The following is a 56,753-nucleotide window of genomic DNA, read 5'->3' as shown; positions in this document are numbered from 1 at the left end:
CCTAAACGGCTCCGTATGCCCGACTGGCGGCATAATGCTCCCTCAGAGTGGACCCTCCCGGCTGATTTACCGGATCGCCGTGTGTCTTACGCGCCCTTGGCTCGCCTGGCAAGCGCGGTGATCGTATCACCAGCGTGGGGTGGCCCCGTGCATGTGCCTGAGTCCCATTCGACATCCTGACGTCATTTCAGCCATGGCGCTTTTTACGCGCGTTGACCGACGTCAGCGGGTGTAACGGCATGTCATGCGACGTTCGGGGCATGATCCTAAGGGTGCCCTCCGGAGCCGCCGCATATCTGGGCAATCAGCGCGGGTTGCGGGCGACTCGTGGAGGGATTGTGGAGATGTCCTAGGGTAATTCCCTAGTCAACTATCCCCTTGATTCTTATTGTTCCGCATTTACCCGGTACAGCCGATAAGAGCTGTATGGGGGCGGTGGCGAGGCGGCCGGTATCGTCGGGGGGTGCCCGAGCAGCCCCGTGACATTCCCACTCCCACCCTCTTCACCTGGGAGTTCGCCGCCGATCCCTACCCCGCGTACGCGTGGCTCCGCGAACATGCCCCGGTCCGCAGGACCACGCTCCCCAGCGGAGTGGAGGCATGGCTGGTGACCCGCTACGCCGACGCCCGGCAGGCATTGGCCGATCCCCGGCTGTCCAAGAACCCGCGAACCCATAGCGAATCGGCCCATGCCCGGGGCAAGGTGGGCATCCCCGGTGAGCAACGTGCCGATCTGATGACACATCTGCTCAACATCGATCCGCCGGACCACACCCGGCTGCGGCGGCTGGTGTCCAAGGCGTTCACCCCGCGCAGGGTCGCCGCGTTCGCCCCGCGGGTCAGGGAGTTGACCGATCGGCTGATCGACGACTTCGGGGAAAGGGGAGAAGCCGATCTGATCCATGAGTTCGCCTTCCCCCTCCCCATCTACGCGATCTGCGATCTGCTCGGGGTGCCCCGCGAGGACCAGGACGACTTCCGGGACTGGGCGGGTTCCATGATCCGGCACGGCGGCGGTCCACGCGGCGGAGTCGCCCGCGCCGTGAAGCACATCCGCGCCTATCTCGCCGAGCTGATCCACCGCAAACGGGAGACGCTCGGCGCGGAGGGAGAGGACGAGGACCTCATCTCCGGGCTGATCCGGGCCAGCGACCACGGGGAGCACCTCACCGAGAACGAGGCCGCGGCGATGGCCTTCATCCTCTTGTTCGCCGGGTTCGAGACCACGGTCAATCTGATCGGCAACGGGATGTACGCGCTGCTGCGCCACCCGGTTCAGCGCGCCCGGCTCCAGCAGGCCCTGGAAGAGGGGGACGAGCGGCTGCTCGCCGCGGGCGTCGAGGAACTGCTGCGCTATGACGGCCCGGTGGAGATCGCCACCTGGCGGTTCGCCACCGAGCCGCTGACCATCGGCGATGAGCGCATCGCCGCGGGCGAACCGGTGCTGGTGGTGCTCGCCGCCGCGGACCGCGACCCCGAGCGGTTCCCCGAGCCCGATGTGCTGGACCTCACGCGCACCGACAACCAGCATCTGGGCTACGGCCACGGCATCCACTACTGTCTGGGCGCCCCGCTCGCCCGGCTGGAGGCGCAGACCGCCCTCGCCACTCTGCTGCGCCGACTGCCCGATATCCGGCTTGCGGTGGATTCGGATGATCTGCGCTGGCGCGGTGGGCTGATCATGCGCGGACTGCGCACCCTCCCCGTGACATGGAATTCCCGGGGTGGCTGAGGCGCCGAAGCTCCTTGGCGGATGACATAAGTGACGAATGATCAGCGGCGTGACCGGGGCGTGACCTGGGATACACCGGCTTGTGATGATCGAGTGCCGTCGCTATGTTCAACCGACAACTCCACCGCCACACGAGAGGCCACCACATGCGTTCCGGGAACGGTCGGCACCGCCGCCCCCGCCAGGCTCCGGCCATCGTCGTCGCGGCGGGCATCACGGGTGCCGGGCTCGCCATCCCCCTCTTCGGGGCCAGCGGGGCCCAGGCCGCCTCCACCGCCACCTGGGACCAGGTCGCCGAGTGTGAGAGCGGCGGGATGTGGAGTGCCAACGAGGGCAACGGCTTCTACGGCGGCCTCCAGCTCACCCTGTCCATGTGGACGGAGCACGGCGGCACCGCCTACGCCCCGCGTCCCGATCTGGCAAGCCGCTCCCAGCAGATATCCGTGGCCCAGTCGATCCTGGACGAGCGCGGCCCGGACGCCTGGCCCAGCTGTGCGGTGAACGCGGGGCTGACCGACGGCGGCGACGCCCCCGAGGTGGACCCCGGGATCACCCGGGAGCCGTCCCTCGGCCAGCGCGGTGACGGCGGGGAGGGCGGCGAGCGCGGCGGCTCGGCGGCCGAGGACCGCGGGGACGCATGGGATTCCTCCGGGGACTCCTCCGGCTCCTCGGACGAGTCCGGCGATGAGCGGTGGGCGCCCGGCGACGACGAGGGATCCGAGGCGGACCAGGAGGAGGGGACAACGCCCTCCCCGTCCGCCTCGCCCACCGAGGAGGACGACGAGGACTCCGCGTCGCCGTCCCCGTCGGACACGAAGTCCTCCGACTCCCCGGACCGCCCGGACGCCTCGGCGTCCCCGGACGAGAGCGAGTCCCCGGACGAGAGCGCCGACCCCGCGCCCACCGGCCGCCACCGCGGCGCCGGGGACCCGGACGAGGCGAACGGCGACGAGGAGGCCCGGCGGCCCTCCGGGCGGCATGCCTCCCGGGACAGCGGGGAACGCGCCGAGGGGTCCTCGGACGACGGCTACCTCGTGCGCCCCGGTGACAACCTTTCAGAGATCGCCCAGCGCGAGGAGCTGTCGACCGGCTGGCACGGCCTCTACAAAGACAACGAAAGCCTCATCGGGGACAATCCGGATCTGATCCTCCCGGGTCAGCGGTTGGATCTGAGCGCCAAGGGGCGGTAGTTCGGGGTGAATTGCCCGATCTGGCGACGGTGAGACATACCTCTCGTCACATTGCCCGGAGCGCACCCCCTGTCCGATCTCTCCGCACCCGGCCCCACCTGCGTAGATGTGGGCCGGGAGAGATCAAATACAGCACCTCTCGCTGCGAATGGGGTGTTTGAACCTTCTCGGGGGGTGTGTTTACGGTCTTCCCGCTCGCCACCGCGGGCACCGTCGATCGTCACGCCGAATCCTGCCGGCGGTCGGGGGGAACCGACGCGTCAGCGCCGAAGGCAGGAGCGGGGGACCCAAGGTAGGTGCCGAACGGCCTGTGGACACGGGCTCGTCGGCTAGGGGTGAAGCCGGGTGTGATCGATCGTCGATCATTCGTCGATCGGTGGTGCACCGGCCGGGCAACTCACGTCCGAACCCGACAGCTCACCTCGTAGGCGTCGGTGAGGAAACGAACCAACGATGCTCAAGTCCAACGGCAAGCACCGTCGCCCGTCCAAGGCCACCCGTATCGCCGCCCTCGCCGGTCTCGCGGGCGCCGCCGTGGCCGCCCCGCTCATCGGGGCCACCTCCGCCTCCGCCGCCACCACCGCCCAGTGGGACAAGGTCGCGGAGTGCGAGGCCGGCGGCAACTGGTCGATCAACACCGGTAACGGCTACTACGGCGGACTACAGTTCTCGAGCTCCACCTGGGCCGCCTACGGCGGCACCTCGTTCGCCCCCACGGCCGACAAGGCCAGCAAGGACCAGCAGATACAGGTCGCCGAGAAGGTCCTCGCCGGCCAGGGCAAGGGCGCCTGGCCGGTCTGCGGCACCGGGCTGACCACCGGCGGCACCCCGTCGAGCTCCACCCCCTCCGACTCCGGTCAGCAGGAGTCCAAGGCCCCGGCGCCCAAGCCCGCGCAGCCGAAGGCCGAGACCCGTTCCGAGCCCGACCGCGCCGCGCGCCACGAGGCCCGCGGTCCGGTGAAGAAGGGCGACGGCGAGTACAAGGTCAAGGCCGGGGACACCCTGGGCGAGATCGCCAAGGCCGAGAAGGTCGAGGGCGGCTGGAAGAAGCTCTTCGAGCTGAACAAGGACATCGTCGAGCAGGCCGACCTGATCTACCCGGGTCAGCGGCTCCACCTGAGCTGACCGCGGTCCGGCCGACCGGGCCGGATCCGGGAACCGTCGGCCACGCGTCGACCACGAGCCCCGGCCGGGCGCGCCGCCCCGCGGTGCGTTCCGGCCGGGGCTCGATGGGTCTCGGCAAAGGGCTCACGGCAGAAGCTTCACGGCAAGGGCTTCGCGGAAAATGTAGATATCCGCACCCAAAACTGGCTATTTATGCCACGTCCTGTCTCGCGGGACGGGCGAACGGGGGGTCCGGCCCTCCGGTCCGGTTAGGCTCGTGTCGCTACCGCAGACACATACGAAGGAGAACCTCGTGCCGTCCATCGACGTCGTCGTAGCTCGCGAGATCCTCGACTCGCGAGGCAACCCCACGGTCGAGGTCGAGGTCGGCCTCGACGACGGCAGCACGGGCCGTGCCGCCGTTCCGTCCGGTGCCTCCACTGGCGCCTTCGAGGCCCTCGAGCTCCGTGACGGCGACAAGAACCGCTACAACGGCAAGGGCGTCGAGAAGGCCGTCCTCGCCGTGATCGAGCAGATCGGCCCGGAGCTCGTCGGCTACGACGCCACCGAGCAGCGGCTGATCGACCAGGCGATGTTCGACCTGGACGCCACCCCGGACAAGTCCTCGCTCGGCGCCAACGCCATCCTCGGCGTCTCCCTCGCCGTCGCGCACGCCGCCTCCGAGGCGTCCGACCTCCCGCTCTTCCGGTACCTGGGCGGCCCCAACGCCCATCTGCTGCCGGTCCCGATGATGAACATCCTCAACGGCGGTTCGCACGCCGACTCCAACGTGGACATCCAGGAGTTCATGATCGCGCCGGTCGGCGCGGAGTCCTTCTCCGAGGCGCTGCGCTGGGGCACCGAGGTCTACCACACCCTGAAGTCGGTGCTGAAGGAGCGCGGTCTGTCCACCGGTCTCGGTGACGAGGGCGGCTTCGCGCCGAACCTCGACTCCAACCGCGAGGCCCTGGACCTGATCGTCGAGGCCATCAAGAAGGCCGGCTACCAGCCGGGCCAGGACATCGCGCTGGCGCTCGACGTGGCCGCCTCCGAGTTCTACAAGGACGGCTCCTACGAGTTCGAGGGCAAGTCCCGCAGCGCCGCCGAGATGACCTCCTACTACGCCGACCTGGTCGCCGCGTACCCGCTGGTCTCCATCGAGGACCCGCTGAACGAGGAGGACTGGGACGGCTGGAAGACCATCACCGACCAGCTCGGTGACAAGGTCCAGCTGGTCGGCGACGACCTGTTCGTCACCAACCCGGAGCGGCTGGCCCGCGGCATCGACAGCGACACCGCCAACGCGCTGCTGGTCAAGGTCAACCAGATCGGCTCGCTGACCGAGACCCTCGACGCCGTCGAGCTGGCCCAGCGCAGCGGCTTCAAGTGCATGATGTCCCACCGCTCCGGTGAGACCGAGGACGTCACCATCGCCGACCTGGCCGTCGCCACCAACTGCGGCCAGATCAAGACCGGCGCCCCGGCCCGCTCCGAGCGCGTCGCCAAGTACAACCAGCTGCTGCGCATCGAGGAGATCCTGGACGACGCCGCGGTGTACGCGGGCCGCTCCGCCTTCCCGCGCTTCAAGGGCTGACCGCCGCCGGGCGTCCGCATCAAGGACGCGAGGACGCGCTCGACCTGAGTAGCAGACACGTCTGACGCATGTCCCCGGCCGCGGTCCCGTACCGTGGCCGGGGACGGCGTCACTCAAGCGAAGTCAACACCGGGGAGGCGATGTGCCGGCGGATCGGGACCGGTTCTCCACCGCGACCAGACTCAAGGCGCTCGGCGAGCACGCCGCCGCCCGGGTCTACCGGGTGCGCGCCCGGCGCCGCCGCGGCCGGCTCACCGGCCGGGCCGCCCTGCTCGCGCTGGTCGTCTGCTCACTGGTGGTGGCGCTGGCCTATCCGATGCGGCAGTACATCTCCCAGCGGGCGCAGATCGCCGATCAGCGGCGCGCGGCCCAGCAGGCGCGCGAGGACGTGAAGAAGCTGCGCGAGGAGAAGGCCCGGCTCCAGGACCCCGCCTACACCGAGCGGCAGGCCCGGGAGCGGCTGCACTTCCTGATGCCGGGGGAGACCGGCTTCAGCGTGGTGGACGGCAGCGCCTACAGCGAGCACACCACCGACCGGGGGGCGGCCGGCCGCCCCTGGTACACCAACCTCTGGGACGCCGTGGACGCGGCGGACGCGCCGAAGGCGGCCCACGCACCCCGCTGATCCGGCACCGTTCGCGCTCCGTTCGCGCCCGGTCCGATACCGATCGATAGAGAACACTCCCACTCATGGACACCCCCCCTCCGCAGACGGAGCCCACCGCGCCCACCGATGCGGATATCGCCGCCGTCAAGATGCAGCTGGGCCGGGTGCCGCGCGGGCTGCGCGCGGTCGCCCACCGCTGCCCCTGCGGCAACCCCGATGTCGTCGAGACCGCACCGCGTCTGGAGGACGGTACGCCGTTCCCGACCCTCTACTACCTGACCTGCCCGCGTGCCGCGTCCGCGATCGGCACGCTGGAGGCCGAGGGCGTGATGAAGGAGATGTCGGCCCGGCTGGCGGCCGACCCCGAACTGGCCGATGCCTACCGCGCCGCCCACGACGACTACATCGCCCGCCGTGACGCCATCGAGGTGCTGGAGGGCTTCCCCAGCGCGGGCGGCATGCCGGACCGGGTGAAGTGCCTGCATGTGCTGGTCGGCCATGCCCTCGCGGTCGGCCCCGGGGTCAACCCGCTGGGCGACGAGGCCCTCGCGATGCTGCCCGAGTGGTGGCGCAAGGGTCCGTGTGTCGCGCCCTGCGGTGCGGCGGACGGCGAGTCCGGTGCGACCGGTCCCTCCGGCGAGCGGGGGGACGGCGGATGACCCGCGTCGCGGCCGTGGACTGCGGCACCAACTCCATCCGGCTGCTGGTGGCCGACGCCGACCCGGCCACCGGTGAGCTGACCGAACTGGACCGCCGGATGACCATCGTCCGGCTGGGCCAGGGTGTGGACCGCACCGGACGGCTGGCCCCCGAGGCGCTGGAGCGCACCTTCGCGGCCTGCCGGGAGTACGCCGCGGTCATCCGCGAACGGGGCGCCGAGCGGATCCGCTTCGTCGCCACCTCCGCCTCCCGGGACGCCGAGAACCGCCAGGAGTTCGTGGACGGTGTGAGGGCGATCCTGGGCGTCGGGCCCGAGGTGATCACCGGTGACCAGGAGGCGGAGTTCTCCTTCACCGGCGCCACCAAGGAGCTGTCCGGACATGAGCGGCTGAGCGGGCCCTATCTGGTGGTGGACATCGGCGGCGGCTCGACCGAGTTCGTCTCCGGGGACACCGCGGTGCGCGCCGCCCGCAGTGTCGATATCGGCTGTGTGCGGATGACCGAGCGCCATCTGGTCTCCGACGGCGCCCTCACCGATCCGCCGACTCCGGAGCAGACCGGCGCCATACGGGCCGATATCGACCGGGCGCTGGACCTGGCCGGGGAGACCGTGCCGCTCAGCGGGGTCTGCCGCCCGGACGAGGGCGGGCACACCCTGGTGGGCCTCGCCGGATCGGTGACCACCGTCGCCGGTATCGCCCTCGAGCTGCCGGAGTACGACTCCGCGGCGATCCACCACGCGCGGATCCCCCTCGACCGGGTCCGGGAGATCACCACCGGGCTGCTGGCCTCCACCCACGCCGAGCGGGCGGCGATTCCGGTGATGCATCCGGGGCGGGTCGATGTGATCGCGGCCGGGGCGCTCGTACTGCTTTCGATCATGGAACGGACCGGCGCCCGGGAGGTCGTGGTGAGTGAGCACGACATCCTCGACGGCATCGCCTGGAGCATCGCCTGAGCGCGGCGAGCAACGCATGAGCGGCCGCGGAGGCCCATCCGGGGGCCGTCCGCGTGTCGCCCGGAGGAAAGTTCGTGAAATCCTTCACATGAAAAAGGGCCCTGGTCGCCGACTGTGGGGGCCGTCCGGGGCGGTTTCGGTGACCGCGCCCCGCCGCTGACCGCATCGTGGCCCGTTCCGACCGGGTCGCAGGACCCCGGCCGAAGGTCCTGGGCTACTCCGGCGTTCAGTCACAAGCCCTGCTCAGGGCGGTGGGAACGGTCCGGATCGACGAGTGGTTCCCCTCCCGGAATATGGCATCCATCACGGGGGCGGCGGAGTGTAGCAGATACCTCCTGGATGCTTGTGAAGGGGCTCACGAGCCCTGCCCCGGGGGGTGCTGGATACTCGAAACATGAGCACCACGGAGCGTCCCAGGATCCTCGTAGTAGGCGGTGGGTACGTTGGCCTGTACGCGGCGCGCCGCATTCTGAAGAAGATGCGGTACGGCGAGGCGACTGTCACGGTCGTCGACCCTCGCTCGTACATGACGTACCAGCCCTTTCTTCCCGAAGCTGCGGCCGGCAGCATCTCCCCCCGTCACGTCGTGGTCCCGCTGCGGCGGGTGCTCCCCAAGGCGGAGGTTCTCACCGGCCGGGTCTCGACGATCGACCAGGACCGTAAGGTCGCCGTCGTCCAGCCGCTCGTCGGCGAGGCGTACGAGCTGCCCTTCGACTACCTGGTGGTCGCGCTCGGCGCGGTCTCCCGCACCTTCCCGATCCCCGGTCTCGCGGAGAACGGCATCGGTATGAAGGGGATAGAGGAGGCCATCGGCCTGCGCAACCACGTCCTCGAGCAGCTCGACAAGGCCGACTCCACGACCGACGAGGAGGTCCGCCGCAAGGCGCTCACCTTCGTCTTCGTCGGCGGTGGCTTCGCGGGTGCGGAGACCATCGGCGAGGTCGAGGACATGGCCCGGGACGCGGCCAAGTACTACCCCAACGTCTCCCGCGAGGACATGCGCTTCGTGCTGGTCGACGCCGCGGACAAGATCCTCCCCGAGGTCGGCCCCAAGCTGGGCCAGTGGGGTCTGGAGCACCTCCAGAAGCGCGGTATCGAGGTCTACCTCAACACCTCGATGAACTCCTGCATCGACGGCCACGTCGTGCTCAAGAACGGCCTCGAGGTCGACTCCAACACCATCGTGTGGACCGCCGGTGTGAAGCCGAACCCGGCCCTCGCCCGGTTCGGTCTGCCGCTCGGCCCCCGCGGCCATGTGGACACCGAGCCCACCCTCCAGGTCAAGGGCACCGACTACATCTGGGCCGCCGGTGACAACGCCCAGGTGCCGGACCTCGCCGTCGGCGAGGGCGCCTGGTGCCCGCCCAACGCCCAGCACGCGCTGCGCCAGTCCAAGGTGCTCGGCGACAACGTGATCTCGGGTATGCGGGGCTTCCCGCAGGGCGAGTACAAGCACGCCAACAAGGGCGCGGTGGCGGGCCTCGGCCTCCACAAGGGCGTCGCGATGATCGTCTTCGGCAAGATGAAGATCAAGCTGAAGGGCCGGCTGGCCTGGTACATGCACCGTGGCTACCACGGCATGGCGATGCCGACCTTCAACCGCAAGATCCGGGTCCTCGCCGACTGGACGCTCGGGATGTTCCTCAAGCGCGAGGTCGTCTCGCTGGGCGCCATCGAGAACCCCCGCGAGGAGTTCTACGAGGCGGCCTCTCCGGTCTCCGCCGCCGCGGCGGCGCGCCCGGCTCCGGCCGAGGCTCCGGCCGAGCAGGCCGAGAAGGCCAAGGCGTCCTGACCTGAGGGTCTCAGACACGCACCAGTGACGCAGAGGGCGTCCGCCATCCGTGGGGCGGGCGCCCTTCGTCATGCGCGCACCCCCTCGTACACCGGCACGCGGGATGACTTTTACCGATTCCAGACGTGTCGCCGGGACTGTGCGGGTGGTTCCATGGTGTTTACGTGGTGAGTGAATCTTCGCTGACTCGCCATCACGGAGGTGTGCGATATGACCGACGCCGCTGGGCGACTGGCCGCCCTGGCCGAGGAGGCGCTGGGAGCCCCGCTGCCGCTGCGCGTCCGCGCCTGGGACCACAGCGAGGCCGGCCCGCCCGGCACCCCCACCCTCGTCGTACGCCGCCGCCGGGCGCTGCGCCGGGTGCTGTGGAAGCCCGGTGAACTGGGCCTGGCCCGCGCCTGGGTGGCCGGTGACCTGGAAATCGAGGGCGATCTGTACCAGGCCCTGGAACTGCTCGCCGGGCTGCTGTGGGAGCGCGGCCCCGGCTCCCGGCGGTCCCGGCTCGCCGCCGCCTTCCAGGCGCTGCGCGACCCCGCCCTGCGCTCCGCCGCCCGCGAGCTGATCGCGCTGGCCGGGCCGGGGCTGCCACCGCCGCCGCCCCCGGAGGAGGCCCGCACCCCGTGGAGCGGGCCGCTGCACACCCCGCGCCGCGACAAGGTGGCCATCAGCCACCACTACGACGTGGGCAACGACTTCTACGAGCGGGTGCTCGGCCCCTCGATGGTCTATTCATGCGCCTACTGGGAGGACGGACCCGGGGGCACGCTCGAGGACGCCCAGCACGCCAAACTGGACCTCGTCTGCCGCAAGCTGGACCTGCGCCCCGGTCAGCGGCTGCTGGACGTGGGCTGCGGCTGGGGCTCGATGGTGCTGCACGCGGTGCGCGAGTACGGGGTGACCGCCGTCGGTATCACCCTCTCCGAGGAGCAGGCGGCGTACGCCCGTAAGCGCATCGCGGAGGCCGGGCTCACCGACCGGATCGAGATCCGCGTCCAGGACTACCGCAAGGTCGTCGACGGGCCGTACGACGCGATCTCTTCGATCGGTATGGCCGAGCACGTCGGCGCGGTGCGGTACGCCGAGTACACCACCATCCTGCACCGGCTGCTGAAGCCCGGCGGGCGGCTGCTCAACCACCAGATCGCCCGGCGCCCGGAGCCGGACGAAGAGGCGTACCGGGTGGACGAGTTCATCGACCGCTATGTCTTCCCCGACGGGGAGCTGGCCCCGATCGGCCGGACCGTGGGCCAGCTGGAGCAGGCGGGGTTCGAGGTGCGCGACGTGGAGGCCATCCGCGAGCACTACGCGCTCACCCTGCGCGCCTGGGTGGCCAATCTGGAGCGGCACTGGACGGAGGCGGTACGGCTCACCTCCCCGGGCCGGGCCCGGGTCTGGCGGCTCTATATGGCCGCGTGCGCGCTCTCCTTCGAGCGCAACCGGATCGGCGTCAACCAGGTCCTGGCGGTGCGCACCCCGGGCGACGGGAGCTCCGGACTGCCGCTGCGCACCCGGGACTGGCGGGAGTAAGGGACATCAGCGGGAGAAACGACGGCGTCCCCGTCCGCCCCGGTGCGGGGCGGACGGGGACGTCCGCTGGACGGGCCGAGGCTACTCGGCCTTGATGGCCGCCAGCATGTTGAGCTTCGCGGCCCGGCGGGCGGGCCACAGCGCCGCCAGGACGCCCACGAAGGCGGCCAGCAGCAGGAAGATCGCCATCCGGCCCCAGGGCAGCACCAGTTGGTAGGTCGGCATCCCGCTGGAGATCAGCTCCCCGGCCGCCCAGCCGAAGAACACACCGAGCCCGAGGCCGAGCACTCCGCCGAAGAGCGAGATGACCAGCGACTCCAGCCGGACCATCCGCTTGATACCGCGCCGGTCCAGGCCGATCGCCCGCAACATCCCGATCTCCTGGGACCGCTCGAAGACCGACATCGCCAGGGTGTTGATGACCCCGAGGACGGCGACGATCACCGCCATGGCCAGCAGCCCGTAGAGCATGTTGAGCATCAGGGTGAAGAACTTCGCGATGCCGTCGGAGATGTCCTGCTTGTTCTGCACCTGGATCGCCGGGTTCTCACCCAGCGCCTTCTTCAGGGCGTCCTTGGTGCTCTCCGAGGCACCGCCCTTGGTCTTCACCATCACCTGCATATCGGTGACGGTGGGCATATGCGCGGTGAGCGTCCTGGAGTCCAGCATGATCCCGCGGATCATCTCGTTGCCGGTGTAGACGCCCTGGACGGTGAGATTGCCACGGCGGCCGTCCTCGTAGGTCACCGGGATCGTGGAGCCCAGCTTCCAGCCGTGGTCCTCGGCCGTCTTGTCGTCCACGACCGCCTTGCCGCCGGAGAGCCCGGCGAAGGAGCCCGCGGAGAAGTCCATGCTCACCAGGTCGGTGATGGACTTCCCGTTGACCCCGGTCAGGTACTCGATATCGCCGTCGATCCGGGAGGGGGAGTTGCGCAGCGGGCTGGAGGCGGTGACCTCGGGCAGGGCGGCGATCTTGCGCGCCACATCCGGCGACAGCGGCCGCTGACCGTCGAAACCGCCCATGCTGACCACGTAGTCGGACTTCAGCGCGTCGGTGGCCATCTTGTCGATGCCCTTCTGGACGCTGCCCGCGATCACCGTCATCCCGGTGATCAGGGTGAGGCCGACCATCAGGGCCGAGGCGGTGGCGGCGGTACGGCGCGGGTTGCGCACCGCGTTCTGCCGGGCCAGCTTGCCGGGCATACCGAACACCCGCAGCAGCGGGGCCGCGGCGGCGATCAGCGGCCGGGACAGCAGCGGGGTGAGCACGAACACCCCGATGACCAGCACCGCGGCGCCAAGACCCATATATCCCTTGCCATCGGAGCCCATTCCGGCACCGGCCACCACCAGGGCGACACCGGCCGCGGCGAGGATCGCGCCGATGGTGTTGCGCACCACCAGACCGCGGGTGGTCGGCGGGGCGTGCACGCTGTTCATCGCGGCGACCGGCGGGATCTTCGCGGCCCGGCGGCCGGGCAGCCAGGCGGCGAGCACGGTCACCACGACGCCGACGGCCAGCGAGACCAGCACGGTGGTCAGGTCGATGACGAGCGGGCCGTCCGGGACCGTGGCCCCGGTGGAGTTGAGCAGCGAGCGCAGTCCGGCACCGATGCCCACACCGGCGGCGAGGCCGGTGACGGCGGCGATGGCGCCCACGAAGGTGGCCTCGATCAGCACCGAGCGGGTGACCTGGCGCCGGGTCGCGCCGACCGCTCGCATCAGGGCGAGTTCCCGGGTGCGCTGGGCGACCAGCATGGTGAAGGTGTTGGCGATGATGAAGATGCCGACGAAGAGCGCGATCCCGGCGAAGACCAGCATGCCGGTCTGCATTCCGCTCATGCTCTGCTTGATCTGCTCGGCCTGGTCATCGGCCAGCTGCTGACCGGTCTCGGCCTCGGCCTCCTTGGGGAGGACCTTCTCGACCGCCGCCTTCAGCTCGGTCTGCGAGGTGCCCGCCGCGGCCTTGAGGTCGATCTCGTCGAACTCACCGGGCTTGGCGAACAGCCGCTGTGCGGTGGGGGTGTCGAACAGCGCGAGGCTGCCGCCCGCCGCCACATTGCCGTCGTCGGTACGGAAGACGCCGACGACCTTCTCCTCGCGGACCGGACCGTCCACCGAGACCCGGATGGTGTCGCCGACCGCGTAGTCGCCGCGCTCGGCGGACTTGGCGTCGAGCGCCACCTCGCCCCGGGCCTTCGGCGCGCGGCCGTCGGTCATGGTGTAGCGCGGGTCCTTGCCGTCCTTGCCCGGGTAGTAGTTGCCGCCCAGGTTGGAGAAGCCGCTGCCGAGCAGGTCGCCGTTCTTCTTGGACAGGGCGGTGTAGCCGGAGACGGTGCCGGTCGCCGACGCGGCGCCGGGCACCTCGGCGGCCCGGTCCAGCACCCGCTGGCCGAGCCGCGGCGCCGCACCGGGCTTGCCGGTGTCGTCGTCGGAGTCGCTGTCGGGCGTGATGGCCACGTCGACGCCGGAGAAGCCCTTCTCGGAGCTCTTCTGGTAGGCGGCGGAGATGGTGTTGGTGAAGACCAGCGTGCCGGAGACGAAGGCCACGCCGAGCAGTACGGCGAGCGTGGTCATCAGCAGCCGGGCCTTGTGCGCGAGCACATTGCGCAAGGCGGTACGGAGCATGGGGCGTCAGTCCTGAAGGGGTCTGGGAGGGCGGAGAGGCGTTGCGGGCGGCGGCTTCGCGGGACGGCGGGCGTCCCGTGTCAGCTGGTGCGGCCCTTGGCGTCGAAGCGCTTCATCCGGTCCAGGACCGTCTCGGCGGTGGGATCGCGCAGCTCGTCGACGATCCGGCCGTCGGCGAGGAAGACCACCCGGTCGGCGTAGGAGGCGGCGACCGGGTCATGAGTGACCATCACCACCGTCTGGCCCAGCTCCCGCACCGAGTTGCGCAGGAAGCCCAGCACCTCGGCACCGGACCGGGAGTCCAGGTTGCCGGTGGGCTCGTCGGCGAAGATGATGTCGGGCCGGCCCGCCAGGGCGCGGGCCACCGCCACCCGCTGCTGCTGACCGCCGGAGAGCTGGTTGGGACGGTGCTTGAGCCGCCCGGACAGCCCCACGGTCTCCACCACCCGGTCCAGCCACGCCTGGTCGGCCTTGCGGCCCGCGATGTCCATCGGGAGGGTGATGTTCTCCAGCGCGTTCAGCGTCGGCAGCAGATTGAACGCCTGGAAGATGAAGCCGATCTTGTCGCGGCGCAGCTGGGTGAGCTTCTTGTCCTTCAGGGAGGTGAGTTCGACGTCACCGATCCGGGTGGAGCCGCTGGAGACCGTGTCCAGACCCGCCATGCAGTGCATCAGCGTGGACTTGCCCGAACCCGAGGGGCCCATGATCGCGGTGAACTCGGCCTGCCGGAACTCCACGGTCACGGCGTCCAGGGCGATGACCTGGGTCTCGCCTTGTCCGTAGACCTTGGAGAGGTCCGTGGCCCGGGCTGCCGCCGTGGTGGGGCGGGCGGCGGTCTCGACGCCGGGGGATGTGGTGGTCACGGTGGAGGGCTCCTGTCGTGCGGTACGGGACGGTCCCCGTGCCATGGGGGGTCTGGTCCCGTACTGCGGAACCCGGCCGGGGGATGTCCTTCCATCGTCCCGGCCGCCCGGCCGGACGGGATCAGCCCGTGCTCCGGTTTCCGGGCGCGACTCGGGTCGTAGGTGCCGCGGCCCGGCTCCTCCTTGGGTAGGAGAGGGCCCCCGTCCGGGGGCGTCGAGATTGCGTCATTCCCCCCGTCGGCGGGGTGTCCGGCATATGGCCAGGTCCGGTCGGTGACCGTCATCCGCGGGTACCCCGCCCCGCCGCTGATGGGCACTCAGTTGCCAATAAAATAAGACAACCTCGGTCTGTGGATTCGCTGTTCGGGGGCTTGTCCCCGGATAGGCTCGTCCTGCTCTCCTACGAGGAGGGCCGTACGCGGATGGTACGGCCCAGGGGGCCACTGCCCGGATGGTGGAATGCAGACACGGCGAGCTTAAACCTCGCTGCCCCTCGCGGGCGTACCGGTTCAAGTCCGGTTCCGGGCACCTCCAGATCGTCGAACGGCACTCAGCGTGCGCGGCCGGTCGCCCGCTGCTCCCGCGCGGGCCGTACAGGGGCCTCGCGCCCGCTCGCCATGCGTGAAAAGATCCTCCTTGGGCACTAGGGTGCATTCTTTGCTTACCTATTACTCTTGAGTCAAGGTCGCGCAGGGCGGCCATGGAGGAGTGAGATGAGGAGCAGCAACCCGGTCTTCTCGCGACGGGGGTTCAGCCGCACCGGCGGCTATGCCGGCTTCGGCGCGGCGCCGCAGGCCGGGAGCCCCGCCGCAGGTCAGGGCAGTCCGTACGCCGGTGGTAACCCGTACGCGCAAGGACAGGCACCGACGAATCCCTACGCGGCGGGCGGCCAGCAGAATCTGACGCCCGAGCAGCTCCAGCAGATGTACGGGGCGCCGCCGACGGGTCCGCGGACCGGCGTGATGACGATGGACGACGTCGTCATGCGCACCGGTATGACGCTGGGCACCGTCATCGTCGCCGCCGTGGCCGCCTGGATCGCCGAGCTCCCGGTCGGCATCGGTATCGGTGCCGCGCTGGTGGCGATGGTCCTCGGCCTCGTCCAGTCCTTCAAGCGCACCGCGTCGCCCGCGCTGATCATGGGCTACGCGGTCTTCGAGGGGCTCTTCCTCGGCGTCATCAGCCAGGTCTACAACGACCGCTGGTCCGGCATCCCGATGCAGGCGGTGCTCGGCACGATGGCGGTCTTCGTCGGTGTGCTGGTGGCGTACAAGACCCGGCTCATCCGGGTGAACGCACGCTTTCAGCGCTTCGTGCTCGCGGCGGCCATCGGCTTCGTCCTGCTGATGGCGGTCAATCTGCTCTTCGCCGCCTTCGGCGGCGGTGACGGTCTGGGCTTCCGCAGCGGTGGTCTCGGCATCGTCTTCGGCATCATCGGCGTGGTCCTCGGCGCGGCCTTCCTCGCCATGGACTTCAAGCAGATCGAGGACGGCGTCCAGTACGGCGCTCCGCGTGAGGAGTCCTGGCTGGCCGCGTTCGGTCTGACGCTGTCGCTGGTCTGGATCTACCTGGAGCTGCTGCGGCTGATCTCCATCTTCCGGGACTAGTGCCGTCACCACCGGTGAGATCCCGGTGGTGAACGGCCCCGGCGCTGAACGGTGAAGGGCCCGCGGAGGCGATTGCCTCCGCGGGCCCTTCTTCTGCGGCGTATGCCACCCCGTTCGGTGCGTCTGGTCCCTGTGGTCCGTCTGGGATACACGTGTGTGCCTCCCGGGAAGGGGACGCGGCTACAGCAGCTTGCGTGCCGCGCGCCTCAAATCGTGCTCATGGATGATCGCTTTGGCGTGGCCGTAGGCGAGCTGATGCTCACCGCGCAGCCAGCTGACCTTCTCCTCGAAGCGGAAGAACGCGGGGCCTTCGTCGACGGTGCGGAGCCAGTCGGCGACTTCGCGGCCCGTGCACTGGGGAATGCGGGAGAGTAGGTTCCGGTGAGTCTCGTCGGAGAAGATTTGGGACATCGGCGCCTCCGGACGCGTCCATGCCGGACCCGGGCGCAAACACCCGGGTGGGGTCCTTCAGCTCACCGTGCCTGAGTGTTCGGCCGTTGGCAACAGTCCGTCGGTGGCGCATACGCTTCGGCCGTGGATGATGCGACCCCCTTGCTCACGGCCGTCGACCGGCTCGCCGACCGGCTGCGCACCCTTTCCCAGTCCCGATTGCGACAGGGGGCGGCGGCGGAAGGACTGGCGCTGGCAAGGGAATTGTCGCTGCGGGCCCAGCGGCTGGAGGAGCCGGGGACCACGCCGCGGACGATGCCGGACGCGGGGATGTTCGCGGTCGCGGATCAGCTGGCGGTGGCGGGCCATGACTTGGCGCATGCGCTGGAGCGCGCGCCGGGAGACGGGGCGCGGGAGCTCGCCGAGGCAGTCACGCTGGTGACGGAGACGGCCGCGCGCTGCGGGGTCTGAGCGGGCCGTCCGGCGGGCCGGGAGTACGCGGCCGAGGGGACCCCGCGCTACGGCGGCAGGGCGAGGGCGATACGGCGGGGCCGGGCCACGGGGGCGGGGCCGCGGGGGTTGCTACAGCGAGGCGATCACGCGGTCGGCCAGTACGTAGACCTTCTCGGTCCCGCAGCCGAAGGTGAGGGCGTAGGCGCCGGAGACGCCCGAGCCGCCCAGCAGCACCGGGGCGGTGCCCTCGCGCAGCGCGTCCGCCAGCCGCTCCGCGGTCTCGCGGTGGCCCGGCGTCATACAGATCGTGGTGCCGTCGGCGAAGACGTACACGTCCAGGGTGCCGAGCGGGCCGGGGCGCACGTCGGCCAGCGGTACGCGGTCGTCGGCCAGTTCGGTGAGCCGGGTCACCGTGCGGTCGTGGTCGGCCACCGGCGACGAAGGCGTGAAATCGGGGTGGGAGGGGTGACGGCGGCGGGCGGCGGCGAGTTCGGCCGACTCCATGGCCTCGCTCTCCAGCTCCGCCTCGGCGCGCACCTCCGCGCCGACCTCGGCGCCCACCTCGAACTCCACCTCGGCCTCGGGCTCCGGTTCGCCGTCCGGGTCGAAGGTGTCATGGCCCAGCGCGTCCAGGCCGAGCAGCGGCTCGAGACCGGCCAGATCGGCCTGGCGGGGCACGAAGAGCTGGTGGTCCGCCACGGGCTCGTCGGCGGGGCCGGACACCCCGCCGAGCAGCGTGGGGGCGTCGGACGAGCCCGCGGAGTCCCGGGCCTCCTGAGCGGCCCAGAAAGCCCGTGCCTCGGCCAGCTCACGCTCCCGCTCCTCGGCGAGCGCGTCCGCCACGGCGGCGCGTATCTCGGCGGCGGGGGTGGTGCGGGCAGCGGGCACCGTGGCGGCGTCCCCCCGGCCGTCCCGGGCCGCCCGGTCGGCGGCGGCGACCGTCGCGGCGAGGTCGGCGCGCAGCTCGGTGATCTGCCGCCGCACACCGCGGGCGGTGTGCAGGGCTGCGGCGCCCACGGCCGTGGCGGTGACCGCGGCCAGGAGGACGGCAAGGGTCATGGGGCTCACTGACTTAACTCCCGGTTGCTATGGATCCCCCGAATTCCTACCTCAGCTTGACGTGCGGCGCCTCTCGGCGTCAGTGCATAACGTCACTAAAGGGGCGGAATCAAGGGCCGGAAGGGTCTGGACGACCGTGGCTGAGCTGGGGAGACAAGCCTCCCCCAGGACTTATGTCACATCCTGGGGGAGATTCGGTCACGGCCCCGCCGCGACCCGGTGCGGCGGGCGCCGCGCGGCCGGACGCGAGGGGCTGCGGTGCGCGCCCCGGCTCAGCTCAGCCGCTCGATGACCATGGCCATGCCCTGGCCGCCGCCGACGCACATGGTCTCCAGACCGAACTGCTTGTCATGGAACTGGAGCGAGTTGATCAGCGTGCCGGTGATCCGGGCGCCGGTCATGCCGAAGGGGTGGCCGACCGCGATCGCGCCGCCGTTGACGTTCAGCCGGTCCAGGTCGATGCCCAGGTCCCGGTAGGAGGGGATGACCTGCGCGGCGAACGCCTCGTTGATCTCCACCAGGTCGATATCGCCGATGGCGAGCCCGGCGCGGGACAGCGCCTGCTGGGACGCCTCGACCGGTCCGTAGCCCATGATCTCGGGGGAGAGCCCCGAGACGCCGGTGGACACGATCCGGGCCAGCGGGGTGAGACCCAGCTCGCGCGCCTTGGTGTCGGACATGATCACCAGCGCCGCGGCGCCGTCGTTCAGCGGGCAGCAGTTGCCCGCGGTGACCAGGCCGTCGGGGCGGAAGACCGGCTTCAGGCCCTGGACGCCCTCCAGCGTGGTGCCCGCGCGGGGGCCGTCGTCCGTGCTCACCACGGTGCCGTCGGGGGTGGTCACCGGGGTGATCTCGCGCTCCCAGAAGCCCTTCTTGATGGCCTCCTCGGCGAGGTTCTGGGACCGCACGCCGAACTCGTCCATCTCCTGGCGGGTGATCCCCTTGAGCCGGGCGAGGTTCTCGGCGGTCTGGCCCATCGCGATGTACGGGTCGGGCAGCAGACCGTCCTCGCGCGGGTCGTGCCAGTCGGTGCCCTCCTGCTCGGCACGGGCGGCGGTACGGGCCTCACCGTCCGCGAACAGCGGGTTGTGGGTGTCCGGCAGCCCGTCCGAGGACCCCTTCACCGAACGGGAGACCGTCTCGACGCCCGCCGAGATGAAGACATCGCCCTCGCCCGCCTTGATGGCGTGCAGCGCCATCCGCGAGGTCTGGAGCGAGGAGGAGCAGTAGCGGGTGATGGTGCAGCCGGGGAGATGGTCCATCCCCATCTGCACGGCCACGATCCGGCCCAGGTTGTGCCCCTGCTCGCCGCCCGGCAGGCCACAGCCCAGCATCAGGTCGTCGATCTCGCGCGGGTCGAGCTCCGGCACCTTGGCCAGCGCGGCCTTGATGATCTCGGCGGTCAGATCGTCCGGGCGCAGGTCCTTGAGTGACCCCTTGAAGGCTCGGCCGATGGGTGAACGGGCGGCAGAGACGATCACAGCTTCGGGCATCACGGCTCCATGGGGCGGAAGGGCTTGGCTGGACTGTCTGGGAAGTTACCTGTACGTACCGCGGGGGTCACGGGGTCCGGCCTGTGACGCGGGACTCTTTTTTCCAAGCGTACGCTCAGTCGCCCTGTTCCCGCCCCCGCGCCCGCTGCCCCACCCGGGGGCGGAGGCGCGGGGGGCGGGGTCAGTGGCTGACGGGCGGGGGTGAGGGGGTCGGCTCGGGGGCGTCGGCGCCCGGCTCGGAGGGGCGGTGGCGGCGCAGCAGCCGGGCCCATGGCCCACGGGCCGCCGTGACCTCGGTGCCGCCCTCGGACGCGGCCTCCGCCGCGGCCGTGGCCACCGGCATGATGCCCTCGTCGCGCGTCTCCGGCGCCTCCTCGGGCCAGAGCCCCAGCGAGGCGCAGAGCGTGGGCAGGACGGCCATGGCGGCCGTGGCGTAGCCCTCGGCGGAGGGGTGGTAGTTGTCCGGGCCGAACAGCTCCCGTGGGTTCGCCGCGAACTCCGGGCCCAGCAGATCGCCCAGCGAGACCGTGCGCCCGCCCTGCTCGACCACCCCGATGGTCTGCGCGGCGGCCAGCTGACGGCTGAGCCGCCGCGCGATCCAGCGCAGCGGCTGGTAGACGGGCTCGATGGTGCCCAGGTCGGGGCAGGTGCCCACCACCACCTCACAGCCGCTCTCGCGCAGTCTGCGCACCGCGTCCGCCAGCAGCCGCACGGACTGGGCGGCCGGCATCCGCCGGGTGACGTCATTGGCGCCGATCATGATCACGCAGACGTCGGGCAGCTGCTCCGGATCGTCCAGCGCCAGCGTGACCTGGCGCTCCAGATCGCTGGACTGGGCACCCGGAAGCGCCACGTTCCGCAGGTCCACCGGGCGCTCCGCCACCGCCGCGAGCCCGGAGGCCAGCAGCGCGCCCGGCGTCTGACTGGGGCGGTGGACGCCCTGCCCGGCCGCGGTGGAGTCGCCGATGAAGGCCAGCCGCAACGGGGGCTGGCCGGTCCGCCGGGCGAAGGCGAAGCCGTACCGCCCGTCCGCCCGCGGTGGTGCGGCCTCGGAGCCGCCCACCACCCGCTTGGCCAGGGACAGCTCGGTGAGCACCAGCCCGACGGCCGCCCCGCCCAGCAGCCCGATCCCGCCGCCCCCGTACGCCGCGGCGGCGGCGATCCGCCGCGCCACCCTCGCCCTCGACATCGACATGGGTCCAGCCCACCTCCGTCCGCACACGCCGCGGGCCCGTCGGTACGGCCCGCTAACACCTTGTTTCCCGGTGGAGGCTCCCTCGCAACGCGCCGGTCGGAGCATCCGGTGGCGCAATAAGCTGACTGCACGGGCCCGCGACGGCGGCCACCCCGACGCGGAGATCCCGCGGAACCCGGACCAGGAGCAGGTGTGCAGTACTACGAATCGATGATTGAGCTGGTCGGCAATACCCCGCTGGTGAAGCTCAACACCGTGACCGAAGGCATCCGGGCGACCGTTCTGGCCAAGGTCGAATACTTCAATCCCGGCGGTTCGGTGAAGGACCGCATCGCGGTACGGATGATCGAGGCGGCCGAGGCGTCCGGTGAGCTTCAGCCGGGCGGCACGATCGTGGAGCCGACCTCCGGCAACACCGGTGTCGGCCTGGCCATGGTCGCCCAGCGCAAGGGCTACAAGTGCATCTTCGTCTGCCCGGACAAGGTGTCCACCGACAAGATCAATGTGCTGCGGGCCTACGGCGCCGAGGTCGTGGTCTGCCCGACCGCCGTGGACCCCGAGCACCCCGACTCGTACTACAACGTCTCGGACCGGCTGGTGCGCGAGACGCCCGGGGCCTGGAAGCCGGACCAGTACAGCAACCCGAACAACCCCCGTTCGCACTACGAGTCCACCGGCCCCGAGCTGTGGGACCAGACCGAGGGCCGGATCACCCACTTCGTGGCGGGCGTCGGCACCGGCGGCACCATCAGCGGCACCGGCCGCTATCTGAAGGAGATCAGCGACGGCCGGGTCAAGGTCATCGGCGCCGACCCGGAGGGCTCGGTCTACTCCGGCGGCTCCGGCCGTCCGTATCTGATCGAGGGCGTCGGCGAGGACTTCTGGCCCACCGCCTACGACCCGGAGGTCGCGGACGAGATCGTCGCCGTCTCCGACAAGGACGCCTTCCAGATGACCCGGCGGCTGGCCAAGGAGGAGGGGCTGCTCGTCGGCGGCTCCTGCGGAATGGCGGTCGTCGGCGCGCTGCGGGTGGCGAAGGAGCTGGGCCCGGACGATGTGGTCGTCGTGCTGCTGCCCGACAGCGGCCGCGGCTATCTCTCCAAGATCTTCAACGATGAGTGGATGGCCGACTACGGCTTCCTGGAGGAGGGCGGCCCGGCGGTGCGCGTCGGCGATGTCCTCCAGGGCAAGGAGGGCGGCCTGCCCTCGCTGGTCCATATGCACCCGGAGGAGACCGTCGGCGAGGCCATCGAGGTGCTGCGGGAGTACGGCGTCTCGCAGATGCCGATCGTCAAGCCCGGCGCCGGGCACCCGGACGTGATGGCCGCCGAGGTCATCGGCTCCGTGGTGGAACGTGAGCTGCTGGACGCGCTGTTCGCGCACCGCGCCGAGCTCGGCGACCCGCTGGAGAAGCACATGAGCCCGCCGCTGCCGCACGTCGGCTCCGGTGAGCCGGTGGCGGACCTGATGGCGGTGCTGGGCCGGGCGGACGCGGCGATCGTGCTGGTGGAGGGCAAGCCCACCGGTGTGGTCAGCCGTCAGGACCTGCTGGCGTACCTGGCCCGCACCCCGAAGTAGCGGGAGGGCGCCGCGCCAACTGCCGCGCGGTGCGGGCCGGATGGGGTTTCCGGCAACTGGTACGCGGCTGTCACGCGCCCGCAGCACAGGGTTAACACGACTGCGGCAGATTGGGGGTGTCGGGAACGGACGACCCCGACACCCCACAGCGGCGGCAGGACTTCCGGAGCGGCTCCCGGACTCCACGGTCGCCCGGCGCGGAGGCCGGCCCTGACCCGGCCCGCGTCACCGCGGGGACCGCCGTCGTCCCGCCCTCGGCGTCCGCGCCGGGGTGCGGCGGTCCCCGCGTTCACCTCCCGGTGCTCACCCGCGCTGACCAACCCGCGCTCACCCTCCGGCGGGGGTCACTTCTCCCCGCCGGTCTCCTCGTGCACGTCCGCCCCGCGCCCGCCGCGGCGCAGCCGGGAGAAGACGCCCATCGCGTGTACCGCGTTGACCCCGACGATCCCGGCCCAGGTGACCAGCAGTCCGGGCAGCCCCTCGTTGGCCGCGGCGATCGCCGACAGCGGGATGGCCAGCACCAGGGAGACGCCGACGAAGGCGAACCGCTCGCCGAAGCCGTCCATGCCCAGTCCCAAACCCGGGCCCTGGCCGTCACCGGCGTACGACCGGGGGCCGCGCGCGGCCGCCATCTGCCGCTCGGCCATCTGGCGCCGCTGATGCCGGTCGGCGGCATCGCTGAACCGCTGCTCGACCTTCTCCATGAAGGAGTCGACCAGCTCCGACTCGTACTCCGGCCCCAGCTCCTTGCGGGTCTGGAGGGTGGTGTCGAGTTCCTTCTTCAATTCGGGGTCAAGGGCGTCCATGGTTGACGACGGTACGGTCACGGGGAGGCTGTGTCGGTAGGGCTAGCCCCCCAACCGGGGAGGGCGACCGGTGCCCCCGGCCCGCCGAGGCCCGCCGAGCCCGCGGCGGCCCGCCGTGGAAGGAGTCCCATCCGTGACCGCACCCCTCCTGACGTCCCTCGCCGCGTCCGGCGGAGACCGGCCCGACGCGCTCACCGTCGGCGGCCACCGCCTCTCGCGCGAGGAACTGCTCGGCGCGGCGGGCGCGGTGGCCGCCCGTATCGCCGGTGCGCCGGCCGTCGCGGTCCACGCCGCCGCGACCCCGGAGACGGTGGTCGCGGTGGTCGGCGCGCTGCTCGCCGGGGTGCCCGCGGTGCCCGTACCGCCGGATTCCGGCCCCGCCGAGCGCGCACACATCCTGCGGGACTCCGGCGCCGCGCTGCTTCTCGCGGGCGCGGCGGCGGATGTCGCGGAGGCGCCGGTGGAGACGGTACGGGTGGACCCGGCCGAACGGGCGGAGTGGACCAAGGCCGAACCCGCCCCGGAGTCGGCCGCGTTCGTCCTCTACACCTCCGGGACCACCGGCGCGCCCAAGGGTGTGGTGCTCTCCCGTGGCGCCGTCGCCGCCGATCTGGACGCGCTCGCCGAGGCGTGGGCGTGGACCGCCGAGGACACCCTCGTCCACGGGCTGCCGCTGTTCCATGTGCACGGTCTGGTGCTGGGCGTCCTGGGGGCGCTGCGGACCGGCGGCCGCCTGGTGCACACCGGGAAGCCGACGGCGGCGGCGTACGCGGCGGCCGGGGGCAGCCTCTACTTCGGCGTGCCCACCGTATGGAACCGGGTGGTCCAGGACCCGGACGCCGCCCGCGCGCTGTCCGGCGCCCGGCTGCTGGTCTCCGGCAGCGCCCCGCTCCCGGCCCCGGTCTTCCGCGATCTCGAGCGGCTGACCGGTCAGCGCCCGGTCGAGCGCTACGGCATGACCGAAACCCTGATCACCGTCTCCACCCGGGCCGACGGCGAGCGCCGCCCGGGCTCGGTCGGCACCCCGCTGCCCGGGATCCGCACCCGGATCGCCACCGAGGAGGGCGCCGGGATCGGCGAGCTCCAGCTCACCGGCCCCACCCTCTTCGACGGCTATCTGGGCCGCCCCGAGGCCACCTCCGGCTCGTACACCGAGGACGGCTGGTTCCGCACCGGCGATATCGCCACCGTCGAGCCGGACGGTTTCCACCGCATCGTGGGCCGCGCCTCCACCGACATGATCAAGTCCGGTGGATACCGGATCGGCGCGGGCGAGATCGAGAACGCGCTGCTGGACCACCCCGCCGTCCAGGAGGCGGCCGTCGTCGGCGCTCCCCATGACGACCTCGGCCAGCAGATCGTCGCCTATGTCGTCGCCGACGGCGTCAGCGAGCAGGACCTGATCGACTTCGTCGCCGCCCAGCTCTCCGTCCACAAGCGTCCGCGCCTGGTCCGCTTCCTGGACGCCCTGCCGCGCAACGCCATGGGCAAACCGCAGAAGAAGCTGCTGCCTCCGGTGTGAGCCCGGTGCGTCAGCGGACGCGGGACGGGCCGGGCTCGGGCTGCCCGGTCTGGTGCGGGGCGAGGATCATCCGGTCCGGGACGTGGTCGGTGTCGCCCCGGGCCAGCAGCCAGTAGAGGGCGGCGGGCACGACGAGCCCGACGATCCAGGAGATGTCCGCGCCGCCCAGCGGTTCGACGAGCGGGCCGGTGTAGAAGTGGGTGGCGAGGAAGGGGAGTTGGGCGAGGACCCCGACGGCGTACGTGACCAGGGCCTTCCAGCGCCAGGCGCCGTAGCGGCCGTTCGGATCGCTGAGCGCGGGGATGTCGTAGCGCTCCTTGGCGATGGCGTAGTAGTCCACCAGGTTGACCGCGCTCCACGGGGTGAAGAAGGTCAGCAGGAACAGCAGGAAGTCCTTGAAGGACGACAGGAAGCTGTCCTTGCCCAGCAGGGCGACCGCCGTACCGGCCACCATGATCGCGCCTATGTAGGCGGCGCGGCCGCGCGGGGAGAGGGTGGTGCGGCCCCCGAAGCCGCTGACGCTCGTCACCATCGACATGAAGCCGCCGTAGGTGTTGAGGACGTTGACCGTCAGCTTGCCGAGGGCGATGACGAAGTAGAGGAGCGAGGTGACGACGGCCGCGCCGCCGCCCAGGCCCACGACGTAGGAGACCTCATGGCCGACGAAGGCGTCACCGGCCGCCGCGGCGGCCAGGGCGCCGAAGGTCATCGACCACTGTGAGCCGAGGACGGTGCCTGCCAGCGTCCAGGAGAAGGTGGCCTTGGGGGAGGTGGAGCGGGGCAGATAGCGGGAGTAGTCCGCGACATACGGGCCGAACGCGAGCTGCCAGGACGCGGAGAGCGACATCGCGAGGAGGAAGAGCGGGATGTCGAAGGTCCGGTCGTGCAGCAGGGTGGCGAGGTCGGCGCGGTCGAGCAGCCGGATCCCGAGGTAGACGAAGGCCAGTGCGCAGATCACCCCGGCGATCCGGCCGAGTGCGTGGATCAGGCGGTAGCCGACGGTCGCGGTCACGGCGGTGACCAGCGCGAACAGCACGATGCCGGTGGTCTCGCCGAGATGGGTCAGCTCCCCGACCGCCTGGCCCGCCAGCACGCTGCCGCTGGCGAAGAAGCCCACGTACATCACGATCACCAGCAGCAGTGGGACGATCGCGCCGCGCACCCCGAACTGGGCCCGGGAGGAGATCATCTGGGGCAGTCCGAGGCGCGGCCCCTGGGCGGAGTGGAGGGCCATCACGGCACCGCCCAGCACATTGCCCAGCAGCAGGGCGAGGATGGCCCAGAAGGCGCCGGAGCCGAAGACCACGGCGAGGGCGCCGGTGACCACGGCGGTGATCTGGAGGTTCGCGCCGACCCACAGCGTGAACTGGCTGAAGGCGGTGCCGTGGCGCTCCGCGTCGGGAACGACGTCGATGGAGCGTCTTTCGACCAGGGAGTCGGGCATATGGTGCTCCTGCGGCTGGTACGTGTGCGGGGGCAGGGCACAGGGGGGCCGACGCGGCGCGTGAAGCGGAACATTCGCTTCCCCTTGCCCTGTCTGCATATAGTCATGCAGAGTCATGGTCGAGTGAATAGAAGTCAAGAGGTCTGCGTTGATCGGCGGTATCTTCTGTTCGCCGATATCCGCGATATGCCGGACAGTGTGAGGCCGGGAGGACGGACGCGATGAGGACCCACGACGGGACGGCGCCGGACGCCGCGGGGGCCGTGGAGGCCGCGGGGGCGGACACCGGGGCGGGCGCCGCCCGGCTCCAGGCGCTCTTCGAAGGCCACCGGCTCACCCCGACCCAGCGCCGGATCGCCCACTGCATGGTGCGGCGCGCGGCGGACGCCCCGTTCCTCTCCAGCGTCGAACTGGCCGAACTGGCGGGCGTCAGCCAGCCGTCCGTGACCCGCTTCGCGGTCGCGCTCGGCTTCGACGGCTACCCGGCGCTGCGCAAGCATCTGCGCGAGGTCGCGCCCGCCGGACCGCCGGTGGCGGAGGGCGCGTACAACGAGTACCAGCAGGCGGTGCAGTCCGAGATCGACAACCTGCGCCACCTCGCCGCCCTGCTGGCCGACCCCACCCCGGTGGAACGCGCCGGACGGCTGCTCGCCGCCTCCCGGCCGCTCCCGGTCCTCGGCCTGCGCGCCGCCTCCGCCCAGGCGGGCGGGTTCGCCTACTTCGCGCGCAAGGTCCACCCGGACGTCCGGCTGCTCGACGAGGGCGGCACGATGCTCGCCGACCGCATCGACGCCGCCCAGCGCGCGGGCGCGACCGCCCTGCTCTGCTTCGCGCTGCCGCGCCATCCGCGCGAGGTCGTCGAGAACCTGGAGTACGCCCGCGAGGCCGGGCTCACCGTGGTGACCGTCGCCGACAGCGCCTTCGCCCCGGTCGCCCGCCACAGCGACCTCCTCCTCCCCGCGGCGGTGGGCACCGGCCTGGCCTTCGACACCGCCTGCGCCCCGATGCTGCTGGGCCGCGTGCTCCTGGAAGCGATGTGCGACGCCCTCCCGGACGCCCAGGCCCGCCTGGAAGAGTTCGACACCAAGGCCGCCACCCGCGCCCTCTTCGTGGACTAGGTCGTGTCGTTTGGATCTTCGCGGACCCGCGAAAGATCCGAACGACACGGCCTAGCCCCGCCGCTCCGTCGGCGGCCCGCCCGCTGCCGGGCCGGCGCCCAGCCCGTTGCTGGTTCTCGCGGGGCGGCCCCGGGGCGCCGCAGGCCGGTGCGCCGTATGGGGGCGCCCCCGGGGGCGGTTCCGGCCGCCCCGGTGACGCGGGTTCCGCATGGGGGTCGTCGTACGCCCGTCCCGCCTGCCCGCGGCCCCCGCACGTTCAGCCCGGCCGGGGCGGCTACAACATCGCGAGGCTCTCGGCGTGGGGGGCTCCGCTTTCGGTGAGGATTTCCTCGATCGTCTGGGGGGAGCGCACCGTGGCGAAGCGGACCTCGTCGCCGTCCAGGGTGAAGCCGTAGACGCCGGGGCGCGGGAGGCTGTTGTAGGCGAAGTGGTTGGAGAAGTAGTACGCGCCGGTGTCCAGCAGGCCGACCAGGTCACCCGCGCCGAGCTGGGGGAGGGGGCGGTCGCGGGCCACCAGGTCGCCCGCGAAGCAGCACGGACCCGCGATGTCCTGGGCGACCAGGCCGCCGGGGGCGGTCGGCTTGGGGCGGCCCGCGGCGTCGTAGGCGGCGATCCGCAGCGGCCAGGACTCCGGGGCGAAGACCGTACGGGTGGCGAGCTGGGCGCCCGCGTGGGTGACCGCGATCGGGCGGCCGCCCGCGGACTTGGCGTACTCGACCCGGGCCAGCACCGTGCCGGACTTGGCGAGCAGTGACCGCCCGAACTCGGTGACCAGCCCGTACCTGCCGTCGAAGAGCCCGGGAACGGTGGTCAGCAGCAGCTGGGCGTAGTCCCGGTAGCCGGGGGTGAACTCGTCGGAGCCGAAGTTCACCGGGAGTCCGCCGCCGATGTCGAGGGTGTCGATCTGCGGGCGGCCGACCGCCGCGTTGATCTCCTCGGCCAGTTCGTACGCGGCCCGGACGCCCGCCGCCATCAGCTCCAGGGGGACGCCCTGGGAGCCGACGTGGGCGTGCAGCCGGGTCAGCCAGGGCCGCTCCGCGAAGGCGCGGACGACACGTTCGCGCGCGCCCGGGTCCTGGAGCGCGACGCCGAACTTGGAGGTCGCGGTGGCCGTGCTGAGCGCGTCGATACTGCCGCCGCCCACCTGTGGATTGACCCGCAGTCCGACCGGGCCGTGCGCGGCCGCCGGGGCGGCGGCCGCGTCCCGTGGTTCGACCAGCGCGTCGAGCCGGTCCAGCTCCTGCGGGTTGTCGGCGTTGACGGCGATCCGCGAGCGCAGCGCCTCGCGGAGTTCGGCGGCGGTCTTGGCGGGGGAGTCCAGGACGATCCGCTCCGGCGGTACGCCCGCGGCGCGGGCCAGCGCCAGTTCGCCGGGGCTCGCCACCTCGCAGCCCAGCCCCTCGTCGGCCAGCAGCCGCAGCACGGGGACGAGCGCGGCCGCCTTCACCGCGAAGGCGTGCAGGACGGGCGTGCCGGGGGCGACGACCTCGTCGAACGCCATGCGCAGGGACGCCGCGGCGGCGCGGATCCCGGTCACGTCCAGCAGTCCGGCGACCGGTTCGTCGGGGCCCAGCAGGCCCTGCTCCACGGCGGCCCGTACGGCGCTCTCCCGCCGGGCGGCCCGCTGCTCGGGCCCGTCCCCCGTGACCGGTTTCGACGTCATGACCTCAGCCAACCACCCGCCCGGGGGCCTGGCCAGTGGTGCGCCCGCGCGTTCACAGCTCCACCAGCACCGCGCCGAGATGCCGGCCGCCGACCAACTCGACCAGCGCGCGCGGCGCCTGGCCGATCCCCGACAGCCGGGTGTGCGGGTAGAGCACCGTGCCCTCGCGCAGCGCGCGGCCGAATTCGCGCGTGTAGTCGGGCAGCGCGTCCTGGTGGTCATGGCCGCTGATACCGCGCAGGGTGACGCCGCGGGCGACCAGGGACAGGGTGCTGATCCCGGTGCGGGCCGTGAGGTCGTCGGACAGCTGGGCGGCCAGCGCGCCGACGATCGCGAACCGGGCCCTGCGGCGGGCCAGCGCCAGCGCGGCCTGGAGCTGTTCGCCGCCGACCGTGTCGAAGAGGACGTCGATGCCGTCCGGCGCCGCCACCCGCAGCTGCCGTTCGATCGGTTCGGCGCCGCGCAGCACCACCGCGTCGTAGCCCAGCTCCCCGACCAGCCGGGCGGCCTTCTCCCGGGAGCCGGTGGAGCCGATGACCCGCGCCGCGCCGTGCAGCCGGGCGAACTGCCCGGCCAGTGAGCCCACCCCGCCCGCGGCGCCCGTGACGAACACGGTGTCCCCGCGCCGTACGCCCGCCCCGCGCACCACCCCCAGCCAGGCGGGGAAGCCCTGGGAGAGCTGGGCGGCGGGGTCGGGCAGCACGTCGTCGACCGGCCGGGCCCCGGCCGCGTCCACCACGGCGTACTCGCGCCAGCCGAGGGAGTGCCGTACCAGGGTGCCCGGGGCGGGGCCGCCGCCGTCCGCCGCCGTGATCACCTCACCGACCGCGGGGCCGCGCGGCACCGCGCCGGGCTCGGCCGCCGGAGGCGGCCCCGGCAACCCGAGGGTGTCCAGGGCGGCCCGTGACGCCGGACGCATCACGGCGGTGACGCTCATCAGCCGGTTGCGCACCAGCAGCTGGCCGGGGCCGGGGACCGGCAGCGGGGCGGTCACCACCTCGAAGTGGGCGGTGCTGAGCGTCCCGTCGGACGGCCGGGCGAGAAGGCGCACCTCGCGGTGGGTGGCGGGCGGGGGCGGGGCCGGTACGGCGGCGGGCTGCGGCACGGGGGCTCCTCGGCGTGGGCCGGGCCCTCGGCGCGGATCCGGGCCTTGGGCGGGGATCCGGGGCGGGCGGCCCGGCGCGGGCGACGACCCCGTGACGCTAAGTCCTGGCGGCGGCCGCGGAGGTGAGGCCACCGCGCGTCCGGTCCGGGAGCCGCGGTGAACCACCCGGGTGCATGCGGCGGGCCCCGTACGCGGCACTATTGACTAGCTCTATTCACTAGAGCCAAGATGTGAATATCTCGATCCAGCCGACGGCAGGGAGGCACCCCCCATGTCAGGTCCGCGACCCGTACGGGCACCGCGCGGTACGGAGCTCAGTGCCCGGGGGTGGCAGCAGGAAGCCGCCCTCCGGATGCTCCAGAACAACCTCGACCCGGAGGTGGCCGAGCACCCCGACAAGCTGGTCGTCTACGGCGGCACCGGCAAGGCGGCCCGCGACTGGCGCTCGTTCGACGCCATGGTGCGCACCCTGCGGACGCTCAAGCAGGACGAGACGATGCTCGTCCAGTCCGGCCGTCCGGTCGGCGTGATGCAGACCCACGAGTGGGCGCCGCGGGTGCTGCTCGCCAACTCCAACCTGGTCGGCGACTGGGCCAACTGGGAGGAGTTCCGCCGCCTCGAGGCGCTGGGCCTGACCATGTACGGCCAGATGACCGCGGGCTCGTGGATCTACATCGGCACCCAGGGCATCCTCCAGGGCACCTACGAGACCTTCGCGGCCGTGGCGGCCAAGAAGTTCCACGGCACCCTGGCCGGGACCATCACCCTCACCGCGGGCCTCGGCGGCATGGGCGGCGCCCAGCCGCTCGCCGTCACCATGAACGACGGCGTCGCGATCTGTATCGACTGCGACCCGCGCGCCATCGAGCGCCGGATCGAGCACCGCTTCCTGGACGTCCGGGCCGACAGCCTGGACCACGCCCTCCAGCTGGCGACCGAGGCGCGCGACGCCCGCCGCCCGCTGTCGATCGGCGTACTGGGGAACGCGGCCGAGTTGGTCCCGCAGCTCCTCGCGATGAACGCCCCCATCGACATCGTCACCGACCAGACCAGCGCCCATGACCCGCTGGCGTATCTGCCGGTCGGCGTCGACTTCGACGAGATGGCCTCGTACGCGGCCGAGAAGCCCGCCGACTTCACCCAGCGGGCGCGGGAGTCGATGGCCCGGCATGTCGAGGCCATGGTCGGCTTCATGGACGCGGGCGCCGAGGTCTTCGACTACGGCAACTCCATCCGCGGCGAGGCCCAACTCGCGGGCTTCGAGCGGGCCTTCGCCTTCCCCGGCTTCGTCCCGGCCTATATCCGCCCGCTGTTCTGCGAGGGCAAGGGCCCGTTCCGCTGGGCCGCGCTCTCCGGCGACCCCAAGGACATCGCCGCCACCGACAAGGCGATCCTGGAGCTGTTCCCGGAGAACGAGTCGCTGGCCCGCTGGATCAGGATGGCGGGGGAGCGGGTGCACTTCCAGGGGCTGCCCGCCCGTATCTGCTGGCTGGGCTACGGCGAGCGCGACAAGGCGGGCGAGCGGTTCAACGAGATGGTGGCCGACGGCACCCTCGCCGCCCCGCTGGCCATCGGCCGTGACCACCTGGACTGCGGTTCGGTGGCCTCCCCGTACCGCGAGACCGAGGCCATGCTCGACGGCTCGGACGCCATCGCCGACTGGCCGCTGCTCAACGCCATGGTCAACGTCGCCTCGGGCGCCTCCTGGGTCTCGATCCACCACGGCGGCGGCGTCGGCATGGGCCGCTCGATCCACGCGGGGCAGGTCACGGTGGCCGACGGCACCGCGCTGGCGGGCGAGAAGATCCGCCGGGTGCTGACGAACGACCCGGGCATGGGCGTGATCCGCCATGTCGACGCGGGCTACGACCGCGCCGACGAGGTCGCCGAGGAGCGCGACGTACGCGTCCCGATGCGCGAGGAAGGGACGGCGTGACCCCACCCCCCGGCGCGGCCCCCTCGTTCCTGGAGATGTGGCGCGACCTCGCGCCCCTCGGCCGTGACACCTCCACCCAGGGCTACCGCCGCTACGCCTGGACGGCGGCCGACGCCGACTGCCGCGCCTGGTTCCGGGACCAGGCGGAGACCCGGGGCCTCGGCTACGAGGTGGACCGCAACGGCAACCAGTGGGCCTGGCTCGGCGACCCCGGGGCGGGCGACGCCGTCGTCACCGGCTCCCACCTCGACTCCGTGCCCGACGGCGGCGCCTTCGACGGCCCGCTCGGCGTGGTGTCCTCCTTCGCCGCCCTCGACGAGCTCCGCGCCCGGGGCGCGGAGCTCGCCAAACCGCTCGCGATCGTGAACTTCGGCGACGAGGAGGGCGCCCGCTTCGGGCTGGCCTGCGTCGGCTCCCGGCTCACCGCCGGACAGCTGAGCGTCGACCAGGCGCATACGCTGCGTGACGCCGACGGGATCTCGCTGCCGCGGGCCATGGAGCGCGCCGGATACGACCCGGACGCGATCGGCCCTGATCCCGAGCGGCTGGCCGGGATCGGCGCCTTCGTCGAGCTCCATGTCGAGCAGGGCCGCGCACTGGCCGACACGGACGCCCCGGTGGGCGTCGCCTCCGCCATCTGGCCGCACGGCCGCTGGCGGTTCGACTTCCACGGCGAGGCCAACCACGCCGGGACGACCCGGCTCGAGGACCGCCGCGATCCGATGCTCACCTACGCCAACACGGTGCTCGCGGCCCGTAAGAAGGCCCGGCTGGCGGGGGCCCTGGCCACGTTCGGCAAGGTCGGCGTGGAGCCCAACGGGGTGAACGCCATCGCCTCCCTGGTGCGCGGCTGGCTGGACTCACGGGCGGCGGACGAGAAGACCCTCGCCGCCGTCGTCGAGGAGATCGAGCGGGCCGCCGTGGAGCGCGGAGAGCGTGACGGGGTGACGGTCCGGGTCACCCGGGAGTCGTTCACCTCGGTCGTGGAATTCGCCCACGAGCTGCGGGACCGGCTGTCGGGCCTGCTCGGCGGGGTTCCGGTGCTGCCCACCGGCGCCGGACACGACGCGGGCATTTTGTCCGCGTCGGTTCCGACCGCCATGCTGTTTGTAAGGAACCCCACCGGCGTCTCGCACTCACCCGCGGAGACGGCGGGCGAGGACGACTGCCTCGCCGGTGTGGCCGCGCTCGCGCAGGTACTGGAGGGGTTGGCGTGTCACTGACGGCACAGACCTACTGGGCGGAGTACGCCTGGCTGGGCGGAAGCGTGCGACCGGATGTGGTGATCGTGGTCGCGTCGGACGGAAGGATCACCTCGGTGCGGCCGGGCTGCCCGGTGCCGCCCGCGGGCTCGGTCACCCTGCGCGGTCTCACCGTCCCCGGCCTGGCCAACGCGCACAGCCATGCCTTCCACCGGGCGCTGCGCGGCTTCGTGCAGGCCGGACAGGCCGGACCGGCCGGACAGCCCGACCGGCCGGGACACCCCGGCGCGCCGGACTCCTTCTGGAGCTGGCGCACGGTGATGTACGAGGTCGCCGACCGGCTCACCCCGGAGAGCTATTTCGAACTCGCCCGCGCCGTCTACGCCGAGATGGCCATGGCGGGCATCACCTGTGTGGGCGAGTTCCACTATCTGCACCACGCCCCCGGCGGCACCCGCTACGACAACCCCAACGCGATGGGGGAGGCCCTGATCGCGGCCGCGGCCGAGGCCGGAATCCGGATCACCCTCCTCGACACCTGCTACCTCTCCTCCGGTTTCGGCGCCGAGCCCGACCGGCACCAGCTGCGCTTCTCCGACGGCAGCGCCGACGCCTGGGCCGAGCGGGCCGCCGCGCTCAAGGAGAACGGCACCACCCGGATCGGCGCGGCCATCCACTCGGTGCGGGCGGTCCCCGTCGACCAGTTGGGTACCGTCGCCGAGTGGGCCGAGGGGCGGTCGGCCCCGCTGCACGTACACCTCTCCGAGCAGACCGCCGAGAACGACGCCTGTGTGGAGGCGCATGGCTTCACCCCGACCCGGCTGCTCGCCGACCACGGGGTGCTGGGGCCGCGTACCACCGCCGTGCACGCCACCCATCTCACCCCCGGTGACATCCGGCTGCTGGGCCATTCGGGCACCGGGGTGTGCATGTGCCCGACCACCGAACGGGACCTCGCCGACGGTATCGGCCCGGCCGCCGAACTCCAGCGCGCGGGCTCACCGCTGTCGCTGGGCAGCGACAGCCACGCCGTGATCGACATCCTTGAAGAGGCCCGGGCGATGGAGCTGGACGAGCGGCTGCACACCCGCACCCGCGGCCACTGGACCGCGCCCCAACTGCTGCGCGCCGCCACGTCCGACGGTCACGCCGCGCTCGGCTGGGGCACGGACACCGGCCGGATCGAGGTGGGGGCGCTGGCCGACCTCACCACGATCGCGCTGGACTCGGTGCGCACCGCGGGCCCGCCGCCCCGGCTCGGCGCGGAGACCGCCGTCTACGCGGCGACCGGCGCCGATGTCCGGCACACCGTGGTCGGCGGCCGCCATGTCGTACGGGACGGCGCCCATCAGCTCGTCCCCCGCGTGCCCGAGGCGCTGGCCGAGTCCATCGCAGCCCTGCACGGCTGAGCGACAACAGCCCCGCACGGCTGAGCGACAACGGGCCGCTCCGGCGGCTCATGAAGGAGACACCCCCACGATGACCACCGCGACGGATACGGCCGCCACCCCCGCGACGACCGCCATCACCCATATCGGCAGCCTCGTCACCAACGACCCCTCGCTCGGCGAAGGCCCCCTCGGTCTGATCCGGGACGCGGCCGTGGTCATCGAGGGCGACCGGATCGCCTGGGTCGGTGAGACCGGCGGGGTGCCCGCCACCGACAACCGGGTCGACGCGGCCGGACGGGCCGCCCTCCCCGGGTTTGTGGACTCCCACTCCCATGTGGTCTTCGCGGGCGACCGGACCGAGGAGTTCAACGCCCGGATGTCCGGGCGGCCCTACAGCGCGGGCGGCATCCGCACCACCGTGGCCGCGACCCGGGCCGCCTCCAACAACGAGCTCAACGCCAATGTCGCCCGTCATGTGCTGGAGGCCCTGCGCCAGGGCACCACCACGCTGGAGATCAAGTCCGGCTACGGGCTGACCTCCGAGGACGAGGCGCGCGCGCTCTCCATCGCGGCCGTCCACACCGATGAGGTGACCTTCCTGGGGGCGCATATCGTCGCTCCGGAGTTCGCCGACGACCCGGCCGCCTATGTGGACCTGGTGACCGGCCCGATGCTCGACATGTGCGCCCCGTACGCCCGCTGGGTGGACGTCTTCTGTGAGAAGGGCGCCTTCGACGGCGATCAGGCGCGCGCGGTGCTCACGGCCGGACGGCGGAGCGGGCTGATCCCCAGGGTGCACGCCAACCAGCTCGGTTACGGCCCCGGGGTGCGGCTCGCGGTCGAGCTGGGTGCCGCCTCCGCGGACCACTGCACCTATCTGACGGACGAGGACGTCGACGCGCTGGCGCAGAGCGACACCGTGGCCACCCTGCTGCCGGGCTGCGAGTTCTCCACCCGCTCGCCGTACCCGGACGCGCGCCGGCTGCTGGACGCGGGTGTCACGGTGGCGCTCTCGCCGGACTGCAACCCGGGCTCGTCCTTCACCAGTTCGATGCCGTTCTGCGTCGCGCTGGCCGTGCGCGAGATGGGGATGACACCGGACGAGGCGGTCTGGGCGGCCACCGAGGGCGGGGCGCGCGCGCTGCGCCGTACCGACGTGGGCCGGATCGCACCGGGTGCCCGCGCCGATCTGGCGCTGCTGGACGCCCCGTCCCATGTCCACCTCGCCTACCGGCCCGGGGTGCCGCTGGTGTCGGCCGTCTGGCGCGGCGGCACCCTCGTCTGAGCCTCCGCGTCCACAGCTTCCGTGTCCACAGCGTCCGCCGGGCGGACGTCGAACGGCGGACGCGGACGCGAATAAGGACCCGTCCTGGCCTTGAGCGGGGGCGGGCCCTTATCCGTCTGCGGCGGCGTTCAGTCCTCGATCATCAGTCCCTTGCGGAGCCGACGGAGGGTGCGCGACAGCAGCCGGGAGACGTGCATCTGAGAGATGCCCAGCTCCTCACCGATCTCCGATTGCGTCATGTTCGCCACGAAGCGCAGCGAAAGGATCTTCCGGTCGCGCGGGTGCAGCTCGGCGATCAGCGGCTTCAGCGATTCCACGTACTCGATGCCCTCGAGACCGTGGTCCTCGTAGCCGATCCGGTCGGCCAGGGTGCCCTCGGTGTCGTCCTCTTCGGGCTGGGCGTCCAGCGAACTGGCGGTGTACGCGTTGCTCGCGGCCATCCCCTCGACGACCTCGGAGGTGCTGATGTCCAGCCGCTCGGCCAGTTCGTCGACGGTGGGGGCGCGGTCGAGCCGCTGCGCCAGTTCGTCACCGGCCTTGGCCAGGTCGAGCCGCAGCTCCTGGAGCCGCCTCGGCACGCGTACGGACCAACTGGTGTCCCGGAAGAAGCGCTTGATCTCGCCGACGATGGTGGGCATCGCGAAAGTGGGGAACTCGACACCGCGGCCGAGCTCGAAGCGGTCGATCGCCTTGATCAGCCCGATGGTGCCGACCTGGACGATGTCCTCCATCGGCTCGCTGCGGGAGCGGAAGCGCGAGGCGGCGAACTTGACCAGCGCCAGGTTCAGCTCGACAAGCGTGTTGCGGACGTACGCGTACTCGTGGGTGCCTTCGTCCAGCACCTCGAGGCGTTCGAAGAGGGTCTTGGAGAGAGCCCTCGCGTCTACCGGGCCAACGGTTTCGTACGGGGGTATTTCCGGCAGATCGGACAATTCCGGCAGTTCATCGAACGAGGTTCCGGCAAGGGCCTGGACGTCCGTCTCGGGGGTGAACTGCTGGGGCACGGTGGTCGACGAGACGCCGGTACTCCAAGAAGGGTCGGTACGCGATTCGTCGAGCTGGGGTGACATAGTCTCCTCCGTCGTTCTCGGCATATGGCTGCCGGTGCCATAACGTGCTGCTCGGGGAGCGGCGCCTCCAAAGCCGGTCGTGTTCGAGCGGGTCACTACTACGCCTACCCGTATTGGCCATCGCGTGGCAAGTCCACGTTGTCCATATTTGCCGAAGTATGCGAAATGTTCGGCTACCGGAGGACCGGGTAGAAGGCGTAGGGTTCGATGCGCGCAATCGAAAGCAACGAGACGCCAGAAGAGGTGCGCACATGGACCGCGGGATGGTCGGCAGCGCCAGCAAGGGCCGGCTCCAGGTCGAGGTTCGGCACCACGGGGCGAGTGCGGTCGTCACACCGGCGGGTGAGTTGGATCACCACACCGCCGATGTGCTCCGCGAGCCGCTGGAGAGGTGTGTGGAGGGAGGGCGCGCACGGCTTGTCGTGGACTGCTCCAAGCTGGAGTTCTGCGACTCGACCGGGCTGAACGTCCTCCTGGGTGCCCGCCTCAAGGCCGAGGCCGAGGGCGGTGGAGTCCACCTGGCCGGGATGCAGCCCATCGTTGCCCGCGTATTCGAGATCACCGGGGCGGAAGCCGTCTTCACGCTGCATGACTCGCTCGACGCGGCGCTTGTTGAGTGATCTGCGTCACTCCTGTTCCCGGTGTGTTCCGAGGGGGCCGTCGAGGCGTTGCCCGCGTCACATCAGCGATGTCGAAGAAGTGGGTGTTCTCACGCTTTGGCCGGGCAGGAGACAGGCTGAAACTGTTGAAGAGATCAGGTAACCCTTCTCCCTGAATCGGCGAATCGGTGAGGTGAAGCGCTGATGAGCACCACCCGGCCGTACCCGCCGGGCGACCGCGGCCCGGACTCGGACGGCCCCGCCGCTTCGGCCACTCCACCGGGCCCTCCACCGGTCACTCCACCTGCCGGGCGGGCCCGTCAGGTCCGCAGGCTCCATCTGATCGGAGCCAGCGGAGCCGTCCCCCGTGCCCGTGACTTCACCCGCGAGGCGCTGCGCGACTGGGGCTGGCTGCCGGCCGCCACCGCCGACCAGCGGGCGGCCGCGGAAGATGTGCTGCTCGTCGTCTCCGAGCTGGTCACCAACGCCTGTCTGCACGCCGAGGGCCCGGAGGAGCTGCGCGTCAGCTCCAACGCCAAGGTGCTCCGCCTCGAAGTGGTCGACCTCGGCACCGGTACGCCCGCGCCGCGCACCCCGCACCGCGCCGGCCGCCCCGGCGGCCACGGCATGTTCATCGTGCAGCGGCTGTGCCTCGACTGGGGCGTCGTGCGGAACGTGGAGGGCTCCGGTAAGACGGTCTGGGCCGAGCTCGCCGCGCCCGCCTGAAGAGCACGGCCCCGGCCCGCGTTCCCGCGCGCGCTCAGCGCCGTCGGGTCCGGCTGATCCGCCGCGCCCGGTCCTCACCCTCTTCGCGCCGATCCGGCGTGTTCTTTGTCTTCCCTCTCCAAGGTCCCCGGCGTACTGTCGGCGCCCGATCTGATGTGCCGTCAGGTCTTTGACCGCGGCGCTCGACGAGAGGGGATCTCGTGGTGTCCCACACCCAACGCCGTGCGGCCGGACGTGGCGGCGCCCTCACGCTCGCCGCGGCCGTGGCCGGTTCCGCGGTCTTCCTCGGCGCCCCGTCCGCCCACGCCGCCACCGTCGATGTCGACTACAAGTGCAAGACGCCGATCGGCGACAAGAGCGCCGTCTCGCCCATCGACATCAAGAGCGTGCGGAGCGGCGGCGGCTACAGGCTCACCATGTCCTTCGAGAAGGGCGTCTCCTCCAGCCCGGTGGAGCTCGGCAAGGGCGCCATGCACCCCAGCGCGCTCATCAAAATGGGCGGTGCGGAGACCGGGACGGTGTCGGTCTCGGGTCCCGCCAACGACAAGGCGATCCCCGCCAACACCCCGATCAAGATCAGCAATCTGACGGGCACCTATACGCCGAGGAAGAGCGGCAAGGTCACCTTCACCGCCTCCACCCTCACCATCAAGGCCCTGGGGACGACCACCACCTGTACCCCCGGCAACAATCCGAAGCCCTCGCTGACGCTGGACGTCAAGGGCGCGGGCGGCTCCGGATCAGGCGGCGGAAACGGTTCCTCCGGTGGATCGTCGGGCGGTTCCCCGGGCGGAAGCGGGGGCGGCGGCGGTACGGGCGGTACGGGCGGGACCGGCGGCTCCCAGCTGCCGCAGACCGGACCGGCCGACTCCGCCATCGCCCTCGGCACCCTCGGCGGCACCGTGCTCCTCAGCGGAGTGGCCGGAGCCCTCTGGCTCACCCGGCGCCGCGGTCAGACGGGCTAGCGCTCCGGCCGGGCCGCACGAGGACGAGCAACCGAGGAGCCGCCGATGCCGTCTCGTACCCACACCGTCGTCCACGTCCGCACCCGCGCCGCCGCGCTGCTGACCGCACCCGCGCTGGCCCTCGCGGTCTTCCCCGCGGCGGCGGCCACCGCGGCCCCCGCCGCACCCGCGGGAGCCAGCTGGTCGGCGGCGCCCGCGCCCGGCGGCGGAAGCGCGCCGGGCGCGGGCGACCGGGCGTACTTCTATCTGGAGGGCGGCCCCGGCAGCGTGCTCCATGACACGCTCGCCGTCACCAACGAGGGCACCCGGCCCCGCACCGTACGGCTGCGCGGCACCGGCGGTCTGCGGATCTCGCTCGCCGAGCACACCGTGAAGGTGCCGCCCCGCACCCGCGCCGACGTCCCGCTCACCGTCACCGTCCCGGCCGACGCGCCACCCGCTGAGCGCTCCGGCGCGGTCCGGGTCTCCGGCGGCGGGCGCGAGATCGCGGTCCGGGCGCATCTGCGGGTCAACGGGCCCACCATGGCCGCGCTCTCCGTCGAGGACGTGCGCGTCGAGCGGCACGGCGACGGGGCGGCCATCCGCTACGCCCTCGTCAACCGCGGCACCACCACGCTCACCCCGCGGCTCGCGGTACGCGCCGAAGGGCTCTTCGGCGCCGTGCTGCGCCGCGACGCCCGCACCCTGCCGGTCGAACTGGCCCCCGGCCGCCGGATGCGGCTCACCGAGAAGTGGCCCGATCCGCCCGCCGTCGACCGGGTGGCGGTGGAGCTCACGGTCACCGCGGCCGGGGGAGCCCACTCCGCGGCGTCCACCACCTACACCGCCGTACCGCCATGGCTGCTCGTTCCGGCCGCGATCGGGGCGCTGGGCGCGGGCACCGGCGCGGGCGCGTGGCTGGTGCGGCGGCGGCGGCGCCGCGCGGCCGCGGTGGCCGAAGCGGCCGTACCGGAGAGGGCCGTACCGGAGGCCGTCGTCGCGGGGGCGGGGGCGGACGGATGAGACGACACCACCCCCACCCGTCGGCCGCCCCCGTGGTCCTCGCCCTCCTCGCGCTGCTCCTGGGCGCCCTCGCCGTACCGTTCCCCGGCCGTGCCGCCGCGGCCTCCGACGGGCCGACCGTCGTGGTCTCCCCGCGCGAGGCGGGCACCGGCGGCTCGATCACCGTGACCGGCCGCGGCTGGCGGCCGAAGGCGCTGCTCACCCTGCTCATCTGTGGACAGAAGATGATCGGTGGCACCAACTCCTGTGCCAATTCCGACGGCAGAGCGGTCACCACCGGAGCGGATGGCACCTTCCGCCGAAAGCTGCCGGTCGCCGATCCGCCCGAGCCCTGCCCCTGCGTCGTCCATGCCGCGACCGTCACCGGCGCGGCCGCCTCCGCGGACGTCACGTTCCGCGTCGCCGGACATCCGGTGAAACCGCTGCCCGGGGAGCGCATCGGCGGTGAGCGGCTCAGTGTGCTCTCGGCGCGGCTCGACGGTTCGAGCGGGCCGCTCACCTGGTTCGGCGCGCCCCCGCGCCGCAAGCTGGTGGTCACGGTCGCCAACCTCGGCGCGACCCCGGCCCGCGACCCGGTCTTCCGGGTGGGCGCCTCGCGCGGTGTCTTCGCTCCCTCGTGGGAGGAGCGGCAGTGGCGGGGGACCATCGCACCGGGGAAGAAGGCCCGGGTCGAGCTGGAGGTCGAACTGTCGGCCGCGGCCCACGGCGACTACGTCGTCTCGCTCGAGTACGGCCGCAAGTTGCTGGTCGAACAGCCGTGGTCGGTGGGGCGGCCCTGGGGCGTCACGCTCTTCTGGATCCTGCTGTGCGTGGTGATTCCGGTGGGGGTCTTCCGGATCGGCATGGCCGTCGTGGACAAGGCGCGGCCGCGTACGGCGGCGTCGCCCGCCCACGCCCGTACCCGCCGCTCCCGTACCGGCCGTACCCGCCCCGCCGCCGGTCCCGACCGTGGCGGCCGCTCCCATGACGCCCCGGCCCTGCCCTGGTTCACCCCGGACACGCTGCCGGGGTCGCAGACGCACCACCCTTCCGCACCGTCCGAGAACGATCGACCTACCCCGAAAGGATCGACGTGAGTACGCAACGAAGAGTGGGCGCGGCCGCCGCCGCGCTGGTGCTCGGCGGTGCGGGCGTGCTGTTCGGCGCGAGTACCGCACAAGGCGCCGAGGTCTCGTACAAGACCGAGTGCCTGCCACCGCCGATCTCCGGTATGCCGCCGGTGCAGGGCACCACGACGGTGGATGTCCAGGCCCCGGCCACGGCCAAAGTCGGCGACGAGGTCGAGGTGGTGTGGAAGACGGTGCAGGCCGCTTCCAAGAACCCGCCCATCCTCGACCTCGAGAAGGACACCGTGAAGCCCACCGGCACCCTCACGGTGGGCGGGGCGCAGACCGGCGACCTGGCCATGGAGGGGGCGCGGGAGAATCCGCCGATCCCCAAGGACAGCCCGATGAAGCTGTCCGAGATGAAGGCCAAGCTGAAGCTGACGAAGGCGGGGGAGGTGACGCTGACCCCCGGCGCGTACAACATCAACGTCAGCAAACCGATCTCCACGGACACCAAGTGCTCGGCCAAGGAGACGGTCAAGGCCGCCGCCACCATCAAGGTGACGGACGGCGGCGGCTCCACCACGGGCGGGACCACGACCGGCGGTACGACCACCGGTGGTACGACCACGGGTGGCACCACCACCGGTGGTACGACGACCGGCGGTTCGACCACGGGTGGCACGACGACCGGCGGTTCCACGACCGGCGGGACGACCACGGGCGGCTCCACCACCGGCGGTTCGACGACCGGCGGCGGTGGCGGCGGGGGCGACACCCAGACCGGCAAGGAGGTGAGCGTCGACTACCGCTGCAAGACCCCGATCGGTGACAAGGAGGCGACCTCCCCGGTCCAGATCAACGCCACCAAGAAGGGCGGGAACTTCGACCTCACCGTGAAGTTCGGCAAGTCCGTGATGGACAGCCCGGCCGATATCCCCGCCGACTCCGTCAAGCCCTCGATGGCCGTGGCGGTCGGCGGCGCCGACAAGGGCACGGTCGCGGTGGAGGGCCCGACCAACAAGGGACCCATCAAGTCCGGTGAGCCGATCGAGATCCCGGACCTCACCGGCACCTACAAGCCGGGTGCGAGCGGCAAGGCGACGCTCACCCCCGGTGTGCTGACGGTCAAGGCGCTCGGTACGACCACCACCTGCACCCCGGCCAAGGACCCGGGCGCCTCGCTGGAGCTGGACACCACGGCCCAGCCCGGCGGCACCTCCGGTGGCAGCGGCGGCGGTTCGTCCGGCTCCACCTCCGGGGGCAGCTCGGGCGGTACGTCCGGCGGCGGTTCGTCCGGCAGCGGCGCGGGCGGGCTGGCCGAGACCGGCGCCGGTGACCACGGCGGGCTGAAGGCACTCGGCCTGATCGCCGGTACCTGCGTCCTGCTCGGCGGCGCGGTCTTCACCCTCACCCCGTGGCGCAAGCTGCGCGGCACCGGCACCGGCACCGGCTGACCGGATCCCGGGAACGGCTGAGGGGCCCGGCGCGGTCATCCCGCGCCGGGCCCCTCACACCGTGCGGCCGCGAACGGCGCCGGCGCACGTCAGCGCTGCTCAGCTCAGCTCAGTGCACATCGGCCATGAGGGCCACTATCTTCCTGCGGTACATATAGACCGCGAACCCGGCCAGCGCCGCGAGGGTCGCCTCCAGCGCGATGATGCCCGTACCGCTCAGGTCGACGCCCGCGATGGACAGCAGACCCGTGACGCAGTCGCCCGCCGTGACGGCGAGGAACCAGACACCCATCATCTGGCTCGCGTACTTCGCCGGAGCCATCTTGGTGGTCACCGAGAGGCCGACCGGCGACAGGCACAGCTCACCCATGGTCTGGATCATGTAGATCGACACCAGCCACATCGGGCTGACCGTGTCACCGTCCGAGGCCATCCCCATCGGCACCACGAAGACGAAGAAGGAGGCACCGACGAGGACCAGGGCCATCGAGAACTTCACCGTGGTGTTGGGCTCCCGGTCGCGCCGGGCCAGCCACAGCCACAGCCAGGCGAAGACCGGGGCGATGGCCATCACCAACAGCGGGTTCACCGACTGGAACCACGAGGACGGGAAGTGCACGCCGAAGATGTTGTCGGCGGTCTTGGTCTCGGCGAAGGCGGACATCGTGGAGCCGCCCTGGTCGTAGATCATCCAGAACACGGCCGCGGCCACGAAGAACCAGATGTAGCCGCTCACCTTGGTCTGCTCGACCGCCGAGAGCTCCTGGTCGCGCTTGATCCGGATCAGCACCCCGGTGGGGATGATCAGGCCCAGGATGGTGATCGGGACCAGCGCCCAGTTCAGCGTCCAGTGGCCGCTGAGGACCACCGCGCCGTAGAAGACCACGGCCACGGTCAGCCAGATCAGCCCCTTGCGCAGCCAGGCCCGGCGCTCCTCGGCCGCCAGCGGCGTCGGGACGACACTGCTCTCCGGGCTGAGGTGGCGGGTGCCGATCAGGAACTGCACCAGGCCCAGCGCCATACCGAGCGCGGCGAGCGCGAAGCCCAGATGCCAGTTGTAGCTCTGGCCGACGGTGCCGATCACCAGCGGAGCGGCGAAGGCGCCCACGTTGATGCCGATGTAGAAGAGGGTGAACCCGCCGTCCCGGCGCGGGTCCTGGGGACCGTCGTAGAGCTGGCCGACCATCGTGGAGATATTGGCCTTCAACAGCCCCGAGCCCAGGGCCACCAGGGCGAGACCGGCGAAGAAGCCGCCCTCGCCGGGCACGGCCAGCGTCAGGTGGCCCGCCACGACCACACCGGCGCCGATGGCCACCGTCCGCCGCGGGCCCCAGACCCGGTCCGCGAACCAGCCGCCGGGCATGGCCAGCAGATAGACCAGGGCCAGGTAGACCGAGTAGATGGCCACCGCGTTGACCTCGGTCATCCCGAGGCCGCCGCCCTGAGCACCCTTCTTGGCGTCCGGGCCGCCGGAGATCAGGTAGACGACGAGCAGGGCTCTCATGCCGTAGTAGCTGAAGCGCTCCCACATCTCGGTCATGAAGAGGGTGGCCAGACCGCGGGGGTGGCCGAAGAAGGTCTTGCCACCGCTGGCAGGGGTTCCCTGCGCGGTGGCGCCCTTCGTGAGGCTGGACGCCATGGGGGGATTCCTTGTGTGGTCAGGTGGCGCTCGTGGGGGGTCAGCTCGGTCGCCTTGTCCGGCTCCGGACATGACAGAGACCCTCGGCGGCGGGTGGCGGCCAAAGGTCCCCGAAAGAGCTATAAACGTACGTTCACCTTACACACGCCCTTCCCGCGTCCCGGGTGCGGTGAGACAAACCTCACGGAAGGCGCGTGCAACCATGTGAGCCCCGGCCGTAGTCCCGTGCGCGCCCCGTGCTCCGACCTCGGCGGACTACCATCACCCCATGACCCGAGTACTGCTCGCCGAGGATGACGCATCCATCTCGGAGCCGCTCGCTCGCGCCCTGCGCCGTGAGGGGTACGAGGTCGAGGTGCGGGAGGACGGACCCACCGCGCTCGACGCCGGGCTGCAAGGGGGCGTCGACCTGATCGTCCTCGACCTCGGCCTGCCGGGCATGGACGGTCTCGAGGTCTGCCGCCGTCTGCGCACCGAGGGCCATGGCTTCCCGGTGCTGGTGCTGACCGCCCGCGCGGACGAGGTGGATACGGTGGTCGGGCTGGACGCGGGCGCCGACGACTATGTGACCAAGCCCTTCCGCCTCGCCGAACTGCTCGCCCGGGTCCGGGCGCTGCTGCGGCGCGGCGCGGTCGAGGCCCATGCGCAGACACCGTCCACCCATGGGGTGCGGATCGATGTGGAGTCGCACCGGGCCTGGATGGGCGATGAGGAGCTCCAGCTCACCGCGAAGGAGTTCGACCTGCTGCGTGTCCTGGTCCGGGACGCGGGCCGGGTCGTCACCCGCGACCAGCTGATGCGCGAGGTGTGGGACACCACCTGGTGGTCCTCGACCAAGACCCTGGACATGCATATCTCCTGGCTTCGCAAGAAGCTCGGGGACGACGCCGCCAACCCCCGCTATATCGCCACCGTCCGGGGTGTCGGTTTCCGGTTCGAGAAGAGCTGACGGTGGCTGAGCCGGTAGGACCATGCGCCGTCGCCTGATCAACTCCACGCTCGCCGTGGTCCTCGTCGTCATCGCGGTCTTCGGGCTGTCCCTGGTCCTGGTGGAGACGCGGACCATCGAGAACAGCGCCCAGGAGAGCGTGAGCTCCGACGCGGTACGGCTGGTCAGCATCGTGGACAGCAGGCTGCTCGGCGGTGAGGGCGTCACCGCCAAGGTGCTGCGCGAGCAGATCGAGCCCGGCCGCTACGCCGTGATCCGGATCCCCGGCCACCCCACGGTGAAGATCGGTGAGCGGCCCGGCGGCAGTGTCATCTCCGCCGAGGAGAAGGGCGAACAGGGCGAGGTGGTGCGGGTCGAGTCGTCCCGTTCCACGGTGAGCCGGGAGATCGGCCGCACCATGCTGATCATCCTGGCGGTGGCGCTGCTCGCGGTGCTCGCCGCCGTCCTCCTCGCCGTGCGTCAGGCGCGCAGGCTCTCCGCACCGCTCACCGATCTCGCCGAGACCGCCGAGCGGCTGGGCTCGGGCGATCCACGGCCGCGCCACCGCCGCTACGGGGTGCCGGAGCTGGACCGGGTCGCCGATGTGCTGGACTCCAGCGCCGAGCGGATCGCCCGGATGCTCACCGCCGAGCGGCGGCTGGCCGCCGACGCCTCGCACCAGCTGCGCACCCCGCTGACCGCGCTGTCGATGCGGCTGGAGGAGATCACGCTCACCGATGAGCCGGAGACGGTCAAGGAGGAGGCCACCATCGCGCTGGGCCAGGTCGAGCGGCTCACCGATGTGGTGCAGCGGCTGCTGACCAACTCCCGTGATCCGCGCAGCGGCTCGGCGGTCGCCTTCGACCTCGACGAGGTGGTCAAGCAGCAGATCGAGGAGTGGCGCCCGGCCTCCCGCAGCGAGGGGCGCGCCATCGTGCGCTCGGGCAAGAAGGGGCTGCGGGCGGTCGGCACCCCCGGCGCGGTCGCCCAGGTACTGGCCACCCTGATCGAGAACTCACTGATGCACGGCGACGGCACGGTCGCGCTGCGCACCCGGGTCACCGGCAACCAGGCGGTGGTCGAGGTCTCCGACGAGGGGCCGGGGGTCTCCCCCGACCTCGGCGCCCGGGTCTTCGAGCGGACGGTGAGCGGGCGGAACTCCACCGGGCTCGGGCTCGCGGTCGCCCGCGATCTGGCGGAGGCCGACGGCGGACGGCTGGAGCTGCTCCAGCAGCATCCGCCGGTCTTCGCGCTCTTCCTCAGCCGCGAGGCGGAGGGCCAGGGCGATTCCTGACCCCCGCGTCGGGCGGGTTACTTCCGGACCGGCTGCTTACGGGCGGCCTGGGCGGGCGGCGTCTCGGAGAGAAACGACTCCGCGCACTCCACGGCGTCCCGGGCGGGCAGCGTCCGGAACACCCAGGTCCGGTAGGACCAGAAGCGGAAGAGGGTGGCCACCCCGATGCCCACGAACTTGAACATATTGCTCTGAAGCTGGCTGTCCATGCCGAAGCCGTAGGTGGCCGTGTAGAGCACACCGTTCTCGATGATCAGACCGATCGCGCTGAACAGCAGGAAGAGGCTGAGCTCCTTGGTGCGCCCCTGCTTGTCCCGGTCCCGGTAGGTGAAGTAGCGGTAGCCCAGGTAGTTGAAGCCCGTCGCGACCACCGTGGCCACGATGGACGCCCGCACCACCGGTAGCTCGGTGAACTCCCGGACCAGGTTGAAGACGGCGAGGTTGACGAAGACGCCGGCGCCGCCGACCACCCCGAACTTCGCGATCTCGCGGGCGAGTTGGCCCACCTGGGCACGTAGCCCGCCGAGTGTGCGCCGTTCACTCATGGTGATCGTTCAGCCCCGTCCGTCGCGTTCAACAACGGGCCCATGCTAACCAGCCGTCCGCCCGCGCGCCCGCAAGGCACCGGCATCGTCCGGAGCCGGGGTTCTGGATGATCCTCCAACGTGGGTCGGAGGCGGTCGGCGGAGGAAGTTACTCTGGGAGGGTGACATTCCCGGTAGTCGGCATGGTCGGCGGCGGCCAGCTCGCCCGTATGACCCACGAGGCGGGCATCCCCCTCGGTATCAGGTTCAAGCTGCTCAGTGACACCCCGCAGGACTCCGCGGCGCAGGTGGTCGGCGATGTGGTCATCGGTGACTACCGTGACCTCGCGACCCTTCGTGCGTTCGCACAAGGCTGTGATGTGGTCACTTTTGATCATGAGCATGTCCCCGCGGAGCATCTGCGCGCCCTCGAGGCGGACGGTGTGGTCATCCGTCCCGGGGTGGAAGCCCTGCTCCACGCCCAGGACAAGGGTGTGATGCGGGAGCGGCTGCGCACCGCGGGAGTGCCCTGCCCGCGCCACCGCATCGTGACGGATCCCACGGACGTGGTGCGGTTCGCCGAGGAGGGCGACGGCCTCCCCGTCGTCCTGAAGACGGTGCGCGGCGGCTATGACGGCAAGGGTGTGTGGGTGGTCCGGGACGCGGAGCAGGCTGCCGATCCGTTCCGCGCCGGGGTGCCCGTGCTCGCCGAGGAGATGGTCGACTTCGCCCGGGAGCTGGCGGCCAATGTGGTGCGCTCCCCGCACGGCCAGGCCGTGGCCTATCCGGTGGTGGAGTCCATCCAGGTCGACGGGGTGTGCGACACGGTGATCGCCCCCGCGCCCGGGCTCTCCGGCGAGCTGTCCGCCCAGGCCCAGGAGCTGGCTCTGCGGATCGCCGCCGAGCTGGGCGTCGTCGGGCATCTGGCGGTGGAGCTCTTCGAGACCCGGGACGGGCGGCTGCTGGTCAACGAGCTGGCGATGCGCCCGCACAACTCCGGCCACTGGACCCAGGACGGCGCCGTCACCTCGCAGTTCGCCAACCATGTCCGCGCCGTACTCGATCTGCCGCTCGGCGATCCGCGCCCACGGGCGGAGTGGACCGTGATGACCAATGTCCTCGGTGGTGACTTCCCCGATATGTACGCGGCGTATCTCCATTGCATGGCGCGCGACCCTGGGCTGAAGATCCATATGTACGGCAAGGACGTGAAGCCCGGGCGCAAGGTCGGCCACGTCAACACCTATGGCGACGATCTGGCCGATGTGCGTGAGCGCGGCCGCCACGCCGCCGACTACCTCAGAGGGACCATCACCGAATGAGCGCTCCTGCGATCGGCATCGTCATGGGTTCGGACTCCGACTGGCCCGTCATGGAAGAGGCGGCCAAGGCCCTCGACGAGTTCGAGATCCCGTACGAGGTGGACGTGGTCTCCGCGCACCGGATGCCGCACGAGATGGTCTCCTACGGGGAGAACGCGGCCCCCCGCGGACTGAAGGCGATCATCGCGGGCGCGGGCGGCGCCGCCCATCTGCCGGGCATGCTCGCCTCGGTCACCCCGCTTCCGGTGATCGGCGTCCCCGTACCGCTGAAGTATCTGGACGGGATGGACTCACTGCTCTCGATCGTGCAGATGCCGGCCGGGGTGCCGGTGGCCACGGTCTCGGTCGGCGGCGCCCGTAACGCCGGACTGCTGGCCACCCGGATCCTGGCCGCCCATGACGCCGAGCTCCAGGCCCGGATGCGCGAGTTCCAGGAGGAGCTCAACCAGCAGGCCACCGAGAAGGGCAAGCGGTTGCGGGCCAAGGTGAACGGAGCGGGCTCCTTCGGCTTCGCCAAGTAGGCCCCGGCCCGGCGGCGTCTCACCGGCCGCCCGGCGCGCGCGTCGGCGACCGGTCACGCGCTGATCAGCACTGATCAAGCGCTGATCAAAAGCCGTTCAGCGGGGTACCGAAGCCGGTCGGCGGGCGCGCTGATGGGGCGTGACTTCGGTCATTCAACATTGCAAGATGTGACGATGACCGATCGTCTCGCGCAAGCCCGTGCACTGCTGACCACCCACCCCGTGGTCGACGGCCACAACGACCTCCCGTGGGCCCTGCGTGAGCAGGTCCGCTACGACCTCGACCGGCGCGATATCGCCGCCGATCTGAGCGCCCACACCCACACCGACCTCCCGCGGCTGCGCGCGGGAGGCGTCGGCGCCCAGTTCTGGTCGGTCTACGTCCGCTCGGACTTCAGCGGGGACACCGCCGTCAGCGCCACCCTCGAACAGATCGATGTGGTCCGCCGGTTCACCGCCGCCCACCCCGACCAGCTGCGCCCGGCGCTGACCGCCGATGACATGGAGACCGCCCGCGCCGAGGGCCGGATCGCCTCCCTGATGGGCGCCGAGGGCGGCCACAGCATCAACTGCTCGCTGGCCACTCTGCGCGCCCTGTACGACCTCGGGGTGCGCTATATGACGCTCACCCACAACGACAACGTCCCCTGGGCGGACTCGGCGACCGATGAGCCGCGCGCCCACGGCCTCACCCGCTTCGGCGAGGAGGTCGTCCGGGAGATGAACCGGCTCGGCATGCTCGTCGACCTTTCCCATGTCTCGGCCGACACGATGCGCGACGCGCTCCGGGTCACCGAGGCCCCCGTGGTCTTCTCGCACTCCTCCGCCCGCGCCGTCTGCGACCATCCGCGCAATATCCCCGACGACGTACTGGCGCTGCTGCCCGCCAACGGCGGGGTGGCGATGGTCACCTTCGTGCCCAAGTTCGTCCTGCCGGAGGCGGTCGCCTGGACCGAGGCGGCGGACGAGAACATGCGCGCCCACGGACTGCACCCGCTGGAGATGTCGGAGGCCGGGATAGCGGTACACCGCGCCTTCGAGGAGGCCAACCCGCGCCCGCGCGCCACCGCGGCCACCGTCGCCGGCCATCTGGACCATATGCGCGAGGTGGCGGGCATCGACCACATCGGCATCGGCGGCGACTTCGACGGCACCGCCTTCACCCCGGACGATCTCGCCGATGTCGCGGGCTATCCGAACCTCATCGCCGAACTGCTGGACCGCCACTGGTCAGCGGCCGATCTCGCCAAGCTGACCTGGGAGAACGCGGTCCGTACGGTGCGCTCCGCGGAAGATGTGGCGCACCGGCTGCGGGAGTCCCGGGGCCCGTCGGTGGCCACCATCGAGCAGCTGGACGGGGCCGCCGCCGGATAGCCGTACGGCGCCGCCGGGGCCAACCCGGCGGCGCCGCGGCGACGTTCGAAGAGTCGGACCAGGAGCGGCGGGTCAGGCCAGCGGGCGGCCCAGCGCCCGGTAGATCCAGCCGGCCTCGCGCCAGTGGTCCGGGTCCAGCGCGTTCCGCCCGTCCAGCAGACGGCGCTCGGCGACCACCGCGCCGAGCCCGGCCGGGTCCAGTTCGCGGAACTCCCGCCACTCGGTGAGGTGCAGCACCGCATGGGCGCCCTGGGCCGCCTCCTGCGCGCTCGCCGCGTAGGCCAGGGTCGGGAAGAGGGCGCGGGCGTTGTCCATGCCCTTGGGGTCGAAGACGGTGACCTGGGCGCCCTGGAGCTGTATCTGCCCGGCGACGTTGAGCGCGGGGGAGTCCCGTACGTCGTCCGAGTCCGGTTTGAAGGTCGCGCCCAGCACGGCCACCCGCTTGCCCAGGAAGCTGCCGCCGACGGCCTCGCGGGCCAGCTCGACCATATGGCCGCGGCGCCGCATATTGATCGAGTCCACCTCGCGCAGGAAGGTGAGCGCCTGGTCCGCGCCCAGCTCACCGGCGCGCGCCATGAACGCCCGGATGTCCTTGGGCAGACAGCCGCCGCCGAAGCCGATCCCGGCGCGCAGGAACTTCTTCCCGATCCGGTCGTCATGGCCGATGGCCTCGGCCAGCTTCACCACATCGCCGCCCGCGGCCTCGCAGACCTCGGCCATGGCGTTGATGAAGGAGATCTTGGTGGCGAGGAAGGAGTTCGCCGAGGTCTTCACCAGCTCGGCGGTCGGGTAGTCGGTGACCACGAAGGGTGAGCCCTCGGCGATCGGTGTGGCGTACACCTCGCGCAGCTGCTTCTCGGCCCGCTCGCTGGTGACGCCGACCACGATCCGGTCCGGGTGCAGGGTGTCCTGGACGGCGAACCCCTCCCGCAGGAACTCCGGGTTCCAGGCCAGCTCGGCGTCCCCGCCCACCGGGGCCAGCTCCGCCAGCCGGGCCGCCAGCCGGTCCGCGCTGCCCACCGGCACGGTGGACTTGCCGACGACCAGCGCGGGGCGGTGCAGATGCGGGGCGAGCGACTCCACGGAGGAGTCGACGTAACTCATGTCACACGCGTACTCGCCGTGCTTCTGCGGGGTGTTCACACAGATGAAGTGGATGTCACCGAACGCACCGGCCTCCTCGTAGGAGCTGGTGAAGCGCAGCCGTCCGGTCGCGCCCTCGTGCCCCGCGACATGGCGCCGCAGCAGCTCCTCCAGACCTGGCTCGTACATCGGCACCTTGCCCGCCGAGAGCATCGCGATCTTCTCGGGGACGATATCCAGACCCAGTACCTCGAAGCCCAGCTCGGCCATGGCGGCGGCGTGTGTGGCGCCGAGGTAGCCGGTGCCGATCACTGTGATCTTGAGGGGCATGAGTGCTCCAGGGCGGTCGGTCGCAGATGCGCTGACTGAGCATAGTCGGGACGGGGGCCGGGCCCGAGCGGAGCCTGTCGGCAAACTCACGTATACCTGTCGGGGCAGCGCCTCTAGAATTCAGTTACTTAACGGTAGTTAGCACACTCAGGGGAGTGGAAGATCTTGGCGTCCTCGGTGAACGACTTCGACCTGTACCGGCCTGCCGAGGAGCACGACATGCTCCGCGATTCGGTCCGCTCCCTCGCCGAGGCGAAAATAGCCCCGTTCGCGACCGAGGTCGACGAGGAGGGCCGCTTCCCGCAGGAGGCGCTGGAGGCGCTCGTCGCCAACGATCTGCACGCGGTGCACGTCCCCGAGTCCTACGGCGGCGCGGGCGCGGACGCCCTGGCCACCGTGATCGTCATCGAGGAGGTCGCCCGGGTCTGTGCCTCCTCCTCGCTGATCCCCGCGGTCAACAAGCTGGGCTCGATGCCGGTGGTGCTCTCCGGCTCCGAGGAGCTGAAGAAGAAGTACCTGGGCCCGCTCGCCAAGGGCGACGCGATGTTCTCGTACTGCCTCTCCGAGCCGGACGCGGGCTCGGACGCGGCGGGCATGAAGACCAAGGCCGTACGTGACGGCGACTTCTACGTGCTCAACGGCGTGAAGCGCTGGATCACCAACGCCGGGGTCTCCGAGTACTACACGGTGATGGCCGTCACCGACCCCGAGAAGCGCTCCAAGGGCATCTCCGCCTTCGTGGTGGAGAAGTCCGACGAGGGCGTCTCCTTCGGCGCCCCGGAGAAGAAGCTCGGCATCAAGGGTTCCCCGACCCGCGAGGTCTACCTCGACAACGTCCGGATCCCCGCCGACCGCATGATCGGCGACGAGGGCACTGGCTTCGCCACCGCGATGAAGACCCTCGACCACACCCGCGTCACCATCGCCGCCCAGGCGCTGGGCATCGCCCAGGGCGCGCTGGACTACGCCAAGGGCTATGTCCAGGAGCGCAAGCAGTTCGGCAAGGCCATCGCCGACTTCCAGGGCATCCAGTTCATGCTGGCCGACATGGCCATGAAGCTGGAGGCCGCCCGCCAGCTCACCTACGCGGCGGCCGCCAAGTCCGAGCGCGTCGATGGCGATCTCACCTTCTTCGGCGCCGCCGCCAAGTGCTATGCCTCGGATGTGGCCATGGAGGTCACCACCGACGCCGTACAGCTTCTCGGCGGCTACGGCTACACCCGTGACTACCCGGTCGAGCGGATGATGCGCGACGCCAAGATCACGCAGATCTACGAGGGCACCAACCAGGTTCAGCGCATCGTGATGGCGCGCAACCTGCCGTAACTGGGTTTTCGCAGGTCAGCGACCATCTGCGATGGCTCGCGGGCTGGGAATGGCTTCCGGCCCGTTCGGGTCCTCTCGGGCCGGTCATGGGCGTCATGCTGGGGAAATCCTGGGCGACACCGGGCAGGAAATCGGCTCTCACCTGCACAAACGCAACGACCCCCGGCGCTCTGCCGGGGGTCGTTCGCGTGGGCTCTGTCAGGCGACTTCTGTCTGGCCTTCGGTGGGGTCGTCCGCGTCGGGCGTCAGCATCGTTGTGATGGCCGCCCGCCCGCGCCGCCCGAGCAGGCCCCGGAGCCCGCGCCTGAACCGAAGCGCCCGGAACCACTCGACGTCAATCCCTTCCGAGCGCTCCTCTAACCAACCAACCAAACGCCCCGGCCAGAATGGCCGGGGCGTCCTTGCTTTGCTTGGGCTCAGCTCACCACAGCGCGAGCGATCAACGTCCCGATGTGGTCAGGCTCGGGGGCATCGAGAACCTGCACTTCCGCCTTCTCGAATCCGGCTCGTAGGAGGAGGCTTTCCCACTTCCTAGGGGTGTAGCTGTAGCGGTAGGTGAACAGTGCCCTCCCCGCGAACCCTCCCTTGTACATGCCTTGCGGTCCGTAGGCCCCCGGGATAGCGGGGGGCTGTGAGAACGCGAAGACGCCGCCGGGGGTGAGCCGTTGCGCCACGAGAGGGAGGAGTCGCGCGGGGTCGGCGAACCAGGCGGCCCCAAAGATCGAATAGATCGCCTCGTACGACTCCGGATTCTCACGCAGATGCTCTAGTGCTTCCGCGCAGACGAACCGCGCGCCGAGCGAGCCCCACCGTTGGGTGACGTTGTCCACCATGACGGGCGAGAGATCAATGCCCGTGACCTTCACGCCTTGATCCGCAAGGAACGCGGCGGCCCGTCCGGTACCGCACCCGATCTCAAGAGCGGTCGTTGGCTGCCCCAGCACTTCCGGCCCCGGTCCGTGCCCCTGGTATTGCGTCCAGCAGAAGACCGGGGGCGAGTCGTTGACGGAGCCTTGCACGCTCTTGCTGTCGGCGTACTGGTCCCAGAGTTCGCGTTCGGAGTCGATGTTGTGCTGAGCGGGCAACTGTTGGCCTCGGTTCCACGGTTGGGTTGGTGCCCCCGCCTCTGGGAAAAGACGGGGGCACCCGTACAAGTGGTATTAGTGGCTGTCAGGGACCTTGTTGTCGCACGGTGAGCACTCCGCCCCGTCCATGTCCCACAACTCATCGTCCACGGCGAATCCGTTGTCTCGCAGGATGTCGGCCGTCCGCGTTACGGTGCCGTCGCAGCGCCGCTGAATCAGCGGAGCATGGTGCTTGTACTGGCCGCTGTTGTACTCGTCGCACAGGGCGAAGTACAGCGGGGTATCCAGGATCAGGGCGTGCACGGCTACGTCCACCGTGTAGCCGACGCCCATGTGCACGCCCTTCCGCTCCATGGCGGTGATCGTGTACGCGACGGCTTGGCCCAGCAGCCGTTCGGCGGTGTCACGGGTCATTACGCCGTTGTCGCGCAGCAGCAGAGCGATTTCGCGGTCCCACAGTGTCGGCTCGGTGTCGGTGATCAGGTGGGGCACTCGGTGGGCCAGTGAGTTGAGGATGATCTGCGGGTCACGGGTGCGGGTCTGAACGGCTGCGCTCATCGTGCGTACCTCCAGGGAGAAGGGGTGCATGGAGCCTGCGGATCGGCCAGTTGCGCTCGGTCATCGCCGTGCTTGCCTCCGGCTGTCAACTGGCAGTGCCAAGGAAGCTACGGAGAAGGGAAGTTGTCGGTCCATGAACTTGCATGAGCTTGCACATCAGTTGGAATGACGCCTAGCGGTGTTGACGCTGTCTCTCCAGTTCAAAGAAGCTGATGCAAGCCCGAGCAAGTACCTAGACCAGGGAGCCTGACATGGCCGTAGAGCTCGTTGGGATCGACCCCAACACCGACCGGGACCACTGCCCCACCGTGTGGGCGGACGCGGAAGCACAGGAGATCTTGTTGCAGGGGTGGAAGCCGACCCCCGAGACTCAGGCGGAGTGCGAGGGGACAAGCCCCGCGAACGGTCCGGTGCCTGACAGCGAGGCCATCGTCAGGATTCCGGCCCGGATGATTCCGATGATCAGGGAGGCATGCGATGCCGTCGAGCGTGCCCAGCTTCGCTGAGCTGCTTGGCCAGTCCCAGCGATCCGCCGTCCACCTGGAATTGCGCGACTCGTACGCCGCCACGGACCGGTTCGAGGCGTGGAAGCGTGGCGAGCGGATCAACTGGGAGGATCGCGAGTCCTGGTGGCACCCCTATGACCAGTTGATCGCTGACACCGTGGCCAGAGGTGTGGTGATCCGCAGGGCGCGGGTGGTCTCCGAGCCGGTATCGGAGTACATCCGGTGGGAGCACTACGTCACCCATGCCAACGTCACGGCGGGGGAGCAAGTCCGCTGGCTGCCCCGGCGACAAGCCACGACCATTCCTCTGCCAGGAAACGACTTCTGGCTGTTCGATGACGCGCTGCTCCGGGTGCACCACTTCTCAGGTGACGGCGCGGTGGTGGAGGATGAGATCACGGCGGCCCCGGAGGCCGTGAAGTTGTGCTCCGCTGCCTTCGAAGCGGTCTGGGAGCGAGCGATCCCACATCACCAGTACAAGGTCTGACGAAAGCCAGCTCCATGCCTCCGCACCCCTCCTCACGCGTCCAGAAGGCCCGCGAAGTCCTGGCCGGTCGACTGCGTGAGATCCGGAAGGACGCGGGGATCAGTGGGCGGGAGCTGGCTGTCAGGTGCGGTTGGTCCGAGTCGAAGTCGTCCAGGATCGAGAACGCCAAGACGCCTCCCTCCGATGCCGATATCCGGGCGTGGTGTCGGGCCTGCACTGCTGAGGACCAGGCCCCGGACCTGATCGCGGCCAACAGGCAGTCCGCCGAAGCGCATGTGGAGTGGAAGCGGCTTCAGCGGACCGGTCTCCGGAGACTCCAAGAGAGCACCGGCGATCTGTACCAGCAAACCAAGACCTTCCGCGTCTATGTATCCGACGTGATCCCTGGGTTCCTTCAGACAGCGGGGTACGCCTCCGCGCTGCTGTCCTCCATCGCGAATTTCCGAGGAACCCCGGATGACGTGAGCGAGGCCGTGGAAGCCCGGATACGGCGTAACCAGGTGCTGAGTCAGGGGGGCCGTCGGTTCTCCTTCGTGCTGGAGGAGTCGGTGTTGCGATACAGGCTGTGCGGCGCCGAAACCATGGCGGCGCAGCTCGGCCACCTGCTGGGGGCCTTGGACCTTCAGAACGTCGCTGTGGGCATCGTCCCGTTCTCCGGGAAACGGGCCGTGTGGCCCATGCCGACCTTCACGATCTTCGACGACCGGAGGGTGCACGCCGATACCCTGGACGCCGCCTCAACGCTCACGCAGCCCAGCCAGGTCGAGTTGTACGCCCGAGCCTTCGAACGTCACTCGCAGCAGGCTGTGCGGGGAGCAGCCGCCCGCTCCCTCATCGCGGACGCGGTGGCGTCCCTGAGCTGACCAGCGACGGCGCCACCTCACGTACGGGTGAACGCAACCTGCCGTAAGGCGTACGGCGCATACGACGGAGGCGGGGGGGGGGGGGGGGGGGGGGCCCCCCCCCCGGCGGGTAGGGTGTTGGCGGGCGGGTCGGGGAGCGGGTCAGG

At 71.0% G+C, this 56,753-nt stretch carries 49 protein-coding genes, 1 tRNA gene and 1 riboswitch; of the genes, 34 read left to right on the top strand and 16 right to left on the bottom strand.

Translation table 11 applies throughout. The annotated features are described in order from the left end of the window. Window positions 1-463: 463 nt before the first annotated feature. The 9 genes from AB0C66_RS34155 (at window position 464) to AB0C66_RS34115 (ending at window position 11,164) form a co-directional block, all read left to right on the top strand. Window positions 464-1,732, top strand: coding sequence for a cytochrome P450 (locus AB0C66_RS34155; RefSeq protein ID WP_362447804.1), 1,269 nt, complete (start codon window positions 464-466; stop codon window positions 1,730-1,732). A 146-nt stretch (window positions 1,733-1,878) separates the two neighbouring features. After that, window positions 1,879-2,922 (top strand): transglycosylase family protein, encoded by a 1,044-nt coding sequence (locus AB0C66_RS34150; protein WP_362447801.1) that lies wholly within the window; start codon window positions 1,879-1,881, stop codon window positions 2,920-2,922. A 254-nt stretch (window positions 2,923-3,176) separates the two neighbouring features. After that, window positions 3,177-3,368, top strand: a riboswitch (cyclic di-AMP (ydaO/yuaA leader). Window positions 3,369-3,375: 7 nt separating this feature from the next. Then, window positions 3,376-4,047: a transglycosylase family protein gene (locus AB0C66_RS34145; protein WP_362447798.1), complete on the top strand. Its 672-nt coding sequence runs from the start codon at window positions 3,376-3,378 to the stop codon at window positions 4,045-4,047. A gap of 292 nt (window positions 4,048-4,339) precedes the next feature. After that, complete coding sequence (gene eno / locus AB0C66_RS34140) at window positions 4,340-5,620, top strand: phosphopyruvate hydratase (RefSeq protein ID WP_362447796.1); 1,281 nt, start codon at window positions 4,340-4,342, stop codon at window positions 5,618-5,620. 142 nt (window positions 5,621-5,762) lie between these two features. Then, window positions 5,763-6,245, top strand: coding sequence for a septum formation initiator family protein (locus AB0C66_RS34135; protein ID WP_362447793.1), 483 nt, complete (start codon window positions 5,763-5,765; stop codon window positions 6,243-6,245). A 65-nt stretch (window positions 6,246-6,310) separates the two neighbouring features. After that, window positions 6,311-6,886, top strand: a complete 576-nt coding sequence (locus tag AB0C66_RS34130) for a DUF501 domain-containing protein (RefSeq protein WP_362447790.1) — start codon at window positions 6,311-6,313, stop codon at window positions 6,884-6,886. After that, window positions 6,883-7,845, top strand: coding sequence for a Ppx/GppA phosphatase family protein (locus AB0C66_RS34125; protein ID WP_362447787.1), 963 nt, complete (start codon window positions 6,883-6,885; stop codon window positions 7,843-7,845). The genes AB0C66_RS34130 and AB0C66_RS34125 overlap by 4 nt, the downstream gene beginning before the upstream one ends. A gap of 394 nt (window positions 7,846-8,239) precedes the next feature. Further along, window positions 8,240-9,637: an NAD(P)/FAD-dependent oxidoreductase gene (locus AB0C66_RS34120; protein ID WP_362447784.1), complete on the top strand. Its 1,398-nt coding sequence runs from the start codon at window positions 8,240-8,242 to the stop codon at window positions 9,635-9,637. Window positions 9,638-9,847: 210 nt separating this feature from the next. Next, on the top strand, window positions 9,848-11,164 hold the full coding sequence (locus AB0C66_RS34115) for a cyclopropane-fatty-acyl-phospholipid synthase family protein (protein ID WP_362447781.1): 1,317 nt from the start codon (window positions 9,848-9,850) through the stop codon (window positions 11,162-11,164). 81 nt (window positions 11,165-11,245) lie between these two features. Here AB0C66_RS34115 and AB0C66_RS34110 read toward each other — a convergent pair whose 3' ends face one another. Both AB0C66_RS34110 and AB0C66_RS34105 read right to left on the bottom strand, forming a co-directional pair. Then, window positions 11,246-13,792, bottom strand: coding sequence for an ABC transporter permease (locus AB0C66_RS34110; protein ID WP_362447778.1), 2,547 nt, complete (start codon window positions 13,790-13,792; stop codon window positions 11,246-11,248). Window positions 13,793-13,872: 80 nt separating this feature from the next. Then, window positions 13,873-14,655: an ABC transporter ATP-binding protein gene (locus AB0C66_RS34105; protein ID WP_362447776.1), complete on the bottom strand. Its 783-nt coding sequence runs from the start codon at window positions 14,653-14,655 to the stop codon at window positions 13,873-13,875. 445 nt (window positions 14,656-15,100) lie between these two features. On the opposite strand from AB0C66_RS34105, the gene AB0C66_RS34100 reads away from it, so the two are divergent. After that, a tRNA-Leu gene (locus AB0C66_RS34100) sits at window positions 15,101-15,183 on the top strand. 185 nt (window positions 15,184-15,368) lie between these two features. Continuing rightward, on the top strand, window positions 15,369-16,262 hold the full coding sequence (locus tag AB0C66_RS34095; RefSeq protein ID WP_362447773.1) for a Bax inhibitor-1/YccA family protein: 894 nt from the start codon (window positions 15,369-15,371) through the stop codon (window positions 16,260-16,262). Between the two features lie 180 nt (window positions 16,263-16,442). Here the strand turns inward: AB0C66_RS34095 and AB0C66_RS34090 are convergent, their stop codons facing one another. Next, a complete protein-coding gene (locus AB0C66_RS34090; protein WP_037954490.1) occupies window positions 16,443-16,673 on the bottom strand; it encodes a DUF4287 domain-containing protein in 231 nt (76 codons plus the stop codon). Between the two features lie 123 nt (window positions 16,674-16,796). Between AB0C66_RS34090 and AB0C66_RS34085 the strand changes: the two genes are divergently transcribed. After that, window positions 16,797-17,123, top strand: a complete 327-nt coding sequence (locus AB0C66_RS34085; protein ID WP_362447770.1) for a hypothetical protein — start codon at window positions 16,797-16,799, stop codon at window positions 17,121-17,123. Window positions 17,124-17,234: 111 nt separating this feature from the next. On the opposite strand, the gene AB0C66_RS34080 is transcribed toward AB0C66_RS34085, so the two are convergent. The 3 genes from AB0C66_RS34080 to AB0C66_RS34070 form a co-directional block, all read right to left on the bottom strand. Further along, the gene (locus AB0C66_RS34080) at window positions 17,235-18,173 is read right to left on the bottom strand and encodes a hypothetical protein (protein WP_362447767.1); all 939 of its coding nucleotides are present in this window, start codon (window positions 18,171-18,173) and stop codon (window positions 17,235-17,237) included. A gap of 263 nt (window positions 18,174-18,436) precedes the next feature. Then, the gene (locus tag AB0C66_RS34075; RefSeq protein WP_362447764.1) at window positions 18,437-19,657 is read right to left on the bottom strand and encodes an acetyl-CoA C-acetyltransferase; all 1,221 of its coding nucleotides are present in this window, start codon (window positions 19,655-19,657) and stop codon (window positions 18,437-18,439) included. Window positions 19,658-19,838: 181 nt separating this feature from the next. Next, complete coding sequence (locus AB0C66_RS34070; protein ID WP_362447761.1) at window positions 19,839-20,852, bottom strand: SGNH/GDSL hydrolase family protein; 1,014 nt, start codon at window positions 20,850-20,852, stop codon at window positions 19,839-19,841. A 192-nt stretch (window positions 20,853-21,044) separates the two neighbouring features. Between AB0C66_RS34070 and AB0C66_RS34065 the strand changes: the two genes are divergently transcribed. Beyond that, window positions 21,045-22,430 carry a cystathionine beta-synthase gene (locus AB0C66_RS34065; protein ID WP_362447758.1) on the top strand — a complete coding sequence of 462 codons (1,386 nt, stop codon included), beginning with the start codon at window positions 21,045-21,047 and terminating at the stop codon, window positions 22,428-22,430. A gap of 344 nt (window positions 22,431-22,774) precedes the next feature. Here AB0C66_RS34065 and AB0C66_RS34060 read toward each other — a convergent pair whose 3' ends face one another. Next, entirely contained in the window at window positions 22,775-23,236 is a 462-nt protein-coding gene (locus AB0C66_RS34060) for a hypothetical protein (RefSeq protein WP_362447755.1), read from the bottom strand. Between the two features lie 133 nt (window positions 23,237-23,369). Between AB0C66_RS34060 and AB0C66_RS34055 the strand changes: the two genes are divergently transcribed. Further along, entirely contained in the window at window positions 23,370-24,758 is a 1,389-nt protein-coding gene (locus tag AB0C66_RS34055; protein WP_362447752.1) for an acyl-CoA synthetase, read from the top strand. Between the two features lie 10 nt (window positions 24,759-24,768). Here the strand turns inward: AB0C66_RS34055 and AB0C66_RS34050 are convergent, their stop codons facing one another. Next, complete coding sequence (locus AB0C66_RS34050) at window positions 24,769-26,202, bottom strand: cytosine permease (protein ID WP_362447749.1); 1,434 nt, start codon at window positions 26,200-26,202, stop codon at window positions 24,769-24,771. Window positions 26,203-26,423: 221 nt separating this feature from the next. Here AB0C66_RS34050 and AB0C66_RS34045 point away from each other — a divergent pair, with 221 nt between their 5' ends. Further along, window positions 26,424-27,320 carry a MurR/RpiR family transcriptional regulator gene (locus AB0C66_RS34045; protein WP_362447746.1) on the top strand — a complete coding sequence of 299 codons (897 nt, stop codon included), beginning with the start codon at window positions 26,424-26,426 and terminating at the stop codon, window positions 27,318-27,320. 274 nt (window positions 27,321-27,594) lie between these two features. Here AB0C66_RS34045 and AB0C66_RS34040 read toward each other — a convergent pair whose 3' ends face one another. Together AB0C66_RS34040 and AB0C66_RS34035 are read right to left on the bottom strand one after the other, a co-directional pair. After that, window positions 27,595-28,983 carry a diaminopimelate decarboxylase gene (locus AB0C66_RS34040; RefSeq protein ID WP_362447743.1) on the bottom strand — a complete coding sequence of 463 codons (1,389 nt, stop codon included), beginning with the start codon at window positions 28,981-28,983 and terminating at the stop codon, window positions 27,595-27,597. A gap of 52 nt (window positions 28,984-29,035) precedes the next feature. Further along, on the bottom strand, window positions 29,036-30,088 hold the full coding sequence (locus AB0C66_RS34035; protein ID WP_362447740.1) for an NADP-dependent oxidoreductase: 1,053 nt from the start codon (window positions 30,086-30,088) through the stop codon (window positions 29,036-29,038). 271 nt (window positions 30,089-30,359) lie between these two features. On the opposite strand from AB0C66_RS34035, the gene hutU reads away from it, so the two are divergent. From hutU to hutI, 4 genes are all read left to right on the top strand, one after another. After that, a complete protein-coding gene (hutU, locus tag AB0C66_RS34030) occupies window positions 30,360-32,024 on the top strand; it encodes a urocanate hydratase (RefSeq protein WP_362447738.1) in 1,665 nt (554 codons plus the stop codon). A 35-nt stretch (window positions 32,025-32,059) separates the two neighbouring features. Continuing rightward, window positions 32,060-33,247 (top strand): allantoate amidohydrolase, encoded by a 1,188-nt coding sequence (locus AB0C66_RS34025; RefSeq protein ID WP_362447899.1) that lies wholly within the window; start codon window positions 32,060-32,062, stop codon window positions 33,245-33,247. After that, window positions 33,244-34,635, top strand: coding sequence for a formimidoylglutamate deiminase (locus AB0C66_RS34020; protein WP_362447896.1), 1,392 nt, complete (start codon window positions 33,244-33,246; stop codon window positions 34,633-34,635). Before AB0C66_RS34025 ends, AB0C66_RS34020 begins: the two co-directional genes overlap by 4 nt. Window positions 34,636-34,705: 70 nt before the next feature. Next, entirely contained in the window at window positions 34,706-35,902 is a 1,197-nt protein-coding gene (gene hutI / locus AB0C66_RS34015) for an imidazolonepropionase (RefSeq protein WP_362447735.1), read from the top strand. Window positions 35,903-36,030: 128 nt separating this feature from the next. Here the strand turns inward: hutI and AB0C66_RS34010 are convergent, their stop codons facing one another. Continuing rightward, on the bottom strand, window positions 36,031-36,972 hold the full coding sequence (locus tag AB0C66_RS34010) for an RNA polymerase sigma factor SigF (protein ID WP_362447732.1): 942 nt from the start codon (window positions 36,970-36,972) through the stop codon (window positions 36,031-36,033). Window positions 36,973-37,223: 251 nt separating this feature from the next. Between AB0C66_RS34010 and AB0C66_RS34005 the strand changes: the two genes are divergently transcribed. From AB0C66_RS34005 to AB0C66_RS33980, 6 genes are all read left to right on the top strand, one after another. After that, a complete protein-coding gene (locus tag AB0C66_RS34005) occupies window positions 37,224-37,592 on the top strand; it encodes an STAS domain-containing protein (RefSeq protein ID WP_362447729.1) in 369 nt (122 codons plus the stop codon). Between the two features lie 183 nt (window positions 37,593-37,775). Beyond that, a complete protein-coding gene (locus AB0C66_RS34000; RefSeq protein ID WP_362447726.1) occupies window positions 37,776-38,297 on the top strand; it encodes an ATP-binding protein in 522 nt (173 codons plus the stop codon). A gap of 203 nt (window positions 38,298-38,500) precedes the next feature. Next, window positions 38,501-39,262 (top strand): LPXTG cell wall anchor domain-containing protein, encoded by a 762-nt coding sequence (locus AB0C66_RS33995; RefSeq protein WP_362447723.1) that lies wholly within the window; start codon window positions 38,501-38,503, stop codon window positions 39,260-39,262. Between the two features lie 45 nt (window positions 39,263-39,307). Continuing rightward, window positions 39,308-40,264 (top strand): hypothetical protein, encoded by a 957-nt coding sequence (locus AB0C66_RS33990; RefSeq protein WP_362447720.1) that lies wholly within the window; start codon window positions 39,308-39,310, stop codon window positions 40,262-40,264. Then, the gene (locus AB0C66_RS33985) at window positions 40,261-41,340 is read left to right on the top strand and encodes a hypothetical protein (RefSeq protein WP_362447717.1); all 1,080 of its coding nucleotides are present in this window, start codon (window positions 40,261-40,263) and stop codon (window positions 41,338-41,340) included. The genes AB0C66_RS33990 and AB0C66_RS33985 overlap by 4 nt, the downstream gene beginning before the upstream one ends. A gap of 14 nt (window positions 41,341-41,354) precedes the next feature. Beyond that, the gene (locus tag AB0C66_RS33980) at window positions 41,355-42,767 is read left to right on the top strand and encodes a hypothetical protein (protein ID WP_362447893.1); all 1,413 of its coding nucleotides are present in this window, start codon (window positions 41,355-41,357) and stop codon (window positions 42,765-42,767) included. 109 nt (window positions 42,768-42,876) lie between these two features. On the opposite strand, the gene AB0C66_RS33975 is transcribed toward AB0C66_RS33980, so the two are convergent. Next, window positions 42,877-44,406 carry an oligopeptide:H+ symporter gene (locus AB0C66_RS33975; protein WP_362447714.1) on the bottom strand — a complete coding sequence of 510 codons (1,530 nt, stop codon included), beginning with the start codon at window positions 44,404-44,406 and terminating at the stop codon, window positions 42,877-42,879. 268 nt (window positions 44,407-44,674) lie between these two features. On the opposite strand from AB0C66_RS33975, the gene AB0C66_RS33970 reads away from it, so the two are divergent. Both AB0C66_RS33970 and AB0C66_RS33965 read left to right on the top strand, forming a co-directional pair. Further along, window positions 44,675-45,355 (top strand): response regulator transcription factor, encoded by a 681-nt coding sequence (locus AB0C66_RS33970; RefSeq protein ID WP_362447711.1) that lies wholly within the window; start codon window positions 44,675-44,677, stop codon window positions 45,353-45,355. 22 nt (window positions 45,356-45,377) lie between these two features. Then, window positions 45,378-46,628, top strand: coding sequence for an ATP-binding protein (locus AB0C66_RS33965; RefSeq protein ID WP_362447708.1), 1,251 nt, complete (start codon window positions 45,378-45,380; stop codon window positions 46,626-46,628). Between the two features lie 17 nt (window positions 46,629-46,645). Here the strand turns inward: AB0C66_RS33965 and AB0C66_RS33960 are convergent, their stop codons facing one another. Further along, entirely contained in the window at window positions 46,646-47,173 is a 528-nt protein-coding gene (locus AB0C66_RS33960) for a GtrA family protein (RefSeq protein WP_362447705.1), read from the bottom strand. Window positions 47,174-47,280: 107 nt separating this feature from the next. On the opposite strand from AB0C66_RS33960, the gene AB0C66_RS33955 reads away from it, so the two are divergent. From AB0C66_RS33955 to AB0C66_RS33945, 3 genes are all read left to right on the top strand, one after another. After that, window positions 47,281-48,474, top strand: coding sequence for a 5-(carboxyamino)imidazole ribonucleotide synthase (locus tag AB0C66_RS33955; protein WP_362447702.1), 1,194 nt, complete (start codon window positions 47,281-47,283; stop codon window positions 48,472-48,474). Next, entirely contained in the window at window positions 48,471-48,995 is a 525-nt protein-coding gene (gene purE, locus AB0C66_RS33950) for a 5-(carboxyamino)imidazole ribonucleotide mutase (RefSeq protein ID WP_362447700.1), read from the top strand. Before AB0C66_RS33955 ends, purE begins: the two co-directional genes overlap by 4 nt. A gap of 174 nt (window positions 48,996-49,169) precedes the next feature. Continuing rightward, window positions 49,170-50,369, top strand: a complete 1,200-nt coding sequence (locus tag AB0C66_RS33945; RefSeq protein WP_362447698.1) for a dipeptidase — start codon at window positions 49,170-49,172, stop codon at window positions 50,367-50,369. Window positions 50,370-50,441: 72 nt separating this feature from the next. On the opposite strand, the gene AB0C66_RS33940 is transcribed toward AB0C66_RS33945, so the two are convergent. Beyond that, window positions 50,442-51,782 (bottom strand): UDP-glucose/GDP-mannose dehydrogenase family protein, encoded by a 1,341-nt coding sequence (locus AB0C66_RS33940; RefSeq protein ID WP_362447695.1) that lies wholly within the window; start codon window positions 51,780-51,782, stop codon window positions 50,442-50,444. A 219-nt stretch (window positions 51,783-52,001) separates the two neighbouring features. On the opposite strand from AB0C66_RS33940, the gene AB0C66_RS33935 reads away from it, so the two are divergent. Next, window positions 52,002-53,108, top strand: a complete 1,107-nt coding sequence (locus tag AB0C66_RS33935; protein WP_362447890.1) for an acyl-CoA dehydrogenase family protein — start codon at window positions 52,002-52,004, stop codon at window positions 53,106-53,108. 416 nt (window positions 53,109-53,524) lie between these two features. Here the strand turns inward: AB0C66_RS33935 and AB0C66_RS33930 are convergent, their stop codons facing one another. Both AB0C66_RS33930 and AB0C66_RS33925 read right to left on the bottom strand, forming a co-directional pair. Next, entirely contained in the window at window positions 53,525-54,193 is a 669-nt protein-coding gene (locus AB0C66_RS33930) for a class I SAM-dependent methyltransferase (protein ID WP_362447692.1), read from the bottom strand. 75 nt (window positions 54,194-54,268) lie between these two features. After that, complete coding sequence (locus AB0C66_RS33925) at window positions 54,269-54,751, bottom strand: hypothetical protein (protein ID WP_362447689.1); 483 nt, start codon at window positions 54,749-54,751, stop codon at window positions 54,269-54,271. 251 nt (window positions 54,752-55,002) lie between these two features. Between AB0C66_RS33925 and AB0C66_RS33920 the strand changes: the two genes are divergently transcribed. The 3 genes from AB0C66_RS33920 to AB0C66_RS33910 are packed head-to-tail and all read left to right on the top strand — an operon-like array spanning window position 55,003 to window position 56,607. Beyond that, a complete protein-coding gene (locus AB0C66_RS33920; RefSeq protein ID WP_362447686.1) occupies window positions 55,003-55,257 on the top strand; it encodes a hypothetical protein in 255 nt (84 codons plus the stop codon). Next, window positions 55,229-55,744, top strand: coding sequence for a DUF6879 family protein (locus AB0C66_RS33915; protein ID WP_362447683.1), 516 nt, complete (start codon window positions 55,229-55,231; stop codon window positions 55,742-55,744). Before AB0C66_RS33920 ends, AB0C66_RS33915 begins: the two co-directional genes overlap by 29 nt. 14 nt (window positions 55,745-55,758) lie before the next feature. Continuing rightward, window positions 55,759-56,607 (top strand): helix-turn-helix transcriptional regulator, encoded by an 849-nt coding sequence (locus AB0C66_RS33910; RefSeq protein WP_362447680.1) that lies wholly within the window; start codon window positions 55,759-55,761, stop codon window positions 56,605-56,607. The last annotated feature ends 146 nt before the right edge of the window (window positions 56,608-56,753 follow it).

Origin of the sequence: Streptomyces sp. NPDC048636, assembly GCF_040650655.1 — a bacterium.
GTDB lineage: Bacteria > Actinomycetota > Actinomycetes > Streptomycetales > Streptomycetaceae > Streptomyces.
This window is presented reverse-complemented; position numbering and strand designations above follow the sequence as displayed.

What these genes read in the sequence shown, in the direction of transcription:
- AB0C66_RS34150 (WP_362447801.1), top strand. Translation starts at nt 1,879, where the DNA reads ATGCGTTCCGGGAACGGTCGGCACCGCCGCCCCCGCCAGGCTCCGGCC.
- AB0C66_RS34145 (WP_362447798.1), top strand. Translation starts at nt 3,376, where the DNA reads ATGCTCAAGTCCAACGGCAAGCACCGTCGCCCGTCCAAGGCCACCCGT.
- AB0C66_RS34130 (WP_362447790.1), top strand. Translation starts at nt 6,311, where the DNA reads ATGGACACCCCCCCTCCGCAGACGGAGCCCACCGCGCCCACCGATGCG.
- AB0C66_RS34125 (WP_362447787.1), top strand. Translation starts at nt 6,883, where the DNA reads ATGACCCGCGTCGCGGCCGTGGACTGCGGCACCAACTCCATCCGGCTG.
- AB0C66_RS34120 (WP_362447784.1), top strand. Translation starts at nt 8,240, where the DNA reads ATGAGCACCACGGAGCGTCCCAGGATCCTCGTAGTAGGCGGTGGGTAC.
- AB0C66_RS34115 (WP_362447781.1), top strand. Translation starts at nt 9,848, where the DNA reads ATGACCGACGCCGCTGGGCGACTGGCCGCCCTGGCCGAGGAGGCGCTG.
- AB0C66_RS34110 (WP_362447778.1), bottom strand. Translation starts at nt 13,792, where the DNA reads ATGCTCCGTACCGCCTTGCGCAATGTGCTCGCGCACAAGGCCCGGCTG.
- AB0C66_RS34095 (WP_362447773.1), top strand. Translation starts at nt 15,369, where the DNA reads ATGAGGAGCAGCAACCCGGTCTTCTCGCGACGGGGGTTCAGCCGCACC.
- AB0C66_RS34090 (WP_037954490.1), bottom strand. Translation starts at nt 16,673, where the DNA reads ATGTCCCAAATCTTCTCCGACGAGACTCACCGGAACCTACTCTCCCGC.
- AB0C66_RS34075 (WP_362447764.1), bottom strand. Translation starts at nt 19,657, where the DNA reads ATGCCCGAAGCTGTGATCGTCTCTGCCGCCCGTTCACCCATCGGCCGA.
- AB0C66_RS34070 (WP_362447761.1), bottom strand. Translation starts at nt 20,852, where the DNA reads ATGTCGATGTCGAGGGCGAGGGTGGCGCGGCGGATCGCCGCCGCCGCG.
- AB0C66_RS34060 (WP_362447755.1), bottom strand. Translation starts at nt 23,236, where the DNA reads ATGGACGCCCTTGACCCCGAATTGAAGAAGGAACTCGACACCACCCTC.
- AB0C66_RS34050 (WP_362447749.1), bottom strand. Translation starts at nt 26,202, where the DNA reads ATGCCCGACTCCCTGGTCGAAAGACGCTCCATCGACGTCGTTCCCGAC.
- AB0C66_RS34045 (WP_362447746.1), top strand. Translation starts at nt 26,424, where the DNA reads ATGAGGACCCACGACGGGACGGCGCCGGACGCCGCGGGGGCCGTGGAG.
- AB0C66_RS34040 (WP_362447743.1), bottom strand. Translation starts at nt 28,983, where the DNA reads ATGACGTCGAAACCGGTCACGGGGGACGGGCCCGAGCAGCGGGCCGCC.
- hutU (WP_362447738.1), top strand. Translation starts at nt 30,360, where the DNA reads ATGTCAGGTCCGCGACCCGTACGGGCACCGCGCGGTACGGAGCTCAGT.
- AB0C66_RS34025 (WP_362447899.1), top strand. Translation starts at nt 32,060, where the DNA reads ATGTGGCGCGACCTCGCGCCCCTCGGCCGTGACACCTCCACCCAGGGC.
- hutI (WP_362447735.1), top strand. Translation starts at nt 34,706, where the DNA reads ATGACCACCGCGACGGATACGGCCGCCACCCCCGCGACGACCGCCATC.
- AB0C66_RS34010 (WP_362447732.1), bottom strand. Translation starts at nt 36,972, where the DNA reads ATGTCACCCCAGCTCGACGAATCGCGTACCGACCCTTCTTGGAGTACC.
- AB0C66_RS34005 (WP_362447729.1), top strand. Translation starts at nt 37,224, where the DNA reads ATGGACCGCGGGATGGTCGGCAGCGCCAGCAAGGGCCGGCTCCAGGTC.
- AB0C66_RS34000 (WP_362447726.1), top strand. Translation starts at nt 37,776, where the DNA reads ATGAGCACCACCCGGCCGTACCCGCCGGGCGACCGCGGCCCGGACTCG.
- AB0C66_RS33990 (WP_362447720.1), top strand. Translation starts at nt 39,308, where the DNA reads ATGCCGTCTCGTACCCACACCGTCGTCCACGTCCGCACCCGCGCCGCC.
- AB0C66_RS33985 (WP_362447717.1), top strand. Translation starts at nt 40,261, where the DNA reads ATGAGACGACACCACCCCCACCCGTCGGCCGCCCCCGTGGTCCTCGCC.
- AB0C66_RS33975 (WP_362447714.1), bottom strand. Translation starts at nt 44,406, where the DNA reads ATGGCGTCCAGCCTCACGAAGGGCGCCACCGCGCAGGGAACCCCTGCC.
- AB0C66_RS33970 (WP_362447711.1), top strand. Translation starts at nt 44,675, where the DNA reads ATGACCCGAGTACTGCTCGCCGAGGATGACGCATCCATCTCGGAGCCG.
- AB0C66_RS33965 (WP_362447708.1), top strand. Translation starts at nt 45,378, where the DNA reads ATGCGCCGTCGCCTGATCAACTCCACGCTCGCCGTGGTCCTCGTCGTC.
- AB0C66_RS33960 (WP_362447705.1), bottom strand. Translation starts at nt 47,173, where the DNA reads ATGAGTGAACGGCGCACACTCGGCGGGCTACGTGCCCAGGTGGGCCAA.
- AB0C66_RS33955 (WP_362447702.1), top strand. Translation starts at nt 47,281, where the DNA reads ATGATCCTCCAACGTGGGTCGGAGGCGGTCGGCGGAGGAAGTTACTCT.
- purE (WP_362447700.1), top strand. Translation starts at nt 48,471, where the DNA reads ATGAGCGCTCCTGCGATCGGCATCGTCATGGGTTCGGACTCCGACTGG.
- AB0C66_RS33945 (WP_362447698.1), top strand. Translation starts at nt 49,170, where the DNA reads ATGACCGATCGTCTCGCGCAAGCCCGTGCACTGCTGACCACCCACCCC.
- AB0C66_RS33940 (WP_362447695.1), bottom strand. Translation starts at nt 51,782, where the DNA reads ATGCCCCTCAAGATCACAGTGATCGGCACCGGCTACCTCGGCGCCACA.
- AB0C66_RS33935 (WP_362447890.1), top strand. Translation starts at nt 52,002, where the DNA reads ATGCTCCGCGATTCGGTCCGCTCCCTCGCCGAGGCGAAAATAGCCCCG.
- AB0C66_RS33925 (WP_362447689.1), bottom strand. Translation starts at nt 54,751, where the DNA reads ATGAGCGCAGCCGTTCAGACCCGCACCCGTGACCCGCAGATCATCCTC.
- AB0C66_RS33920 (WP_362447686.1), top strand. Translation starts at nt 55,003, where the DNA reads ATGGCCGTAGAGCTCGTTGGGATCGACCCCAACACCGACCGGGACCAC.
- AB0C66_RS33915 (WP_362447683.1), top strand. Translation starts at nt 55,229, where the DNA reads ATGCCGTCGAGCGTGCCCAGCTTCGCTGAGCTGCTTGGCCAGTCCCAG.
- AB0C66_RS33910 (WP_362447680.1), top strand. Translation starts at nt 55,759, where the DNA reads ATGCCTCCGCACCCCTCCTCACGCGTCCAGAAGGCCCGCGAAGTCCTG.